We start from the raw sequence: 56,772 nt of genomic DNA, 5'->3' as shown, positions 1-56,772 counted from the left end.
CCCCGTGTTCTTAGGCACCGTGACCTTCACCGACTCCGGCACCGCTGCCGCGAACTACACCGTCTCCCTCTCCATCGTCGACTACATCTCCCCCCTGGGTGTGCTGAACGTCTACATCGGCGCCTCCGGCACCCAGAGCCGTTCGGGCCTCACCAGCACCGCTTCCACCCACACCGTTCAGTTCGCGATCGGCTCCTTCGACGTGATCATCCCGACCCCCGCCTCCATGGCCCTCCTCGGCCTCGGTGGTCTGGTCGCTGGCCGTCGTCGTCGCTGAGCATGACTGGCCTTCACTGGCTCGAAAGAGCCCACTGAGGCCACTCTTCTCCACAAATGTCCAAGTCCGCCCCGGCTTCCGCTGGGGCGGACTTTGTTATTGACCTCGCGGCCTTTCTGTGTTGTCTTCACGCACCGCGTGGCAACACAGACAGCCCACGCAGGGACATGGGCCTTCCAACCACGAGCGTGCACACGAACATCTGATGATCTATCGCCGCTCGATACCGTGACTCAATACTTGATCACCGAGTGCAACTCACCGTACGGCTTCAGCTTCTCACGCCCGCCCAGGAACGCCAACTCGATCAGCACCGTGCACCCGACAATCTCGGCCTTGAGATTGGTCGCCAACTGGCACGCCGCGAGCATCGTCCCGCCCGTCGCGAGCAGATCGTCCACAATCAGGATCCGCTGCCCCGGCGCGACCGCGTCGGCGTGCATCTCCAGCCGATCCGTGCCGTACTCAAGCGCATAGTCCACGCCCATCACCTTGCGAGGCAGCTTCCCCGGCTTCCTCAGAGGCACAAACCCCGCCGAGATCGCCTGGGCGATCGCGATCCCGAAGATAAACCCGCGCGACTCCGCCCCCACCACCAACTCGATCCGCTTCCCGCGATACGGGTTCGCCATCAACTCCACCGCGAGCGCAAGCCCCGCAGGATCAGCCAGCAACGGCGTGAAGTCCTTGAACGAGATCCCCGGACGCGGAAAGTCCGGAACTTCGCGGATAAGCGATGCGAGTCGATCCACGGGTCGCTCCTCTAGCCGCGCAGCGGCGGGTGAGGATATCGGCCCAATCGCGCCGGCGGACCAGCACCAACGCGGAATCGTGCCCCCGCCCCCCGGCCGATCCGCACGTCCCTAGAGTTCGATCTATGACGAGCAAGCCGCAGCCCTCGCGCAAGTCCTCACCGGGTCTGGAGATCGTCGAGCCCCTCGGGAAGCGCGTGCTCATCCGCAAGGATGAGGACAAGAAGCAGACCAAGACCGGCATCCACCTCCCCGACAAGGTGGAGATCCCCACGATCACCGGGCGCGTCGTCGCCATCAGCGCACACGTCGAGCGCGACGCGGATTATCCCATCAAGCAGTACGACCGCGTCCTCTTCCACCCGAAGAACAGCGTCCCCGTCGACTTCGAAGGGGACAACCGCCTCTTCGTCGTCCCCGTCGAGGATGTCGTCGCGGTCTTCAGGCGAGAAGTCGAGTAAAGCCACGCCGGCCGCCACCGAGCACGAAGCGCCGTCAACGGACGAGAGATGAACCAGGGCCCGCAAACCGAAGCACACCGTGCCCCGGCCCTCGCCGATCCGATGCCCGTGCGCCCTCACACGCGCCCGTTCAACGCCCTTCTCACCCCTCCCGGCTCCAAGTCGCTCACGAACCGAGCCCTGCTCCTCGCGGGGCTCGCGACAGGCCAGAGCATCATCCGGCGATCGCTCATCGAGGCAGACGACACCGCACGCATGATCGACGCCCTCAGGCGTCTCGGCGCGGGGATCGAGCGCGAATCAACCGACACACTCCGAGTCGATGGCGTCGCCGGAAAATGGAAGCCCGAAGGACGCGAACTCTCCCTCGACCTCGGCAACGCCGGCACCGCAACCCGGTTCCTCGCCGCCGCCTCCGTCCTCTCGCCGATCCCCATCGTCATCGACGGCAACGCCCGCATGCGCCAGCGCCCGATCGGTGAGCTGACGGGCGCGCTCGCCGCCCTCGGCGTCCGGATCCAGCACCTCGGCACGCCGGATTGCCCGCCCGTCCGCATCACACCCCCGGACTTCGATCTCTCCTCGCCCAAGATCGAGTTCGGCTCGCTGAAGTCGAGCCAGTTCGTCTCCGCCCTCCTGCTGATCGCGCCCTGGATCTCCGGCGGGCTCACCGTCCGCCACTCCGCCACCGTCACCAGCCCCTCCTACATCTGGATGAGTCTGCGCCTGCTCGAACGCCTCGGCGCGAGCGTCCAATCGTCAGAAGATCTGCGCGTCATCCGTGTCGGCCCCGGCGACGGCTCCCACTCCGGCATGCCCGGCTTCGATCTGTCGATCGAGCCCGACGCGTCGAGCGCGACCTACTGGTGGGCAGCCGCAGCAATCGTCCCCGGCTCGTCCGCGATGGTCCGAGGGCTGGGAGCCGACTCCCTGCAGGGAGACGCCTCATTCCCCTCCCTCCTTGAACGCATGGGCGCAAACGTCGAACGCCACGCCGATGGCATCGCGTGCACCGGCCCCGCCGAGCTTCGCTCCATCGCCGCCGACATGACCGACATGCCCGACGCCGCGATGTCACTCGCCGCCGTCGCGTGCTTCGCAAGGGGCGCGTCGATCATCAGGGGGCTCCAGACGCTCCGCGTCAAAGAATCCGACCGCATCGCGGCCATGGAAACCGAACTCGCCAAGATCGGCGTACGCGTCGAGACCAACTACCTCGGCGACCCCGGCGCAATCCGCATCACCCCTCCCGCATCGGGCGTCGACTGCACCGCATCCGTGCCGCGCGTCGAGTTCGACACATACGACGATCATCGCATGGCGATGTCGCTCGCGCTGATCGGCCTCCGCCGCCCGAACGTGCTCGTCCGCGATCCCGCGTGTGTGAACAAAACCTACCCGACCTACTGGCGCGATCTCTCGACACTCGGCTGAAACCCCCTACGAGCGATCCACACCCGTCGTCGCACTCGGCGGACTGAACAAGTCGAGAATCCGCGTCTCCTCCAGCGCAACGCACGAGTGAGGCACATCCGGCGGCAACACCAGCACCTGCCCCGCCTCCACGATCATCTCCCGATGCTCCGCCGTCCCCTCCGCCCCGACACCGAAACGACATCGCCCCGAAACAACCACCACGAACTGCTCATTCCCGTGCGCGTGCGATGCCAGTGCGAACCCCTTGTGCAGGAGAACCTCCGACACCATCAGGTGCTCACCGATGATCCGCCTCCGATCGATCAGCGGCATCGGACGATCGATCGCAAGGTCGGACCAGGAGATCAGGCGTGCAGTACCCATATGAAGAGCGTACCGACGATTCATCCCCGCGATAGCGTGAAGTTCTCCGGTTTTCTCGCCATATTGGCTTGACTCTTCCCGAAGCGCGGTTAACTTCTCACCAGCATCAAGAGCCCCGGACCCATCCAGGTGTCCGGGCGGCAACCGAGCAGCACACCTGCCGCGGTGCCGAGGAACTCCCCAACGTGGGGACCGATGCGGCCGGAACCGTCCAACGGGATCCGGCAAACAAGACGCGATCGTTCGCGTCACCCCACGTTGCGAGTTCCGCGATTGATGCCGTGAGGAGTTCACGGCATGTCTTCGTTCTCATCAACCATCGCGGTTCACGGCGGACGCTCCTGCGACCCCGGACACGGCTCGCTCGTCACCCCGATCGTCCAGTCCACAACCTACGTCCAGGACGAGGTGGGCATCAACAAGGGACACGCCTATTCGCGCGTCTCCAACCCCACCGTCACCGAACTCGAAAGACGCCTGGGCGCCCTCGAGAACGCCGCACCCGCCGTCTGCTTCGGCACCGGACTCGCCGCAGAAACCGCCCTCTTCCTCGCCACCCTCCGCGCCGGCGACCACGTCGTCTGCGGCGATGCGATCTACGGCGGCACCGTCCGCCTCGTCCGCCAGTTGCTCAGCGAACTCGGCATCAGCGGCACCTTCGTCGACACCTCCGATCCCGCGAATGTCGAACGCGCCATCACGCCCCACACCCGACTCGTCTTCATCGAAACCCCCGCCAACCCGACGCTCAAACTCACCGATATCGCCGCCATCGCTCGCATCACCAAGAACGCCGGCGTGCTGCTCGCGGTGGACAACACCTTCCTGACGCCGGTGCTCCAACGCCCGCTCGATCTCGGTGCCGACATCACGGTCTACTCCACCACCAAGCACATCGAGGGACACTCAACCGCGATCGGCGGCTCGGTCGTCTCACGCGACGAACAACTCGTCGAGCGCGTCCGCTTCATCCGCAAGTGCACCGGATCCATCCAGGCCGCGTTCCAGGCCTTCCTCACCGGACGCGGGCTCTCGACCCTGCCGCTCCGGATCGAACGCCACTCGAAGAACGCCCAACGCGTCGCCGAACGCCTCGCCGCGAACCCGCTCGTGAGCGCAGTCTACTACCCCGGACTCAAGAGCCACCCCCAGCACGATCTGGCCCTGCGCCAGCACGCGAAGATCGGCGGAGAAGTCCTGCACGGAGGCGTGCTCAGCTTCGAGGTCGTGGGCGGCGCGGAAGCAGGTGCCCGCGTGCTGAACTCCGTGCGCCTCTGCTCTCTCGTCGAACATCTCGGCAGCGTCGAGACCCTCATCACACACCCCGTCTCGATGACCCACGCCGACGTGCCGCGCGAACAGCGCATCGCCGTCGGCATCACCGATGGATTGATCCGCGTCTCCGTCGGCATCGAAGATGCCGACGACATCATCGAGGATCTCGAACAAGCGATCACGATCGCTCACGATACCGAGGGTATCGTGGACCTTGAGGCCGACGTGTGCGCCTCCGCAGCCGGGAGGGCATCATGCCTGGCGAATGTCTGAATCAACGCTCCGCAGAGAGCCGCGATCTGCCCGTCGTCGTGCTGAAGTTCGGCGGCTCCGTGCTGCGCAACGAGGCCGATATCGCGCGCGTCGTCCACGAGGTGTATCGCTGGGTGCGCCGAGGTAAGCGAGTGGTGGCTGTGGTGTCGGCCCTGGAGGGGACGACCGACGCGCTGATCGCGCAAGCTCGTGCCTACGCCGACTCGCCGGACTCGCTCCACGCCGGCGCGTACGCATCGCTCCTCGCCACGGGTGAGCAGACCAGCGCCGCCCTCCTCGGGCTCGCGCTCGACCGCGCAGGGCTGCCCGTCGAGATCCTCGACGCCGCCTCCGTTTCGCTCCTCACCAGCGGCACGGTCGTCGATGGCTTCCCCGAATCGATCGATGCACCCCGGATTCTCTCCACACTCAACCGCGTCCCCGTCGTCGTGCTGCCCGGCTTCATCGGACGCGACACCGAAGGGCGCACGACACTCCTCGGCAGAGGCGGCTCCGACCTGACCGCCCTCTTCGTGGCCGAACGCCTCATCGCCGCAGGGGCAAGCAAGACCACATGCCGCCTCGTCAAGGATGTCGATGGGCTCTACGAGTTCGATCCCGCAAACGGAACGGATGGAGAGAGGCCACGCCGTTTCACCCATCTCCATTGGGACGGAGCACTCGCCCTCGATGGCGGCATCGTCCAGCACAAAGCCGTGCGCTACGCCAAAGAGAAAGGGCTGAGCTTCGAGGTCGGGGCCGCCCTGGAGGACCGCGCCACCCTCGTCGCAGACACCAACGAGTCGCTCGATCCCGCTCCGACCCGCGATCGCACGCCTCGGACACGCGTCGTCCTCCTCGGGTGCGGCACCGTCGGGCTTGGTGTCTACAAGCGCCTCATCGCCCTCCCGGATCTGTTCGATGTTGTCGCCGTCGCCGTCCGCGACATCGCCAAGGCGATCGCTTCCGGCGTCGAGCCGCACCTCCTCACCACCGACCCCCTCGGCGCAGCCGAACTGGACTGCGACCTCATCATCGAGACCATCGGCGGCACAGAGATCGCACGCCACGCGATCGAGCGTGCCCTCCGCGCAGGCAAAGACGTTGTCACCGCGAACAAGGCGGTCATCGCGACCCACGGCGATGAACTGCGGGCAATCGCCGCTTCAACCGGCACCACGCTGAGATACAGCGCCGCCGTCGGCGGCGCAACGCCCGCGCTCGAAGCCCTCGCGCACGCAGCCGAACTCGGAGAGATCCTTGAGATCACCGGCGTGCTCAACGGCACCACGAACTTTGTGCTCGGCCGAGTCGGAGAAGGAGAGAGCTTCAGCGATGCCGTGCGGCGTGCGCAAGCCGCCGGCTTCGCTGAGCAGGACCCCTCACGCGATCTCGACGGACGCGACGCCGGCGACAAACTATGCGTGCTCGCTCAAGAGGCGTGGGACATCACCCTCGACCCATCAACGATCGAGAGAGAGCCGCTCAGCCAAGAGACCATCGACCAGTCGATCAAGAGACTCGACGCGGGCCACGTCATTCGCCACGTCGCCACTGTTGCGAAAGCACGCGATGGGACGATCCGCGCCACGGTGCGCATCCGACATGTGGACGCGACCGAGCCGCTGGGACGTGTCCAGCGCGAGTGGAACGCCGTCACGGTGCGGATTGCGACGGGCGAGGCGTACACCGTCTACGGACGCGGCGCAGGACGCTGGCCCACCGCCGAATCAGTGCTTGCCGACGTGCTGGAGCACGTTGCCTCCTCACGTTCCCCTGCCCTCGCGACTCCGTGACTCCGTGACTTCGTGACTCCGTGACTTCGACAAAGGTACTTCCCCATGCCCATTCAGACATGCACAGTGGCTGTAGTCGGTGCGACCGGAGCGGTCGGCCGCGAGGCGCTCACGGTCCTGCACCAGCGAGGCGTGCCCGCAGAGCGGGTGATCGCCCTCGCCTCGGAGAGATCCGCCGGAGCGAGCGTGGAGTACGGATCGGCCGGGCTGACCGTCGTCGCGCTCGACGAACGCAGCGCCGAGCGAACGTTCCACCTCGCGGATGTCGCGATCTTCTGCGCCGATGCCGATACGGCCCGCAGATTCGTGCCGATCGCCGTTGAACGCGGCTCGCTCGTCGTTGACAACTCCTCCGCCTTCCGCATGGATCCGACCGTGCCGCTCGTGGTACCCGAGGTCAACGGAGCACTGCTCGACGCGGGTGCAGAGATCGTCGCAAACCCGAACTGCTCGACGATCCTCCTCCTCGTCGCGATCGAGCCGCTCCGCCGACGCTTCGGCGTCCGGTCACTCGTCGTCTCCACATACCAGGCCGTCTCGGGCGCGGGCCTCGCCGCCATCGAAGAGCTCCGCACGCAAGCCCGGGAGTCCCTCGCCGGACGCGAGGCAACACCCGTAGCTTTCAGAGAGCCCTGCGCCTTCAACGTCTTCAGCCACGACTCAGCCATCGACCCCGAAACAGGGCTGAATACCGAAGAGAAAAAACTCATCGAAGAGACCCGCAAGATCTGGGGCGACTCAAGGGTCTCGATCACACCGACGTGCATCCGCGTCCCCGTCGAACGCGCCCACAGCGAATCCGTCGTGATCGAACTCCGCGAACCCGCTCACGAAGACGAGATCCGACTCGCCCTCGCCTCCGCGGCAGGCGTTTCGATCATCGACGATCGTGCCGCCAACGCCTTCCCTACACCCCTGAAGGCCTCCGGCATCGACGATGTCCTGGTCGGTCGGATCCGGCCTGATCCCGGCGCGGGCTTCGACGGGCGAGGCCGCTGCACGCGCTGGTGCCTCTGGCTCAGCGGCGATCAGATCCGCAAGGGCGCCGCACTCAACGCGATCCAGATCGCAGAGCGACTCGTACAACCGGCGCGCCGGCTGCCTCCCGCCGCGAACATCGCGCACAGACGCACGCCCGCACGATTCGGCTCGTTCATCGCTTCAAAGTGACAGCACCACAGTGAAAGAACAAGGCACACGCCTCACGCCGGCGAGGGCATCGCGCCGGGAGGAACATCCGGAGACTCGGGCGCAACCGGCGGTCGCGTCGAAGCGGGCGGCTCGCTCTTGGCCGCCTCCGCAGCAAGCAGGTCCGCCACCGTCGGCTTCGAGAGCGGCTCATTCCGCATTAGCTTCCCGACCTCGTCGGAGTTCAGCGTCTCGTGCTTGAGCAGCGCGAGCGCAACCCGATCGACCTTATCCCAGTTCTCGTTCAACAGCCGCTGCGCATCGGCATACGCCTCGTCAACGAAACGCCGCACCTCATCGTCGATCAGACGTGCCGTCTCATCCGAATACTCTTTGTCCGGCGCGAAGAAGTCGCGAGTGTCCTGCCCGGCGTAACGCACGAAGCCCAGACGCTCACTCATGCCCCACTCGAGCACCATGGTCCGCGCCAGACGCGTCGCCATCGAGATATCCATCGCCGCGCCCGAAGACGTGTCGCCCGTCGCCCGCTCCTCCGCGATCCGCCCGCCGCACAGCACACGCATGGTCGCCAGCAGCCACTTCTTGCCGTAGCCGAGCCGGTCCTTCTCCGGCAGCGACATCGTCGAACCAAGCGACTGGCCGCGAGGGATGATCGTGACCTTGTGCAACGGATCGGCGTTGGGCAGCAGCGCCTGCAGCACCGCATGCCCGGCCTCGTGATACGCCGTCGCCCGATTCTCGTCCTTGTCGACCGCGCGGCTCTTCCGCGCCCGGCCGAACTTGATCTTGTCACGTGCCTCCTCAAGATCCTCCTGCTCGATGAAGTCCTTGTTCTTCATCGTCGCCGAGATCGCGGCCTCGTTGATCACCGCCGCCAGCTCAGCGCCGGAGAACATCGGCGTCGCGCGAGCAGTACGCTCGAGATCGACATTCGGGCCGAGCTTCACCTTCTTCGCGTGGACCGACAGAATCTCGACACGCCCCTTCACATCAGGCAGTGGCACCGTGATCTGCCTGTCGAAACGACCGGGACGCACCAGCGCAGGATCCAGCACATCGTTCCTGTTCGTCGCCGCGATCACGATCACGCCGTCCGAACTCGTGATGCCGTCCATCTCAACCAGAATCGCGTTCAGCGTCTGCTCTCGCTCGTCGTGCCCGCCCTGGTTGAAGCCGGAGCCGCGCCGACGCCCCACCGCATCGATCTCGTCCAGAAAGATGATGCACGGCGCAGATTCCTTCGCCTGCTTGAAGAGATCGCGCACGCGCGACGCGCCCACGCCCACGAACATCTCCACAAAGTCCGACCCCGAGATCGAGTAGAACGGCACATCCGCCTCGCCCGCGATCGCCTTGGCCAGAAGCGTCTTGCCGCACCCCGGCTCGCCGATCAGCAGCACACCGCGCGGGATCCGCCCACCGAGCTTCGTGAACCGCTTGGGGTTCTTCAGGAACTCGATGATCTCCGTCACTTCATCCTTTGCCTCGTCGATCCCCGCAACATCCTTGAACGTGATCCCCGTCATCTCTTTCGACAGCGTCCGGTGGCGGCTCTTTCCGAAGTTCCCCAGCATCCCCCCCGCATTCGAAGCGTTCCTCAGCCCACGCGAGATGATGAACCAGAGCACCAGCAACACCAGAATGAACGGCCCGAACCACAGCAACAGAGGCAGGAACGGAGAGGGCGCACGCGTGTGGACCTTCCGACCCGTGATCTCAAGCACCGCGTTCGTGTAGGGCTCTTTCGTCGCCGAGTTCAGCGTCACGCGAACCGTCGTCGGCACCTTCGAATCCGCCCCCGGCAGCAGCCGCGCCACGATCGCATCGTCGCGGATGACCACGCTCTCCGGGTCGATCTGCTTCTCGCGATACCGCGTCTCAAACTCCGCAAGCGTGATCGACTTCCCCTCGCTCCCGGACGAGAGCACCATGTAAAGCATCAACACCACAAGCAACACCGCGACCAGACCGAAAAGACCCTTCGACGGTGGCACCGCCGCCGCCTGCGGCCGCCCGCCCGGGCGAGGCCCGCTCCCCTGTCCCTGGTCACCGCTTGGCTGGTTGCTCGGCTTGGATTCGGGCTTGCTCATCGCGCTCACTTCTGGTCTGTTCGTACCTGTCTCCGTCGAATCCTCGCCCCACGCGACCCGTCAGGCGAGATCGGCCCAGACTCGTCCGGATGCCGTTCGTGCTATCCATTCATTCGGATGCCGCAACCCACGGGTTCATCACACAGACCCTCAAACACACAGGCCAAACACACAGGGTAGGTTAACGCTAGGCATTCGGCACTACCAGTTCGAACGAAGTTCGGCGACGATGTCCCGGGCAAGCTCCTGGATCACCGCCTGCTGCCCGACATCCAGACGCTCCCGCGAGGGTCGCGAGGGAACAAACGGCTCGACCGATGTGAAGTTCCGCCTCGCCACCAGCGTCTCGCCAGTGCGATTGTCCACCCACTCAAAGCTCACCGTCAGACGAACACCCACTTCCTGCACCAGCCCGATCCCCGATTCTCTCGAAAACGCGATCATGTCCGACCGCGTGATCGCCCCCGAGAGCGTCGTCTCGGAATTCCCCGGAGATGTCACGATCCACGGCGTCATCAGCCGCAGTTCCTTGATGATCGCCTCGGTCAGCGACGCCTCAAGACCGACGTCGTACGTCTCGTTGTCGAACATCGGCACCGACACCGACCGCACGCTCTCGTCATACGTCGAACGCGTCGAATACCCCTGCGTCGGATCGGATGCACACCCGCTCACGCACGCCCCCAAGAGCAGCGCAACCGCCAAACCCGCACAGACTCGTAGGGTTCTCTCGTTCACAAGCCCGCGGCGTCCGCCGCCCCCCGATCCTCACCGCCGCCCTCAGCAGGAACCTCCGGCTTCGTCGCTCCCAGCCACCCGCGATCGACCATGATGTCCGTGCCGCGAGATGCCGCAAGCGTGCCGGGATGCTCCCGGAGAAGACGCTGCAGAATGACACGCGCCGATGCCTCATCCTTCTGACGCAGATACCACCGCGCCGTCTCCAGCATCTGCGCTGCCAGCGACTCGTCGAGTCTCGCCACCAGCGCATCATTCAGGCCCGCCGCCTGCGCATCAAGCGGATAGGTCTGCGAGAATCCCTCAACCAACACCTGGGCCTCGACCAGCGGAGCCGCGTTGTACCGAGGACCCTTGAACCTCGCGATATTCGAATAAATCCGGCGCTGCATCGCCTTCTTGCGATACTGACTCTCAGGAAAGTTCACGAGGAAGATGCCGTACATCTCCGCGGCCATCTCCATCTCGCGGGTGCGGTAGTAATAATCGGCAAGCTCGATCGCCGCGCTCTCCGCAAGTTGGCTCTTGGGCAGACGCTCCTGGATCCGCACCAGAAGCTCCTCGCCGATCGGACCGCCGTTCTCCATCCTGATGCCGAGAAACTTCCGGCGAAGACCGTTCAGGTACAACCGCGCGATGTCAAACTCCCGCTCCAAGGCGGTCACAAACTCCGGCGAAGACGGATACTGCAGAATGACCGCCTCGTAGTCGTACAACGCCTTGTACTCGTTCCCCCCCGCCATGATCGCATCCCCCCGGAGCAGGTACGCCTCGGGAAGCAGCGGATGGTCCTCTCTCGCGTTCTCGTCGATCCACTTCGAGAGAATCGACCTCGCCTCGGAAGGACGGTTGTTCGCGATCAGCTCACGGGCACGGCCGATCAGCGCCTCGTCCGTCCCCTCCGCCGGCCTCTCACCTTCTTGGAACTCACCCGATTCGTCCAGCTTCAACTCCCGCGCCTGTCCGAGCGCGGCATCCGCACACGCGAACGACGCGGCCAGAAGGACAACCGGAAACAGCTTTCGGGGGTCGCGCATGGGCACGACAGTGTAAAGGGGTCGCCAGTCCTTCTCAATCACCCCTTGTCGTGTGCCGAGCCACTCCACACGCCCAGAACACCATCGCCCCGCCCCCACCCGCTCCTCACCCGCCCCTCACCCGACGCCGCCCGCCCCGATCCGGCGTATGCTGGGAAAGACGACCGCCGAGGATGCAGGATGCGTGAAGGAAGGCACGGTTCAGAACACACCACCGAGAACGTGACGATCAATGTCACGCCCCGCTATCTCCCCGAGCAGTCCGACCCCTCAGAGCCGCGCTATGTCTTCGGATACCACATCGATGTCCGAAACAACGCGTCCGAGGGAATCCAGATCCTCGCACGCCGCTGGCGGATCATCGAGTCCGACGGCGAGGCCCACGAGGTCGAGGGCGAGGGCGTCATCGGCCTCACGCCCCACATCGCCCCCGGAGAGTCGTTCCATTACGCCTCGTACTGCCCGATCCGCACCGAATGGGGCACGATGGAAGGCGTATACATCGCACGCTGGGACAGCGGCCGCCAGACCGAACTCACCGTCGCTCGCTTCTACCTCGCGGTGCCGAGGTCAGACGCTTCCGAGTAGCTCCAGTGCCGCTCCGACCCCCATCCCGACTACCCTCCCACCCATGGCCGGCCAGCCCCTGAGCGGACAACTCGCCAGCACCTCCCTTTCCGCGGCACACCTGCGCGCCCTGCTCATGGGCCTCTACATACTCTTGGCCGCGATCGGGGCCCAGATCGCCTTCCCCCTCCCGCCCTTCGGCGTCCCACAGACCCTCCAGACCCTTGTTGTCATCCTCGCAGCACTCCACCTCGGGCCACGCTGGGGAACGTGCGGCATGCTCGCCTACATCGCCATCGGCGCGATCGGAGCCCCCGTCTTCTCAAAGGGAGAAGCGGGCCTCGGCGTCGTCCTCGGCCAGACCGGCGGCTACCTCGTCGGCTTCGTCGTCTGCCAGCCGATCATCGCCGCGTGCGTCAGAAGGCCCGATGGCTCGGCGCGCGGATGGGGCGGCATCGTCCTCGGCTCTCTCCTCGGACACGCAGCGATCTTCGCGATCGGCGTCCCCTGGCTCTATCTCGTCCGACGCTTCGACGCAAGCGAGGCCGTGAACTCGCTCTCCATCCGCGACGCGCTCTACGGCGGCTTCGTCGTCTTCATCCCCGGCACGATCCTCAAGACCCTGATCGCCTACCTCATCGCCAGGGCCTCGCTCCCGTGGGCCATGAAACGCATCTGGTGATCCGCGCCGCAGAGCCAGTCACTCTGGCACGATATCCAGCACCGCCCCGAGAATCCGATCGACCATCCGGGTGTGCTCAAGACCGGTCGCCGGGCCGCAGTACCCCGTGTGGATCGCCGACACATCCCCCGCCGCGTTGAGAAAGAGAATGCTCGGATACGAGTGGACTCGATCAAGGAACGCCAGCCGCTCCCTCGCCCTCGCCTTGTCAGAATCCCCCGCGAGCAGGATCGGGTACCTCACCCCGTGGCGCGCGCGGAACTGCGCAATTCGCACCGAATCAGCCGCGAACTCCCCATCCGTCTCGAAGGCAAGCGCAACCAGATCGATACCCCGTGCCTCGCAGATCGCGTGCAACTCCTCCATCAACGCCGCGGCATCGTTCGAGTTCGGGCACCACGTCCCGAAGATCTGAACAATCGCCGGCCCATCGATCAGCGACGAGAGCGCAACCGTGTTCCCGCGTTCGTCGATGAACCGCAGCGCATCAAGATCGGGCCTGGCAATCGCCCGAGTGATCGACATGTCGTCGGGCAACGCGACTTCAGGATCGGCAACGCCCTTGAAGCGCCTGTGCGATGTCGAGCCGGACCAGCGTTCACCGGTCAACGTCGCCGGAGAGCCGTCCGATGCCGGTGTGTACACAGCCCTGTAGAGCGAGGCGCCGGAGCCGCTGAACGAGGCGAGTTCCAGCGTCGTGCCGTCGAACGTGCCGTGCAGATACCGCGCGTCCCCGGTGGTCGACAGAATCGTGCCCGTCGCCCTCCCATCTAGGCGGACGCGCACCAGACCGATGTCCGGCGACTCGATCGGTGCAGGTCCGCTCGACGCCGGCTTCAGTGCCGGCGCGGGCTCAACCGGCGCAAACTCCAGCCGCCAGCGGTGCTCGATCGACACAGGGTCGGGCCTGCGCAGCGGCTCAGGCGCAACCGGCCCCGCCCCGAACGCCATCGCCACAATCTCCTGCTTCCCTCGCCGACGGATCCATCGCCCTTCCAGCGTGCCGGGCTCCCGACCGGGCGAAGCATGCAACTCCGCCTCGTAGGGATCGAATCGCAGCACCAGCATCTCGCCCAGCATCGCCGCGCTCGTCACCGACACACGCTCATCCCCGTTCTGAATCCCGACCACAAACGCCGCGAGTTCCGCGTCCGTCGGCGCCGCGCCGGTGGGATCCGACGAGTCCAACTCCAGTTTCCGCCTGACTTCGAGCTTGAACGGGATCTGCCCCCCCGGCGAATCGATCCAGGCGTCGTAGACACCAAGCGGGGCAGGCGGAGCCCCACTCCCCGCTCCCAACAGCAAAGACCCGACCAGGAACGCCGTACCGATCATGCTCATGCCGAAGTGTAACTCGGCAATCGCGTGAACAGCTCCGCCAGCCGCGCCCTTCGGTACTCAAATATCCGCTCCACATCGCGACGCACGAACGCCCGCTCGATGATCCCCTCCAGCCCCGGCCCACCCGGCACCGCATATGTCACGCGATCCACGCACCGCGTTCCGCCATCCTCAGGGATGAACAGGTGCTCGTGGTGCCAGAGCCGGTACGGCCCCCTCAGTTGCTCATCCACGAATCTCGTCGGCGGCTCCCACGCCGCGATCCGCGTCCGCCATCGGATCGGCACGCCCCGAAGGCGAAGCCGATAGTCGATCAGCGTCCCCGCCGCCATCTCGATCGGGGCAGGCGTGAGCACAGAAAACCTCAGGAACGGCGGCGTGATCATCTCCAGATTGTGCGCATCCGCAAAGAACGGGAAGACATCCTCCGGCGACCGGGGGAGCCACAGCTCGGTATTCAGTGTGAATGTACGCATACTCAGGATCGGGTCGGGTTCGTGAGGACTACCCGTTTCGGTGCTCACTCCCCGGCGGATTCGCGAAACCTTGACGCGTGTCGGGCCTCGCATGCACGCATCCGCTCCCACTCGCCGAAACTCGCCCAACACCGCCACCCCCGGATGCCGATCCTCCAACAAGGGAGATCGGCGGGCGGGAACATGCGCAACGGGCGTTCTCGGACCATCACGGCGACTCGCGGCTTCTCGATGATCGAGCTGGTCATCGTCATCGCCATCATCGGCATCATCGCCGGCATCGCCGTCCCGCGCATGTCCAGAGCAACCGACACCGCACGCCAGAACACACTGGTCGGATCGCTCGCACGCATCCAATCCGCCATCGACCGATACACCGCCGAGCACGGGGGGCTCAGCCCGGGCCACGATCCCGGCGGCTCCGTCGTCGGCTCCGACGCGACCTTCGTCGCGCGGCTCCTTGAACGGTCCGGCGACGATGGCACCGTCGCCCCCGGCGGGCTCTTCGGCCCGTACCTCCGCAGCATGCCGAAGAACCCGTACAACGGCATGCGCACCGTGCGTGTCGGCGGGGCCGCCGCAGGCGCGAACACCCACGGCTGGCATTACAACCCCGCTACGCAGACCATCCACTCCGACCATCTCGCAGGCATCATCGTCGATGGCGGCGTGCTCGACATCGATGGTGATCTCGGCGACATGAGCGTCGGCGGCGTCGGACTCGGAGGTGGTACCGGGGTCGGGGGATTGGGCGGCGTTGGCGGGATGGTCCCGATCGACTAACGACCGAGGCATCCGATCACCAAACTCCAACGAAGCCACCTGCATGACCGCACACCCACGAACCGAGAACGCATGCGCAGCCCTGACCCTGCTGATCGACGGCGGCTGTTCCCTCTGCGCCCGAGAGGTCCGGCTGTTGAAGCGTCTCGATCGCGGACGCGGCATCCTCGCCTTCGAGGACATCAGCGGCCCCCACTTCGTCGCGTCCGACTGGGGCGTGACCCACGAAGAGGCCATGGCCCAGATGCACGCGTACACATCCGACGGTGACAAGGTCATCGGCATGGAAGTCTTCCGCCGCGCGTACGCGCTCGTCGGCTGGGGTTGGCTCTGGGCTCCGACCGGCTGGCCGATCCTTCGCCCTGCCTTCGACGCCCTCTATCGCCTCTTCGCCCGCAATCGCGTGCGCTGGTTCTCGCGCTGCAGCAACGGCTCGTGCGCCATGCCGCGCCGACGTGATCACACGGAAGACACATCCGTCAGGGCCTGAGCGGCACCGTGACGCGGAGCGTCGCCGACGGGATCAGCCGCCGATCCGCTCGCCCTTCAAGACCGGCGGCCATCGCCCGGATCGTGCGGTACACGATGCCGTGGTAGAGCACGCGCTCGCCGTGCATCACCACGATCCTGCGATCGAGGTTCACAAGGTCGTCGTGCAGAAAGAGCGTGACCTCGATCGAATCGCGCTCGCCGAATCCCTCGGCCGCCTCGATCGTGATCACCTGCTCATCGTTGATCTCTTCAAAGCGTGCCGCGAGCATCGCGCCCGTGATGCGAGCGTCTTCGGGCAGCCCCAGCCAGTACAGGCGCGGATGCGTCACATCGTCCTGACGCCACACCACGCGCTTCGGCCACGGCTTCCGCACAAACCCGCTCATCCACGCCACCGCCTCCGCATCCTCGCGGTCCATCCAGTGGCCCTTGCCCTCGTGGAGTTTCGTGACGTGGACATACCCATCCGGGTCCGAGGCGTGCAACTCATCGAGCTTCGCGCCCCACGCCGCGGCGACCTTGTTGCGGTCGTACGCGCTGTCGTTGGCGCCCATGTGGATCGCGAAAGGAAGGTTGCGCAGGTTCAGGGGCTGGGCCTCGTTGGGATGACCGGCCATCATCGCCGCCGCGGCGAAGCGGTCCGCCATGCGCGGGGCCAGTTGGTACACGCCGTCGCCTCCGGCCGAGTATCCCATGAGATACACGCGATCGGGATCGACACCCTCGAAGGCGACTGCATCGGCGATGATGCGATCAAAGAAGGCATCGATGTGCGCTTCGTGCCAGAGGTTCCATGTGTCGGTGGGGGCGCGTGGCGCGAGATAGACGCCCTCGGCGGGTTGGTAGAGCCGGATCTGGTTCTGCCATTGACGCTCGTTCACCTCGGGCGGAGCGTTGCCCCCGCCGTGCATCGAGAGAAAGAGCGAGCGCCCGCGCACATCGCCGGCCAGAGGGTCGGCCCGCGGCTCGCCGAATGTGCGCCACTCGAACTTCATGGTCCGCGCGCCGATTGTGATCGCCTTCGCCTCCCACTCGGGTCGGTTCGCCTCGCGCGCCCGCTGCAAGGCATCGTTCCAGAGGGCGTCGATCGCGGGTCCCGCATCGCGCACGGAAATCGGAAGATCGGCGAAGAACTCCTCAGAGAGCGGGGCACGATCCGCGGGCGCGAGCATCAAGTGATCGCGCAGCATCTCCAGCGCGGGACGAGGCCCGCCCTGCGCAGCGCACATGCCCGCGCTGAGAGAGACCAGAAGGATCGCGATGAGCGTGGCGTGCCTGGGCATCACTTGTTCGGCTGGGGTGTGGTGCGCAGATAGGGCTTGAGCTTCTTGTAGCCCTTGGGGAAGAGCTTGTTGGCCTCTTCGTCGGTAACGGCGGGGACGATGATGCAGTCCTGTCCGTCCTTCCAGTTCACGGGTGTCGCCACCTTGTGCTTGGCGGTGAGTTGGAGTGAGTCAATCACGCGCAGCACCTCATCGAAGTTGCGGCCCGTGCTGGCGGGATAGGTGATGGTGAGCTTGACCTTCTTGTCCGGACCGATGATGAAGACCGAGCGCACGGTCATGGTGTCGCTGGCGTTCGGGTGGATCATGCCGTAGAGGTTCGAGACCTTCTTGTCGGCATCGGCGAGCAGAGGGAAGTTGAGCTTCGCGCCCTGCGTCTCCTCGATGTCCTTGGACCACGCCTCGTGGTTCTCCAGGGGATCGACCGAGAGTCCGAGGATCTTGACGTTCCGCTTGTCGAACTCGGGCTTGAGTTTCGCGGCCGCGCCGAGCTCGGTGGTGCACACCGGCGTGAAGTTCTTGGGGTGCGAGAAGAGCACGCCCCAACTATCGCCGAGCCAGTTGTGGAACGTGATCTCACCTTCAGTGGATTGCTGTGTGAAATCGGGTGCGGTGTCGCCGAGTTGGATGGACATGGGGTGCTCCCGTTCAGTGCTGGTGGTGACAGCGCGGCGCAGGCAAGCCGCGGCCGGGAGGGGCAATGTACCAGCATCTCGGGAGCGGTTCAATCGGCGGAACAGTCCGTAGTCGGGCCGTGATTGGTCACGGCGGGCCTGTGGCGGCACAGACGGACGACTCAACGCGAAGAACCACGGAGCAAGCAACCCGACCGTGAGGGAGGGCGTTCCTGATCGGACACGCAACGAAGGCACTCAACGCGGATCGAAGACTCGCCTGGGCGAGGGGCCGCAGAGCACGCGGAGGAAAAGGAGCAGGATTTGAACGCGAAGGGCACGAAGATCGCGAAGGAGAAGCAACGCGTGCCCCTCGCGATGCCGTGCGGATGTGGATACCGTCCGGAACCGATCAGGGAGACGCTCGCCGTGGCAATTGTTCACTACATAAGGCAACGGCGGTTTGCCACGGTGCTCCCCGGTGAACCGCGCCTCACACCCTTTGATTGGCCCCAAGACGACGAGGGGATATGGGAGCGCGTGAGCGGCGAACTCGTCGAACTGGACGGAGTACCCCACGCCCTGTTCCGTCACGCAGGGGTGCTGTACCTGCGCATCGGCACATCCGACTTTGAGTTGGACGAACTGGCACAATCGAGTCTCGTTGTCGAGGACGACTACCTCCGCCTTCGGATTGAGTGTGCGGCGGGCACGTTCGTCATCAAAGAGCCATTCCCGGCACACCTTCGCAACAACCCGCTTCTTGATCACTTGCAAAGTGAGTCCAACTTGTGGACATACAGCGTCCACTCGGTCCTCTCTGAACCGAACGGTCGACAGTCATTCTGGACGGCGGAGCGATGAACCCCTTCATTGCACGCCCCCATGGCTGTCCTTTCGCTGCGAAGTGGGCGTACGCGGAACACGGATCCTACCTTGAATCACCATGGCCCATATGGACTCCACGCACGCCGCCTTCTTGACACACATCACGCGGATTGCCCAGTGGTGTGCGACGCCAGATCACGGGCTGTTCTCGTCAACGCTTGTCGAGAACGAGGAAGCTGAAAGTCTCTCGCGATGCCTTGGGACGTGGCCCCCTCCCGAGTCCGATGCCAATGACATTTGGTCTCATCTCGAACAGCTGTCCCGTCGAATCGGTGCCAGGCGCGCGGACGCCTTGCCGGTGACCTCAGCAGGTGACAGACCTTCCCGCGGCAGGATACTCCTGTTTGATCCTCGCCTCGTGCTCTTTGACCAGATGGCTGCCCAGTCGGCAGTCATCAATGACGACGATGTGCCTGCATGGGAGTTGTGGGTGAACGTGTTACGTCCGCATTCCCCTCGCCTGCTCGACGCGGGTGCACCGCACGTCGAGCCCCCAATCGGCGGAGTCGTGTGCTGGGTTCCGGAGTCACTCGTCGACGAAGCGCAGCGTGGCGTGGAGGTCGTCGCGGCAGACTCCTTGCAGTGGATTTCTGACCTGTGCGCTCCCGCCGATACAGCCCATCGACTGCAGGCTCTCTTCGGGCGTTGACGGCCCTCCACAATCGCCCCTCTCCCGGTGCCGTTACTCACTCCTTCCGGCGCGCGTAACCAACTGCCAAACAACAACTTCCATCAATTTAGCCCGATACCAAACAAAACCCATTGACATGAGCTGGGCTATAGCGTACATTCACCGTACCAATGGTCGCACACACCGCGACAACCCCCGTCTCATGTGCCACTGGTTGCTTGCCAACCAGTGCCCCGCATGCTCCAACTTCTCCTTCACGCTCCGCCCCTTCATCGCTTCCTCCGTGGTCCTCAGTGGCCCTCAGTGGTGAACCTCTTTCCCCCTCTTCCCCATTGCACTCTCCCGACCCCCTCCCCGGCGGCCACTTCCCCTCCATCCCCGCCCACCTCCATAGCCGCATCCTCTCCGCCCTCTGCGACCCCGCCTCCTCGCTGATCACCGTCGCGCGCGACTTCCGCATCGCCGTCGACGTCCTCGCCATCTGGCTCACCGAGCCCGAGACCCGCGAGAAGATGCTCGCCATCGAAAAAGGCGGCTACGCCCACACCCGCATGGCCGCCTCCGTCTGTCTCGCCTCAACCGTCAACGTCCTCCACACCATCATCCAGGACTACACGGAGGCCCACGCCCACGCGCGCCAGCTCCGTGCCCGGCACGAGCATCTTGGGCCCCGCGCCTCCCGCTACGACCCGCTCCCGCCCTCCGAGTACCACCAGCACCCCCACAGCGCCTTCCTGCCCGGCGAAGCGATCCTCGGCGACACCTCGCTGAATGCCCAGCGTCTCGAACTCCGCCGCGCCGAAGGTGTCCGCCGCGCATCCCTCCACCTCTACCGCCTCTCCCGCATCGTCCCCGTCGACGACTCCAAGCTCGCCCTCGCACATGCCCACTCCGTTCGGGTGCCACAAGTTGCTCGGGTGCCACTGGATGTCGGGGTGCCACTGGTTCCCGCCGAGCCCAGCGAGGCGGAACCAGTGCTCCAGGCCGAGGCATCCGACTCAAACCGAGCCGCGAGCGTCAGCGAGCGGATCTCCTCTCCTGGTGGCACCGCCGTGGGGGGCCAGAGCGGTGATTCTGCCTCTTCTTCCTCTTCTCCTTCTTCCTCCGACTCCCCACTCTCAAGCCAGCCGGTTCACCCGGCTGGCGCTCTCCCCGACCTACCCCCCGCATCGGCCCTCAAGGCCGATGCGGCCTCCCCCCGGGTGGCATGCTTGCACGAAGTGCAGGCATACTCCGACGATCTCTCGACATCTGCCCCAACAGACTTCCCCCATGGCTGCTCCGTGGGGGGAGCAGCCATGCCACCCGATCAACTCAACTCTTCGCCTTCCCCCTCTTCCCCTTTGCCACTCTGTCCCTCTTTCCCCTGTTCCCCTTCCAACTCTGCGTCCTCCGCGGCCCTCCGCGTTGAGACGCCTCCTCCGAGAACATCCCGCGCCCCGCCGTGCGAATCCCGCCTCGGCCGGCACTGAACCTCGTCTCACATCCACATTCCCACACCCAACACCACCAACAGGTGGCGTGGCCACGTTCCATCACGCGCGCCCTACACACCCGTTGCCATGAACGCCTCGATCGCGCGCCGGAGGTCGGCGGGGATGGGGGCCTTGGCATTGGCCGTGTAGTCGTAGGTGACGATGGTGCTGGTGCCGAGGGCGGCAACTTGGTCAAGCGCCGCGCTGATGATCTCGTGGTCGAGCGTGAAGCGGTCGGCCTCGATAGAGGTGACGCGTGCGGTAATGGTGACGGTGTCGGGGAAGACGATGGGGCGGCGGAAGCGGCACTGGACGTGCTGGAGGATGACGCCGATGCCGCGGGGCTGGCGGATGTCGGTCATGCCGCAGCGACGCATGAACTCAACGCGTGCGCACTCGAGGTAGCGGAAGTAGACGACGTTGTTGACGTGGCCGAGTGCATCCATCTCGCCCCAGGCGACGGGGAGGGAGATGGAGATGGGGGAAGGTGGATTTGAACGCATGAAGGGAGACTCCGTTGAAGAACCTACGCCGCTCAGGCAATGCCGAGCCGGTCCCCCTGCTGCTCCATGATCTGCTGAGCAACCTGCGTCACGCCGTATCCGGCAGGTACTCGGACCAAGGGGATGTCGCGTTGTTTACATGCAAAGGTCACGTCGTCAACGTGCTGGTGACCCACAAGCCGAATCAGAACAAGCACGAGTGCGGTGCCTGGGCGCTCGACGGCGCTCACGAGGGGCTGGCTGGATCCGTGCTCGGATGTTGTCGCCCACTCGCACTCTGCGAGTTCAAAGGCAGCCTCGATCCGGCTCCTGCTGTACTCGCGTTCCTCACCACCGACGATCACGACACGCTTGCCGCGCAGGGCGTCGCGGACGCGCAGCGTCTCGGACGACATGGGCCGCGTGATATGTCCCGTGTCCTTTTGGTCGCGCGTTCGGTACTTCTGGGCAGAGTCCAGGGCGATGTCGAGGGTCTGAGAGATGTCGAGGTCTTCCGGCAGGAGGTCCATAATCGGGAGCAGGATCTCACGGAGCGGCACGCTCGTCGCGGGCTCGATCCTTCCGAGACGCTCGACAGTGTCCGAGATGGTTCGCCAGTCGGACTCCGTGCCGCCGCTCTGCCCCGCCTTGCGGACCTGCTTCGCGTGATAATCGACCTTCTTTCTCAGCTTCTCGGATTCTCGCTCGCGCTCAACGACACGGGTAAAGGGGCTGCACGCCGCGGCGATTCGTGCGGCAAGATCGGCGTGGTTCGACGGTTCGGCCCGATCGGACTCTCGCATGTATCGTCGAATGAAGACCCGCTCGTGCTCAGTGACGACGCGAAGCCAGCGAAAGGCAAGGTCTTGATCTGTGTCGTCGGCGGTGAGCAGGTCGGCATCCTCGACAGCCCGACGCAGCGCGGACTGTGCCTCGGCAAGAAGATGCATCAGCTCTTCAAAGCGCGGTCGATCGGCCGCCTTGTCGATCGCGACGTGGAGTCCCTCTGCAATGGCCGCAACGTTGTCGAACGAAGCGGCGAGAACCTTGAGTGTTGTTGGCTCACAGGTCGCATCGGCATCATCCATCCAGAGATCGCAGGAGAGAAGGGAGACCGCCTGTGTTTTGCAGCGACCCAGTTCCTGTTCACTGCCCTCGTTCCGCTCGTTGATTCCGACAATTGCCCGGCACGCCGCCGCTTTGATTCGACAACGCCTCGCGATGAGCGTCAGGTCCGGCAGGTCGCGGGCACCCCAGCCAGCGGTTTGCGGAATTGCCGGAACTGGCTCGGCCCGCTGAGTGCTGCGCCTCGCCGCTTGAATCTCGTCCACGCTACCCGAAACGAAGACGGGCAGTTGTGCGTCCCCGATCCTGAGCGGAACGGTTTCGGTCAATGTTCTGAGGGTTCGGGACGAATCGATCGGCCCGGGCGTTTGCTCTCCGACCGGATCGACACGCGGCTCACTCAGGGCGGTAGTGCCGTCGGTTGCCGGGACGTGGGCAACAGACGGACTGACGCTCGCTTGGGCATCCGCGCCATGGGAAGGGGCTGGCGCGTCGGTCGGCGGGTTCTCAGCCAAGCGTGTGAGCCAGTGCCCGATCGTGCGAACGATGGTGCGGGCTTCCGGAGAGACATCGCACGCACGCTTGATGACGCGAGTGAGCGATTCGACGAGTTCGTGTTCGTGATCTGGCATGTAACATCACTCCCGCAGTGCTCAGGTTATGCGGCTGCCGCGGATCGAGTCTCAATCAATGGCAAGGCCACGTGCGATCCGTCGCACCCCTGCGGGGTGCGGGTTGTGGGCGGGGGCGTTCCGGGGGTTGCGCTCGGTCGCCACAGGCGACCTCGCTTACCCCCGGCTGTCAACTCTTGGCCCTGCGGGCCATGTCTAACAGCACTCGATGACGTGCTGAACGTTGCTGAAGTCCTGCGAACGGAGGGCGGAACGCTCGATGAAGAGGTAGAGCATGCCTGCGTCGCCCCACATCCAACCCGCCTTGCGATCGCTGTCGAGTTGCAGCAGGAGGACCCAGTTGTCGGCGTTCAGTCGTGCCCGCTCGCGGGCCTTCGCTGCCCGCCTGGATCGGGACGACGGAGAGATGCCTCGCAGTCGCTCCTCACACATCGCCTGCCGCTGGAGATGGGTTGTTTGAAGCGGAGTGGAGTAACCGAGCATCTGGTGGTTCACGCGGGGCCGGATGTCCTGCAGCAGTGCCTCGTACCGCGCCTCCGTCTCATGGTCCAGAGGCAGAGTGCTCGGGACAGGAAAGGAGAGTGCCGGCGAGCATCGAAGGGTACAGCGCCGAAAGTGGCGCAAGCCCCGCGGGAATACGCCCGGCACCTCACGCGGGTTACGGCTCTCGCGCTCGATAAGCGGCGTGGACTCCCTCTTGTGGTATCGCACACAGAGGTACTCTTGGGAATGACCGAAGCTCGGCTCCTCCGCCTCTCTTGCGGCGTCGAGCCAGACTTGAAGAATGCCTTTCTCTGGCAAAGAACGAGGGGCGTCCGTGGTCGGAACCTCGGAGAGGTAGATCGTTGCAAGGAGGGAGAGAGGGCCGTCGCGACCGAGAGGGATGGAAGACGACCGGGGCGCAGCCGCGGGACCGCCGAGGAAGGATCGTGTGGCGTCAGAGGATCGGGGCGAGGCGTGAGAGAGCCGGACCGACTTGCTCGCGGTTGACTCGATCCGATCTCTCAGACTTTCCAATCCATGCGTTGCGTAGAAGTTCGTGGGCATCGGGATCCCGTACTGGCGGAGCGGCGACCGATCACACCATCGCCGGCTTGTTGCTCTCGTTCAACAGGCGGCGGAGGACGGTCTGGAGGACGCCGCCGTTGCGGTAGTACTCGGCCTCGACGGGGGTGTCGATGCGGCAGCGGGCGGTGAACTGGATCTTGCCCCCGTCGGCGCGGGTCGCGGTGATAGGCACCTCGCAGCGCGGCTCGACGAGTCCTTCGGCATTCACGGGCAGATTGATGTCGAAGGTCTCCGCGCCGGTGAGGCCGTGCGAGGAGGCGGACTCGCCCTCCATGAAGCAGAGGGGGAGGACGCCCATGCCGACGAGGTTGGAGCGGTGGATGCGCTCGAAGGATTCGGAGATCACGGCGCGGACGCCGAGGAGCAGCGTGCCCTTGGCCGCCCAGTCGCGCGAGGAGCCCATGCCGTAGTCCTTGCCGGCGAGGACGATGAGCGGCGTGCCCTCGGCCTTGTAGTTGAGGGAGGCGTTGTAGATCCAGTCGATCTTGCCATTCGCGACGCCGCCGCCCTTGGCGCTCATGTCGCGGGTCCAGCCGCCTTCTTTGGGCTTGCCGGAGCCATCGGCGGTGAGCTTGTTCTTGACGCGGACGTTGGCGAAGGTGCCGCGGGTCATGACGCGGTCGTTGCCGCGGCGTGCGCCGTAGGAGTTGAACTCGGGCTTGGGTATCCCCAGCGACTTCAGGTAGTCACCGGCGGGCGAGGCCTCGGCGATGTCGCCGGCGGGGGAGATGTGGTCGGTGGTGACGGAGTCGCCGACGTAGACGAGGACCTTCGCGCCCTTGATGGGCTTGGGGGGCGTGGGCTGGGCGGTGAGGGTCTCGAAGAAGGGCGGGTTCTGGATGTAGGAGCTGGAGGCCTTCCAGGTGTAGAGGTCGCTCTTGGAGACGGGGACCTGGTTCCACTGGGGATTGCCGGTGAAGACGTTGGCGTATTGCGAGCGGAACTGCTCGGGCGTGACGCACATGGCCTTCAGGTCCTGGACTTCCTTGTGGGTGGGCCAGATGTCCTTGAGGTAGACGGGCTTGCCGTCCTTGCTGGTGCCGAGGGGCTCGGTGGCGAGGTCGATGGCGACGGAGCCCGCGATGGCGTAGGCGACGACGAGGGGCGGGCTGGCGAGGTAGTTGGCCTTGACGTTGGAGTGGACGCGGCCCTCGAAGTTGCGGTTGCCGGAGAGGACCGAGGCGACGACGACGTCGCCCTGCTTGATCGCGGCTTCGATCTCGGTGGGAAGGGGGCCGGAGTTTCCGATGCACGTCGTGCAGCCATAGCCGACGGTGTGGAAGCCGAGGGCTTCGAGGTCCTCGGTGAGGTTGGCACGGTTGTAGTACTCCGTGACGACCTTGGAGCCGGGGGCGAGCGAGGTCTTGACCCAGGGCTTGCGCGTGAGACCGAGGGCGCGGGCCTTGCGCGCGACGAGGCCCGCTGCGATCATGACGTCGGGGTTGCTCGTGTTCGTGCAGGAGGTGATGGCGGCGATGACGACGTCGCCGTGGTGCAGGTTGAAGGACTTGCCATCCATGGTGACGGGGACGCCGGTGCAGCCCGCGTCGGCATCGGGCACGGCGGTGGTGTTGACGGGCTTGCCGGCGGTGTTGCCACCTTCGGCAGCCCAGCGGCCGATGTTCACGCTCTCCGCCGGGGCCTTCTTGCCGAAGGAGTCGGTGAGTTCCTTGTTCCAGGAGGTCTTGACGTCCTTCAGGAGGACGCGGTCCTGCGGGCGCTTGGGGCCTGCGAGGGAGGGCTGAACGGTGGAGAGGTCGAGCTCCATCACGTCGGTGAACTCGGGCTCGGGAGAGCCGGGCGTCCAGAACATGCCGTTGGCCTTGCAGTAGGCCTCGACGAGGGCGACGGTCTCTTCGCTGCGCCCGGTGAAGCGGAGGTAGTCGACGGTGACCTTGTCGATGGGGAAGAAGCCCATCGTCGCGCCGTACTCCGGCGCCATGTTGGCGATGGTGGCGCGATCGGGGACGGAGAGGGCGGCGATGCCATCGCCGAAGAACTCGACGAACTTGTCGACGACGCCCTTCTTTCTGAGGATCTGCGTGACGGTGAGGACGAGGTCGGTGGCGGTTGCGCCCTCGGGGAGCTTGCCCTTCAAGCGGAAGCCGATGACCTCGGGCGTCAGCATGTAGATGGGCTGGCCGAGCATGACGGCCTCGGCCTCGATGCCGCCGACGCCCCAGCCGACGACGCCGAGCCCGTTCTCCATGGTGGTGTGGCTGTCGGTGCCGACGCAGGAGTCGGGGAAGGCGACGGTGTCGGCACCATCCTTCTTGGTGAGCACGCCCTTGGCGAGATACTCAAGGTTGACCTGGTGGACGATGCCGGTCGCGGGCGGGACGACACTGAAGTTGCTGAGGGACTGCTGGCCCCACTTCAGGAACTCGTAGCGCTCGTTGTTGCGCTCGAACTCCTTCTGCGAGTTGATGGTGAGCGCGACCTTCGAGGCGAAGGCGTCGACCTGCACGGAGTGGTCGATGACGAGGTCGCACTGGACGAGGGGGTTGATGGCCTTCGGGTCGCCGCCGAGTTTCTTCACGGCGTCGCGCATCGCGGCGAGGTCAACCACGCACGGCACGCCGGTGAAGTCCTGGAGGACGACGCGGCCGGGCATGAAGGGGATTTCTTCTTTGGCGGGGCTCTTGGCGTTCCAGTTGGCCATGCCGCTGACGTCGTCGGCCGTGACCACGAACCCGTCGAGATTGCGGAGCATGGACTCCAGCAGGACCTTGATGGAGTAAGGAAGCTTGTCGACGTGGCCGATGCCGGCCTTCTTAAGGGCGTCGAGCGAGAAGTATGTGTAGGTGCCGTGGGCGGTCTTGAGGGTCTGGCGGGCCTTGAAGGGGTCGGGGCGGGTGGCCATGGGAGGTCTCCTGGGTCGGTTCGGTTCGTTCAGCACCCAATCATGGCGTGCGATTGGGTATGAATCCAATCGATGCGAGTGACAGGTTCGATAGATTCTTGTGATGAAACAAGGATTCAACGCGGATCGAAGACTCGCCTGGGCGAGGGGCCGCGGAGGACGCGGAGAGGAAGAGGATTCACCACGGAGGGCCACCGAGGGCCACGGAGGAAGACGTGGTGGAAGAGGCGGAGGAGCCGGAAGAAGAGGACTCAACGCGGAGGGCCGCGGAGATCGCGGAGAGAGGAGTGGGAAGGTCAGAATCGAGGCGAGTATGGGGTGCCGGGCGGGAACTTGGGGCGCACGCCCTCTGTGTACTCAGGCCCGAGCGTCTCTGATGAGCCGTTCATCTTCGCAAGGATCTTGAAGACCTCGAGCCACTCGACCTTGTTGTCCTCTTCGAGTGTGCGCCACGTGACCTCGAAGCACACGCGCCACTCCGGCCAATCGTGGCCTTCCGCTCTGATTACCGCAGCGAGTGCCTTTTGCTCGCGGTCCACTATCTCGAATCCATATTCCATGCGCTCAGCAGGCGTCATCGCTCGGAGACGCTCGAAGCGTTCTTCCTCGGTCTCGACGCGTTCGATGATCGGCTCGCTCATCAGTGCAGTCTACCACGTGACTCGCGAGGTGCGCCTTGTGGACGCGCGGACTTGCCCACGCGGGCGAGGAGTTCTTTTTCGAAGGCCTCTGCGGCGGGGCTGCGGGCGCGGTCGCGTCGGCGGATCAGGGCGAGGGAGCGTGAGAGGCGTCCGTCGCGGCAGCCGAATCCCGCATGGTTGTCGAGCGCGAAGCGGCTGACGAGGGCGATGCCGATGCCCGCATCGACCATCGACTTGATGGATTCGATCGATCGGAGTTCCATGATGACGTTGAGCGTGACGCCGGCGGCGGAGGCGGCGCGATCGACGACGGCCCGCACGGCGGTGCCGGCCTCGAAGGCGACGAAGGGCTCTCCGGCGAGGTCGTTCCAGCGGAACTCCCCGGCCGGGACGTTGCGCTTTCTCGGCGTGGTCGGCCTCGAGAGCTTCGGGGCGAGGCGGTGGCCGGGTGGGACGATGAGGCGGAGCTCGTCTTCGACGAGCGGCACGCGGACGAGCCCGTCGGCATCGGGGATGGCGACGGGGAGGGTGACGATGCCGAGATCGAGTTCGCCGGAGAGGACGGCCTTGGCGACGTCGGTTGAGCCGCCCTCGCGGACGAAGAAACGGAGTCCCGGGTGGGACTTTCGCAGGGCGGAGACGACGGGGGGGAGGAGGTAGGCGACGGCGGTTGCGCCGCCGCCGATGCGGATGCTGCCTCGTTCGAGGCCCATGACCTCGCGGACGGCACGGGTGGCGGTGTCGGATGCACGCAGGGCCTCTTCTGCGTGTGTGAGGAAGGCGCGTCCGGCATCGGTGAGTTCGACGCCTTTGCCGGTGCGATGGAGGAGGGGTGCGCCGACCTCGGATTCGAGGCGCTGGATGGATGCGGAGAGGGCGGGCTGGGTGACGCCGAGTGAGATCGCAGCGCGGGTGATGTGCCCTGCGCGGGCGATGGCGACGAAGTAGCGGAGGGGCGTGAGCTCCACAGGGAGAGGATACGGGCGGGAGAGACGGAAGGACTCGCCGGGGCGAGTGGCACGCAGAGCACTGGCTGACGAGCAGCCAGTGGCAAGGGAAGGACACCGCTCTGGAGAGCGGTGCCACCCAAGCAAGCATCGAAGTCGCCCCCCACTCGACTTCGATGGAACGGATGTCAGATCTTGACGGCTATCAGCACGCCGTTGCCGACGGGGACGAGGGTGGAGCGGAAGCGGGGATCGGCGGCGAGGGCGCGGTTGACGAGGTCCATCTGATCGGGCTGCTCGCCGTGTGGGATGGGGTCGGCGGTCCAACGCCCGGCGGCGAGGGCGTTGTCGATGGCGAGGATGCCGCCTCGCCGGAGGAGGGCGTGCGCGGTGTCGAGCATGGTGAGGTACTCGCTGCGCTGGGCATCGAAGAAGATGAGATCGGCGGCATCATGCCCGAGTTCGCGGAGCAGCACGGGGAGGACCTCCACGCCCTTGCCCTGGCGGATGGTGATAGAGGAGCCGAGGTTGGCGGCGTCGATCTCCTGCTGCGCGAATGCGGCGTGGTTGGCGGAGGCCTCGATGGTGATGATGCGCCCTTCGCGCGGGCTGCGAGCGGTCAGGCCGGGGGCGAGTCCTCTTGCGAGCCAGATCGCGGAGTATCCGGCGAGTGTGCCGACCTCGATGATGAGCTTGGCGTTGAGGGAGGTGGCGAGGACCTGGAGGAAGCGGCCGGTTTCGGGGCCGGCATCGATCGGGGGCATGCCCGCGGCGACCGCGCGTTCCATGATGCCGGCGTGGCGGGCGTCGGTCTTGGCGAAGACATCGCGGATGTAGGCGGCGGTGCGGTCCCAGCGCTGCTGGGTCATTTCGATCGAGTCGCTCATGGATAGTCCTGACGTGTGGGCCGGAGCATGATGTCGTTGATGTGGACCGCGGGGGGTTGTTGTGCGATGAAGGAGACGGTGCGGGCGACATCTTCGGGCTTCAGGACGGGGCCGATGCGGTCCCAGACGCCCTTGAGCCACGCGTCGTCGTAGCCGGCGACACCCTGGAACTCTGAGACGACGAAGCCGGGCTCGATGAGGGAGACGCGGATGCCCTTCGGGCCGATCTCGCGGCGGACACCCTCGACCATGCCGTGGACGTTGAACTTGGTGCCGCCGTACATGGAGGAGAAGGGCGAGACGTGGCGGCCGACGGTGGAGCCGAGGACGATGATGTCGCGGGCGCGGTCGAGAAGGGCTTCGCCTTGTTTGCCCTCTTGTTCTTTCAGGAGTCGCTGGCCCGAAGCGCGGATGAGTTTCGCGGCGGCGAGGATGTTCGTCCGGATCATCTCGTCCCACTGGGAGATGTCGGAGGTGATGACGGTGCCGCCGAGGCCGCGCCCTGCGTTGATGACGATGAGGTCAGCCTCGCGCGTGCCGCCCCCGAACGTGGTGCGGGCGGTGTCGAGCATGGCGGCGATGGTGGAATCTTCCGCGGCATCGCCGGGGGCGATGGCGACGCGTGAGCCGAGGGACTTGGCGAGTTGTTCAAGCTTCTCGGCGCGACGGGCGTTGATTACGATGGAGGCACCGTGGGCGTGCAGGTCGCGGGCGATGGCCTCGCCGATGCCGGCGGAGGCGCCTGTCACGATTGCGATGCGGCCGCTGAGACTTCCGCTGTGATTTCCGGCTGGGGTTCGGCTCATGCCGCAAGCGTAGAAGCAATCTGCGTGAGGCGCTCAGCTCTCACGCTTTGCGATTTCCAGCCCATCGCGGATAGCCCGGCACAGCTCAGCATCGGTTCGATCGAGTGGCCGGACGATCTCTCCGGTCGATGCCGGCACAAAGTCGCAATGGCCCTTCTCTCTTCGGTACGGCGTGATCGTGAGCGATTTCTGTCGGCAAATGCTCACGGCATACGCACTTCGCTGGAACGCACTCCAAGACTTCACGCCTGCCGCGTGCGGAAGAGCGTTGTTTGTCTGGCGGGTATCAACATTGAGATTGCCGCGGCTTCTGGCAAGGTGCTCTCGAACAACCGGCGCTAGCTCATCATCCGAGCACGTGGCGGTCAGCACCGAAACTGGTCCTTCATGCAACCAAACGCCGCTTTCGGCCTGGCTCTCTGTCACGATGTAGAGCTTGTCGGCCCTCAGGAACACCCCAACCGTGCGCTTCGGATCATGCAGCCATTCAAGTCGGTTCTGAACTCGCCAAGGCTCGCCCTCCAGGTGTTGCTTCAGCATGTAGAGCCGGACGTTTGGCGGAACCGGGAATGGATCGGGCGCTTTCTTCTTGCTCACGGCGGCAGCGTAGCGGAAGACGCTACTCGTTCGCAAGGCCTTGCACGCTCAGGCTGGTGCGGTCCGACGCCCGATCCGCTCCAGCACCACGAACAGCCCGATGGCGAAGACAGCGAGGACCGCGATCAGGAGCCACGGCGAGACGTGCAGGACGTCAGCAAACGTGACCTTGCCGAAGTTGGCGATGGGGTCCAGTCGCGCGGAGATCCACGGGAATGCCTCGGCGTACGCCGAGGCTCCGAAGAGCATGCCGATCACACCGGCGCCTGCATCGCGGCTGCCCGATCCGAGCGCAGCGAGCGCGGTCCCGGGGCAGTAGCCAAGAACGACCATGCCGACGCCGAAGATCGCGCCGCCGATGCCGTTCATCGCGAGGGCTGCGCCCTTGACCTGGAGCCCTTCGATCATCCCGGCCTGCTTCATGCCCCAGATGCCGATCGCGCCGACGACGATCGCGGTGAGCATGGTCTTGAGGACGGTGAAGTCCTTGAACCTGAACTGGTTCACGATGACGTTGTAACGCGTCACGCCTCCCTTGTGCAGCAGGAAGCCGAACACAAGCCCCGTGATGATGCCCATTAGCAGCGTCTTCGGATCCGCAATCGCATGGTCAAACATGGGAAGCCCCCTTCGTGGCGGTGCGCCCGCCGAGACCGAACATGAGTGCGGCGGCGACGACGCCGGAGATGAACATGCTGACGAAGAACGTCCATGAGGAGACGGCCAGTTGCAGGCCGCCGGAGATGCCGTGGCCGGAGGTGCAGCCGCCGGCCATGCGTGCGCCGAACATGAGGATGAAGCCGCCGATGAGGGCCGCGGCGTATCGCTTGGCTCGCGAGGGTCCGAAACGCTCGGCCCACACGCCGGGCACCGCGCGGCCCTGGAAGTCCCTCGCGAGCCACGCAGCGAGGAATGCGCCTGCGATGAGGGCGATGTCGAGCGCCATCTGCCAGTCGAGGATGGGCTTGAAGCCGCCTCCCTTGGCCCCGTACTCCTTGACGAAGTAGGCGTTGGCCTCGGCGTGCTCGGGCGCGACGCTGCCGATGAGGCATTGTGCGGCACCTACGAAGGAGGTGCTCGTTCCGAGGGCCTTGTTCATGAAGTAGAAGGTCGCCCACGACAGGACGCCGATTCCGGCACCGACCGCGTATGGGGACCACCGGGAGACTTGCAGGAGATTCGGCATGGGTACTCCAATCAGGGGCCGCGGAAGCAGCACCCGATGTTGAGAGACCCCGGCCGAGCGGTCGGTTCCCGGATTCAGCGGCTTCGTGCGGGCTTGCGTGACGGTGGGGCTTTCGCGGGGCTTGCGGCGATGGCTCTCAGACGATTCTGGAGCGATGTGGAGATCGCTCCGGTTGAAAGAGCCGCACAGACGTTCTGCGTGAGATCGAGTTCTGCGAAGACGGCGCGGCAGCGTTCGCAAACGACGGACTGTCCGATCGGGAAGCCGCGGCCCGCGTCCATGGCGTCGAGTTTGGCCCGGAGGAGATCGAAGCAGACCTGCTTCTCGTAGATCGGCGCGGGGGCTTTCCGTTGCGGCACCCGGGTCATGAGTTTGGCGCGGAGGAGGAGTCGTGCGCGGTGGACGCGTGTCTTGACGGTCTGGGGCTTGATGCCGAGCGCGGCGGCGACATCGGTGGTATCGAGTTCAAGGATGTCTTTGAGGACGATCGCGAGACGGAACTCATCGGGGAGTGAAGCGATGGCGTGCTCCATCGCGGTGATCGCCTCTCGCTTTGCGGGGATGTCATCGATGGTTGAGGGCTTTGCGAGCGTGAGATCGGCGACGGTCGCGTCCTTGAAGGGGGCCAAGTCGGTCAGGGATCGCGGTGCGCGCCCTGATCGGCGGGACTTCTTTCTCCACAGTCGCACGGCGATGGTGTAGAGCCATGTGCCGGGGTCACTCTCTCCTCGGAAGGTCCCCCACTTTCGGAATGCTTGTGCGAAGGTCTCTTGCACGAGGTCTTCGGCCTCGTGTCGAGATCGCGTGAGACGCAGGGCGAGCCCCATGATGCGATCACCGTGCGACTTGACGAGTTGCGGGATTGCCTCGGATGCGTCCTGCGGCAGTCGCGTCTGCGTGCCGGACGATTCGGGACTGTTCTGCTTCTGATGTTGGGCGGTATCGGTGTGCTCCACGTTCCCAGCATACGTCGAGACTGTTACTCCGCCCAGGCGCCAAACGCCCACGCCGCGCCGGGTGTGAAGCCGGGAGAGACGAGGGCGGATGGTGGTTTGAGTGTGAGGACCGCGGAGCGGCGGTGTGGGATCAGTTGCCGTCGGCGGAATTCTTGCCCGCGCCTGCGGGCACGAAGGTTGCCGCGGCTCCGCCATCGACGGGTTGCACATGGATGACGCGTCCATCCTGCGTGCGCCACTCGCCGCCGGTGATGGCTGCACCAGCGGGCAGATTCTCGACGTTGATCGTGGCCTGCTTGTGCGCGCCCTCGGTCTCGATCGTCATGACGCCCTGGACCGGTACGCGGCTTCCGTCTTCGAGTTCGACGTAGCCGGTGAACCGCTGGGTGATGATGTTCGTGGCGACGGCGCCGATCGCCGAGCCCGCGAGCAGGAGCAGGATTCCGCCCGCCCAGATGTGACGCTTCGACAATCCTCTGCCAGTGCTTCCAGCCATGATGGCCTCCTCGATTCGATGGTTCCGATCCGACGGGTTCGGGCCGGGCCATTCCCGATCCATGAGAACCCTCATCGCACGCGCGATGTGATCTTCAGAGTCACGGGCGGGGACGTGCGCCGCTGCCCCACCGACCTTGCTGCTCGCGTCTCTCTCGGGCGATTGCGTGGCGGGGCGTGTGTTGTGGTTGGTCTTGTTCATCGCGCACCCTCCGTTTCGTGTGTGCCCGCTTCGAGCATCCGGGCCATCGCGGCCCGTGCTCGTGACATGCGACTCTTGACGGTTCCCGGCTTTGTCCCCAGCACACGGGCGATCTGTTCGACGTCGAGCCCTTCGAAGTAATGAAGGGCGAGCACGGCCTGATGCTCGACGCTGAGCGACTTGAGCGCGAGGCCGATGTCTTCTGCGGTCTCCTGGTCGGCGTGCTCCGAGGGCAGGCGTTTGTTCCACGCGACGCTTCGTTCGCGGTGGCGGCGGCGCCGATCTCGGAGCAGATTCCGGTTGGTCTCGTTGGTCGCGATCCGGAGGAGCCAGTGGCGGAACGAGAGGCCCTGGTCTCGGTACTTTGAGATGTTGTTCATGGCGCGGATGAACGTCTCTGCGGCGATGTCCTGCGAGGCGTGCGGGTCGCCGATGCGCCGGAAGATGTGGGCGAGGATCGGCGCGTAGTGCGCGAGGTAGAGGGGTGCGAAGGCCCGGCGATCGGTCCTTGCACGCTCGATCAGGAGCGATTCTTCGAGCGGCGTGGGCGAGGCGAGGGCGTTCTCGGCTGGGGCGATCTGTGCGGGGCTTTCGGCGGTCGGCGTCTTGGAGTCCACATCGCTCGCTCCGATCCGCATCGAGATGGCCATGCCGTCGCTCACGCCCATATGAACCCTGCCGAACGCCCTTGGGTTCCCATCATCCACGCCTTTCGCTGCGATTGCTTGCGCAGCGCGTCTGGCGCATCCTGGCTACCCCCATACACTCGTCTCATGTTCGGATCCCACCTGTCTATCGCCGGCTCGATGGTCAACGCCTTGCACGAGGCGGAGAAGCTTGGGCTGGAGACCGTGCAGGTGTTCACCAAGAACCAGCAGCAATGGAAGGCCAAGCCGCTGGATCCGGCGATGGTGGCGGAGTGGAAGGGGGAGGTGAAGCGGCTGGGGTGGGGCGACCGGATCGTGTCGCACGCGAGCTATCTCATCAATCTCGCGAGCGCGAACGAGGAACTCTGGGAGAAGTCCGTCAACCTGATGCTGGATGAGATCGAGCGGTGCGAGACGCTTGGGATCCGATACCTCGTCCATCACCCCGGCGCGGCAGTCGGCCAGACGCGTGAGGAGGGGCTGGCACGCATCGCGAAGGCGTACAAGGTGCTGTTCAAGCAGACAAAGGGATACACGACGGTTTCGTGCCTTGAGAACACGGCGGGTGCGGGGACCACGCTGGGGCGCACGTTCGAGGAGCTTGGGGGGCTGCGGCGGATGATTCTGGATGGCACGGGGTGCACGCCGGAGCGGATCGGGTTCTGCATTGATACGTGCCATGCGCACGCCGCGGGGTATGACATTTCAGAGCGATCCGGCGGCGCGGCGATGCTGGACGCGTTGAACGGTGCGTGCGGGCTGGAGCATGTGCGTGTGATGCATATGAACGACTCGCAGGCGCCGGCGGGGTCCAACAAGGACAGGCACGCGCACATCGGCGAGGGGACGATCGGCGGCGGGACGACGCCGAAGCGGCTGGCATCGAGCGGGTTCGCGTCCGTGCTGGAGTGTGAGCGGTTCGCGACGATCCCGAAGATCATGGAGACGCCGAAAGAGGATGCGGAGGATGGGACGCCGATGGACGCGGTGAACCTCGGCCGGCTCAGGAAACTGGCCGCGGGGTGAGGATCGGGGCTGCCTGTGGGCTGATCCCGGCGAACGATCGGCGTCCTCCCGGCGTATCTGGCTTCACTGGGTGGGGTTGAGGTGCCGATAACATCAGTGTCTGGTCTTTGTATCTGGCCATGTGGAGGGTGAGGAAGTCGTTTGGCAGCGGCCCGAGGTGTGGGTTCGCGTGTTCTTGTGGTGCTTTGCGTGAAGGTTGGCACATGTCGAATACCCATCGTGGCGTCTCTGTGGTTGCTCTTGTCGGACTGGTGTCGCTCGCGGCGGTCGTTGGCGGGTGCTCGTCTTCTGGCGGGGGTTCGGGAAGCGAGCGGCAGCGGCCGCGGGTGTCGCGCGATCAGGAGGTGATCGACGTCGCGGCGATCGAGTCTGTGACGCGGGCGGAGATGCTGAAGGCCGAGGGCGATCTGAACGCCGCGCTCGCCGAGTTTGAGCGTGCGATCGAGGTGAACCCTCGGTTGACGGTGGCGTATCTCGGGGCGGGGGATATCTACAGGGAGCGTGGCGACTATCCGGAGGCGGAGCGCCGGTACGCTCAGGCGGCGCGGACGGAGCCCCAGAACTTTGATGCGCAGTACAAGCACGGGCTGACGCTGCAGCTTCTGAATCGCGTGACCGAGGCGGTTCGGGCGTACCTGAGGGCTCTTGCGATCCGGCCCGAGGACTTTGAGGCCAATCTGAATCTCGCGACGGCGTACTTGCAGTTGCAGGAGCCGGGGCAGGCGTTGCCTTATGCGCAGCGGGCGGTGCGGTTGAATCCGTCGTCGGGGCCGGCGCGTGTGAATCTGGGGTCGGTGTATGCCGCGATGAACCGCCATTCAGAGGCGGTGACGGAGTACCTGCAGGCGGCTGAGCACATGACGCTGTCGGCGGAGTTGCTGCTGAATCTCGCGGATTCGTACGGGAAGACCGAGCGGTACGCGGAGATGCTGGCGACGCTGGAGCAACTGGTCGCGAGGAATCCGTCGGCGATCGCGTATGAGCGTCTGGGCTTTGCGCGATTCCGGATCAAGGAGTACGACGCGGCTCTGGCGTCTTTCCAGAGTTCGCTGGCGATCGACCCGAATCACTATCCGGCGTTGAACGGGGTGGGCGTGTGCATGCTGAACCGGTATGTCTGGAGCGATCGTCGCGACCGGGCGGCTCTGGACGAGGCGATGCGGGCGTTGAAGCGGTCTCTGCAGATTCAGCCCAATCAGCCCCGGATCGTGGAGCTTGTGACGCGCTACGGTTAACGCCGTATGACGCAGAATGAGCAGTTCGCACTTCTTGAGGCCTTTCCGACGCCCTCCGAGCGGCCCTTCGTGGTCGAGCACGTGGCGGAGGAGTTCACGTCTTTGTGCCCGGTCACGGGCCATCCGGACTTCGGGTCGGTGACGGTGAGGTTCGTGCCTCGTGAGCCCGGTTCGGGCGGCACGTGCGTGGAACTGAAGTCGCTGAAGATGTACCTTCAGGCGTTCCGGAACCAGGGGATCTACTACGAGCAGGTGACGAACCGGATTCGTGACGACCTGGCCCGACTGATGAACCCCGCGTGGCTTGTCGTGAGGACGGACTGGCGCGGGCGCGGGGGCATTCGGTCGACGGTTCGCGCGATCCACGGGGATGTCCCCTCGCACTGGCTTCAGTGATTCAGCACGTCCTTTCACCCTTCACGGAGACTTTCCATGCCCGGTACTGCTCACTCGCAGCGCACGCTGATCAAGGACATGGAGCCCTCGTCGCGGATCAAGGGGGCGTTCTCGATCGCGAACGCGCAGATGGGCCGGACGCGGACGGATAAGCCGTACCTTCGCTGCCTGCTTGGGGACAAGACCGGGCAGGTGCCGGGGCGGATGTGGACGATCGAGGAATCGACGTTCAAGCGGATCCCCACGGACGGGTTCGTGTGGGTCGAGGGGGAGACGCAGAAGTACGACGGCGAGCTTCAGATCATCATCCATGTGATCGACACGTACGACCCGACGGCGGAGGAGATGCGCGAGCTGCTTCCGGCGACGAAGAACGACGTGGACGCGATGTTCGCGGAGGTCGTTGCGCTGCTGGAGACGCTGGAGCACCCGGCGATGAAGGCGCTGGCGCGGGTGTATCTTGACGATGCGTTCCTGATGGAGCAGTTCCGGGCTGCGCCGGCGGCGAAGAGCATGCACCACGCGTATCTGGGCGGGCTGCTCGAGCACACGCTGATGCTGATGCGTCTTGCGGATCGCGTCTGCCCGCTGTATCCGAGGATCAGCCGCGACATCGTGCTGATGGGCCTGTTCCTGCATGATCTGGGCAAGACGCGCGAGCTGGTGTACGACCGCGCGTTCTCGTACTCGGATCGGGGGGAGCTGGTCGGGCACATCGTTGAGGGGGCGATCATGCTCCACGACAAGGTGCACCAGGTGATCCGGGATCATGGGATACGGGTTCCCGCGAACGCGGCCCTGGTGCTCCAGCACATCATCCTGAGCCACCACGGCGTGCCCGAGTTCGGCGCGGCGAAGGTGCCCGCGACGCCGGAGGCGATCCTCGTCTCGATCCTTGACAATCTTGACGCCAAGACGACGATGGCGCTCGTCGCGGCCCGACCGGACCACGCCGACCAGGATCTGGGGGGGAACTTCACGGAGCGGCAGTGGGCCCTTGACACGAAGCTCTTCAGGCCCGATCCGCTGGCGTGATTCGCGGCGAGGATGGTGCTTCTGCGGGGGGCGGTTCTCGGTACACTTTCGCGGGTGTATCGGAGTGCTGCGATGTCAGACGGGGAAGACATCACGATCCGTGTGAACTTCGGGAAGCCGATTCCGCTCTTCCCGCTGGACTCGGTCTCGCTGCTTCCTCAGCAGGTGCTGCCGCTGCACATCTTCGAGCCCAGGTACAGGCAGATGGTGGAGCACGCGCTGGACGGCTCGGGGCAGTTCGCGATGGCGGTGTTCAAGGGGAGCGCGTGGAAGCAGGAGTATCACGGGAGGCCGCCTCTGATGCCGGCGGTGTGCGTCGGGCAGATCGCGCAGCACGAGAAGTTGACGGACGGGCGGTTCAATCTGCTGCTGCAGGGCGTGTGCCGCGCACGCATCGCGGAAGAGTCGGGACCGGATGAGTCGCGTCTGTATCGTGCGGCGACGCTGCGTCCGATCGATAGCGCGGCACCGGATGACGAGTCGCTTTCTGAGGCGAGGGAGTATCTGGAGGAGGCGCTGGCGGAGGGGCCGCTCTCTCAGTTGGCGGCATCGCGGGCGGTGCTTGAGTATGTGCAGAACGTCGAGGTGCCGACATCGGCCCTCTTGGAACTTGTGTCGTTCACGATGCTGAGCGGGAAGTCGCTCCGATACCGCCTGCTGGCCGAGGGGGACATCCTGAAGCGTGCGGCGGTGATCCGGCAGGAACTGGCATCGCTCGAGGGGCTGATCCGACGGGCATCGGAGCAGCATCCGGAATCGTGGCCGAAGGGGATGAGCTGGAACTGACACGAATCGGACTTTGTTCGTATACTTGTGTGCAAGCGGTGCTGTCCGGATCGGAACCAACTGGGGTCGGGTGGGTATTTCCTTGAGAGATGGGGCATCGAAGATGGATGCCTCGGTGTGCGGATGAGGCATTGAGGAGTGCGGCGGATGAACACAATCACGAAGACAACCGGCAGGGTCTCTCGGCGCGTGGGGTGGGTGGCGTGCGCTGCGCTCTTCGGGGCGACGGCGGTTGGGTGCAACAACGCGGGACAGGGCGCGGCTTCGGGCGCGGCGATCGGCGCACTGGCCGGGATGGGGCTCGGCTCGCTCTCGGGCAACATGGGCAAGGGCGCGGCAGCGGGCGCGATCATCGGCGGCGTGGGCGGCCTGATCATCGGCGATCAGAACGCGCGGAAGTCGGGGAACAACAAGTATCCGGATTGAGCCGCACAATCGGAGTCGTCCGGCGAGAGCACACTCGCCCGGACGCTCCACACGAGCAATGCCCGTCGAGATAGCGGGCGAAGAGATGACGCGGCCCTCGGCACCTGCCGGGGGCCGCTCGCGTGATATGCTCGTCGTATGCGTGTGCTCGGCATCGATCCCGGTCTGCGAGTCACCGGCTACGGGTGCATTGTGCACGCGATCGGGCGGCCGGAAATCGTGGAGGCGGGTGTGATCCGGCTGGTGGCGACGGGGGCTGAGAAGCGGACGGTCTCCGAGCGGCTGATGGAACTGGATGCGGACTTCCGCGGGCTGCTCGATCGGGTTGAGCCGGAGATCGTGGCGGTCGAGGGGTTGTTCGCGCACTACAAGCACCCGGCGACGGCGATCGCGATGGGGCATGCCCGGGGCGTCCTGCTGCTGGCGATCCGGCAGCGGGGTGTGCGGCTGATGGAACTCAAGCCGCTGGAGGTCAAGCGGTCGGTCACGGGCCACGGGCACGCGAAGAAGGAGCAGATGCAGCGGGCGGTGCAGACGCTCTTCGGACTGGCGGAGCCGCCGACGCCCCATGATGTGGCGGACGCACTGGCGATCGCTCTGGCGGCGGGGCGGCGGGCTTCGTCGGCGATGCTTGCGTGATGGTGCGTGGGAGCGGTCTCAAGTGTGGCGCGAGGTTTCGACCGTCCCCACAGCTGATGAGTGCGGTGCTACCAAGACATAGAGACACCGCTCTGGAGAGCGGTGCCACCAGGAGCATGTTCGCTTACACTCTTGGTCGCATGACGGACCAGACCGAGAAACTCGCGGCCCAGGTGCTGATCGTCGAGGATGAGCCGGAGCACGCCGAACTGATGGCCGATGCCCTGCGCAAGCCGGGGCACGTCTGCACGATCGTGAACTCCGTGGCACAGGCGATGGAGGAACTGAAGGGCGGCGGGTTCGATGTCATCATCACCGACCTGCGGATGCCGAACTCCGCGGGGGTGAACGGGATTGCTCCGGATGGCGCGGACGCGGGGCTGACTGTTTTGCAGGAGGCGAGGAAGTTGCAGCCCTCGGCCGAGACGATCATGGTGACGGCGCACGGGGATGTGCCGACGGCGCGGGCGGCGTTCAAGCACGGGGCGTTCGACTTCATCGAGAAGCCGCTGGACCTTGAGGTCTTTCGCTCGCTTGTGAATCGGGCGGCGGAGACCGCGCTCTTGCGTCACGAGTCGGGCACGCTGAGCAATCTCGTGCAGCACGACGGGTTCGAGGGGATCGTGGCGGGATCGGAGCCGATGCGCCGCATCCTGCGAACGGTGAAGGCGGTGGCTCCCTCGCCGCTGGCGGTGCTGATCACGGGCGAGAGCGGGACGGGGAAGGAACTGATCGCGCAGGCGATTCACAAGTTGTCGAATCGCTCCAGGGCGAGATTCGTGGCGATCAACTGTGCATCCGAGGCCGAGTCGCTGCTCGAGGACCAGTTGTTCGGGCACGTGCGCGGGGCGTTCACGGGGGCGGAGAAGGACCGCGAGGGCGTGTTTGAGTATGCGTCCGGGGGCACGCTGTTTCTGGATGAGATCGGCGACATGCCGCTGAAGATGCAGGCCAAGCTGCTGCGTGTCTTGGAGACGGGTGAGGTGGTGCGGCTGGGGTCCAATGAGACGCGGAAGTCGGACGTGAGGGTGGTTTCGGCGACGAACAAGGACCTGCAGCAGATGGTGCGCGAGGGGACGTTCCGCGAGGATCTGTACTTCCGGATCAACGGCGCACAGGTCGCGCTGCCGCCGCTGCGGGAGCGGCGCGAGGACATCCCGCGGATCGTGCATCACGCGCTGGCGCGGTTTGCGGAGAAGATGCTGCCCGGGAAGCCGGTGCCGGCGGTGACGGATGCGGCGATGATGCGTCTGACGAGTTACAACTGGCCGGGGAACGTGCGCCAGTTGATGAACGTGGTGCAGAACGCGTTGGTGAACGCGATGGCGGATGCGGAGGGGGCGGTGACGATCGACGTGAGGCATGTTCCGCCGGAGATCCGGGCGGCGGACGAGGGTGAGGAGGTCTCGGGGACGCCTGGGTCGCTGGCGGGGACTTCGCTGGAGCAGATCGAGAAGCGTGCGATCCGCGAGACGCTGCGCCTCACGGGCGGGAACCGCGAGCACGCGGCCCAGTTGCTGGGGATCGGGGAGCGGACGCTGTATCGGAAACTGAAGGAATATGGGTTGAGGTAACGGGGAGCGGAACGTGTCTTCGTCAGGCCTCGATGGCATCTCGGCGCGGATGGCGTATCTGGTCTCCCGCTGGGAGTTGCCGGGACGGCGTTATTGGTTTGAGCGCGCCGGGGTGCTGGACAATGCGCGATGGACGACGCGAGGCCACGCCGAGTGCCGCGGAAGATGGCATGGGTATCGATTGCGGCTGAATCTGGCGGACTATCACCAGCGCGGGGCGTACTTCCTCGGGCGATTGTTCGATCTGCCGGTGCAGGTCGCCCTGCTGCGGGCGATGCGGCCGGGGGATGAGTACCTGGACATCGGCGCCAACATCGGGATGACGGTGCTGATCGGGGCGTACGCGGTCGGGGCACGGGGGATGGTCACGGCGATCGAGCCGAACCCGTCGGTGTGCGCGGAGCTGCGGGCGCATGTGGAGTCCAACGGGCTGTCGTGGGTGCGGATCATCGAGGCGGGGTTCAGCGATCGCGAGCAGACGCTGACGCTGAGCGTGCCGCCCACGGGGAACACGGGCGCGGGGACGTTCGGGGTGCTGCCGCCGAGGCATAAGGGGAAGGTGTCGGCGACGTATGACGTGCCGGTGGTCGTGGGCGACAACCACATCAATCCCGAGGGTGCGCCGCTCACGATCAAGATTGATGTGGAGGGGTTTGAGACCGCGGCGTTCCGGGGGTTGGCTCGGGCGATCACCACTCGTAAACCGGCGATTGTGGCGGAAGTGAATCCGCAGATGCTGAGCGCGAGCGGCTCGAGCGCGGCGGAGTTTATCGGCATGCTGCGGGGCTGGGGGTATGAGATCTTCATTCCAGGTGCCGCGGCGCGGGCGATGCGCCGGCGTGAGCGGTTTTGGCTCGAACAGGTTGGGCGGGAATGGGTGCCTGAGAAGCGACTGGTCAACATTGTCGCGGCTGTGCCGGGCACTGTGCATTGGAAGCGGCTGGAATCTTCGGTCGTCGAGAATGCGTCGAACTGCGGCCGGATGTCGGACCAACCAGTGGACTGCTGACGGGAAAGGAGCGTGTCGTGACGCAGACGTATGTGCCGCGATTTGAGGATCGTGAGAACCACTCTGCTCCTCCGGGCCCGACGGGCTCGATGGGGCGATCGCCGTTCTCTCTAACCGGTCAGGGTCCGGTGGGCATGTGCAAGATCGAGTCCGATCCGCCCGCGCTGACGTCGGTGCCGACGTATGCGAGCGTAACACCGACCGGCGAGCCATGGATGGAGATGGCGATCTTCACAGAGGCCGAGTTCGTTGCGATGGCCAAAGCAACGGCGAATTACGCCGCTCCCACGCTCGACACGATCGACCTCGGCAAACTCGTGCGGGAGATGGGAATCTCGGGTCGGGCGACGATCAAGACGATGCCCAACGGGAAGAAGTACGTCGTGCTCAGCGGGTATCCTGGGCTCAGGCAGACGTTGACGGGCACGAGGTACGGGATCAAGCACGCCAAGGTTGTGCAGATGGGGATCGGCCCAGCGGGGATCGCAAAGTCGGCGATGAAGGGCGGGGGGATCACGATCGTTCTGACGGTGGGTGCGGACATCCTGCAGGCCGTCGTCAACGATGAGTACCTGATGACGAGCAAGCTGGGATTCACGATTGTGACGGATGTCGGAAAGGCGGGTATCGGGGCCGCGATCGGTTATGCGGCGTCGATGCTCGCAGCGGGCGCGGCTTCGGTCGCGGCGGCACCGGTCGCCGTGGGCATCATTGTCGGTGTCGGCGTCTCGCTCCTGCTGGACTCGGTCTACCCGACGGAGGAGATCGTGGCGAAGATGGAGGAGCAGCGAAAGAAGGCGTCCAGAGCGATCGAGGATGCCGGCCGGACGTGGAACTGGATCAACACAACGCCCGAGGGTGCGATGTGGTTCATGCGGCGATTCTCGGGGTATTGATCGCGACTGTCATTCTGTCGGGCGGGTGTTTGCGATTCCTATGATCGGCGCATGAACGACGGCCGCGACGGTTCCACACTCTCTCCACGAGTCCTCCGATTCGAGGTCGCGACCGCGCCCGGTCGGGTTGATCCCAGGGGCGATGCCGTGCTGGCACAGGCCCGCGCGCTGGGCGTTGGTGTGGAGAGCGTGCGGACGGCACGCGTGTACCTGATCGAGCCAAGCTCTGACGGAACGCATGAATCGCTCGCGGGGATCTCGTCCCGATTGCTGGCGGATCCGGTCGTCGAGACAGCGCGCGAGGGGATCTCCCCCACTCCTTCCGGCGCGGTGACGATCGAGGTTCATCCCCAGCCGGGGGTGATGGACCCGGCGGCGCAGTCTGTCGCGGAGGCGATCGCCGATCTCACGGGGAGCGCGGCGCACGTTTCGACGGGGTGGCGGTATGACTTCAGGGGGATCAACGCCTCGGACGCCGCGTCGTTCGCTCGGCGGGCGCTGGCGAATCCCGTGATCCACGAGATCCGGGAGCGTCCGTTCCATCCGGATGCGCTCCCGACCGGGCACGCATACGCGTTGAAGATCACGCACGTGCCGATTCGCGACCTTGATGATGGTGCGCTCGCTTCGCTCTCGCGAACGGCCCATCTGTTCCTGTCGCTGGACGAGATGCGTGCGATCCAGAGCGAATATCGGCGCGTGGGACGAGACCCGAGCGACATCGAGCTCGAGACGCTGGCGCAGACGTGGTCCGAGCACTGCGTGCACAAGACGCTCAAGAGCCGCATCAGGTACGAATCGCCGGGCACGGCCACGGACGCGATCCGCTGGAGCGGCCGCCCGGGGCACACGGTGAACGCGGACGGAACGGTGACGATCGAGAATCTGCTCAAGTCCACGGTCGCGGCGGCGACGTTCGAGCTGATCGAAGAGGGGATCGACTGGACGCTCTCGGTTTTCAAGGACAACTCGGGCGTGATCGCGCTGGACGACACGTGGGCCGTGTGCATCAAGGTCGAGACGCACAACCACCCCTCGGCGATCGAGCCGTACGGCGGTTCGGCGACGGGCGTGGGCGGGTGCATCCGCGACGTGATCGGCACGGGCCTGGGTGCGAAGCCGATCGCGAACAGCGATGTGTTCTGCGTGGCGTACCCGGATCGCTGGACGGAAGGTGCGGCCCGTGATGGTGTGCGGGCCCTGCCCAAGGGGACGCTGCACCCGCGCCGGATTCTGGGCGATGTTGTGGCGGGCGTGCGGGACTACGGGAATCGCATGGGCATCCCGACGGTCTCGGGCGCGGTCGCATTCGATGATCGCTATATCGGCAATCCGCTGGTCTTCTGCGGGTGCGTCGGGCTGCTGCCCCGGAACCGCGTCAAGGGCGCGGCGCGTGCAGGGGACCTGATCGTGGCATTGGGCGGGCGGACGGGTCGCGACGGGATCCACGGCGCGACGTTCTCCTCCGCGGAGTTGACGGACTCGCACGCGGATGAGTTCGGGCACGCGGTGCAGATCGGCAACGCGATCGAGGAGAAGCGGACGCTGGACGCGATCCTGCGGGCCCGCGACGAGCACGGCGAGCCGCTCTATCACGGGCTGACGGACTGCGGCGCGGGAGGGTTTTCCTCCGCCGTCGGCGAGATGGGGGCGACACTTGGCGCGGCGGTGGACCTTGATCGTGCGCCGCTGAAGTATGACGGGCTTTCCTATACCGAGATCTGGATCTCCGAGGCGCAGGAGCGCATGGTGCTCGCGGTGCCGGCGGCGAACCTCGATGCGCTCCGTCGGATCTGCGACGAAGAGGGTGTGGAACTCTCCGTGCTCGGCACGTTCGGCACGCCCGGTGAGGAGCTTGTGCTTCGATACCGGGGGACCGAGGTCGGACGGCTTTCGATGCACTTCCTTCACGAGGGGATCCCGACACCCGTGCGGGACGCCTCGTGGTCACCCTCTCCGGCGAGGGGACCTGTCGCGACGCCCCGCCCTTCGACGCGGGACGCGCTCCTCGCGCTCCTCGCGCATCCGGACATCGCTTCGAAGCACTGGATCATCCGGCAGTACGACCACGAGGTGCAGGGCAACACGATTCTGAAGCCGCTCGTGGGCCCGGGTGGGATCGGGCCGGGTGATGGTTCGGTGATCGAGCCGATCCCGGGGAGCGGGCGGGGGATCGCGATCGCGTGCGGGTTGCAGACGCCCGTGGGCGATCCTGAGATCGGGGGCGATCCGTATCAGATGGCTCTCGCGGCGATCGACGAGTGTGTGCGGAATCTTGTGTGCGTCGGCGTGGACCCGGGGCGCGTCGCGATCCTTGACAACTTCTGCTGGCCGAGCTGCCAGAAGCCGGAGAATCTCGGCTCGCTGGTGCGGGCCGCGGAGGGGTGCTACGACGGTGCGAAGGCGTATGGGACACCGTTTGTGTCGGGGAAGGACTCGCTCAACAACCAGTTCACGACGGAGGACGGGCGGACGGTGCAGATTCCGCCGACGCTCCTGATCACGGGCATGGGGATCGTGCCGGATATGTCGTGCGTCTGCACGAGCGACGCGAAGCGGGCGGGGTCAGAGGTTGTGCTGATCGAGCCGCGGGCTTCAACGCACGGGCTCGGGGCTTCGCGCTATGCGTCGATGTTCGGCGTCGGTGCGTCCGATGGGGAAGCGGAGATTCCTTCGGTGGATCTTGTGTCCGGGCCTGAGACGGCGCGCCTGGTCGCGGCCATGGTTCGTGAACGGCTGGTTCGCTCGGCGCATGATGTGTCGGACGGTGGGCTGCTGGTGGCGCTCTCGGAGATGCTGATCGGGACGCAGGGTGGCGATGCGCCGCTCGGGCTGAGGATCGAGGCGGCGCACGACGCGTTGCACGGATTCGCGTTCTCTGAGGCGCCCTCGCGGTACGTGATCGAGGTCGAGCCGCGGCACCTGGCACGCATCGATGAGATGGCGGCGAAGGCGGGGGCACGCGTCGTTCGGATCGGTACGCTCGATGATTCCGGTTCGATCATGTGGTCGCGTGTGGGCCTGGATGTCAGGGTTGAGGATCTTGCCCGCGCGTGGCGCGGCACGCTGGACTGGTGATCGCTCGGCACGAGTGTTGTGCGCCCTTTGGGCTCATTGAATGCAAAGCGGCCCCGATCGGTTGATCGGGGCCGCGTCGTATCGCGTGGTGAGAATGGCGAGAGATCAGCGCGTGCCGGAGAGGGAGACGCCGGTCGCGTTGCCCGGCTTGGTGGGCGTTCCGATCACACCGACCTCGGGCGTTGCGAGAGGGGCGGGCGGCGTGTAGAACATGCCGGCGGTCTCGGGCAGGCCGTAGAGCTCGGGGTGGAGGTACTTGCCACGTGCGGCGACGGGCTTCTCACGCTCGACGACCGGCGGGTTCTGCTGGACCCAGAGGTCGTTGCGTGTTGCGGTGACGGTCCAGGAGACCTTCATGCCGGGGACGCCGCCCGAGATCACGAACTCGTTGTCCGAGACTTCGCTGGCGATGTGGAGCATGGGTGCGGGAGCGCCGATGGGCGTGAGCTGGTACTGGGGATTGGTGTTGATGTCATCGAAGTAGTGCGGGAGTTCGACGACGGCGGAGCCGGTGCCGTCGAGCACGACGGTGCCGCGGTAGATGAGATAGGGCTCGGGGCTCTCGATGGCGTAGTGAACGAGGAACTTGTTTGCGGGATCGTTGGGGTGATCGATGACGAAGCTCTTCGCACCGGACGCACCGGTGGCGCCGTTGCTGAAGACGCCGAAGCCGTTGATGGTGGAGGTGATACCGAGGACGCCGTAGACGACGCCCGCTGAGTCACCGTTGCCGCGGCCCGCGACGCCGACCGCGTTGAAGGAGTTGGCGATGCCGGAGACGCCGATGGTGTTGGCGCCGTTGGTGGAGGAGTTGGTCACTCCCGCGACGCCGGTGCCGATCGACGAGTTCGCCTGGCCGAAGACTCCGTAGGTCTGGCCAGTCGCCGCGGGAGCAAGCCCGTAGACACCGCGTCCTGTGGTGGAGTTTGTCTGACCGAGTACGCCGTTGCCGGGGCCGGTGGTGGCGTTGTGCAGGCCTACCACGCCTCGACCATCGGTGGAGTTCGACTGGCCGTAGAAGCCGGAGCCGGTTCCGGTCGTTGCGTTGGAGAAGCCGATCGCACCACGACCCGCGGGCGAGAGGACCTGGGCCCAGAGGCCGTAGACGGTGCCCGAGGAGGTGTTGTTGACGGCGTTGATGGCGCGAGAGGGCCCGTTGGCCTGGATGCTGAAGGGGAAGAGGGGCGTGCCGACGCCGATGCCGACGTTTCCGCCCGTGAAGAAGATGTCGGTGTTGTTGCCGGCGAACTGCCAGTCGTTCTGTGCCTGCGCCGTTCCGGCGCAGAGCGCAATCGACGATGCGGCGGCGAGTGTGTATGCGGCGAGCGTGCGAACGTTCATAAAGACCTCCTTTGGATGGCCTCTCTGTGGGAGGCCCTTGGATCGACCGGCAAACCAATCCTTGCCCGGCGCACAGGTGCGGCGGGTGTGTCTCCCCGGACCCGCGTTGGCGTTCATCGCGTGTCTCCGGGGTTCCGATGCTCGAATCATACCGTAAGTACAGCCATGGCAAAGAACTCGGTGTCCTGCCCCGGATGTGGAGCAAGCCGCGGCGCGGACGCTTGCGCGCGGGATGGTGCCCGGGTTCTCGGCTCACTTGGTCGGCGGTTCGGGTGGGTTGACGCCACAAGATAACCACCGCGGACCGCTCATGGCTGCGATCTTTGCGCGTGGTGGGCACGTTGCAGGCCAGGTCAGGACCGACAGCGCGGCAGCGTCGCCCGGCGGCCTGACCGGCTCGGGCTTGGAGCCAGAGCGGTCTGAGAAAGGTGTGATACAGTGGCGACCGATGGCGAAGCGACGCGAACGAATCACTCGGAGCCCGGACCCGGATGCGCCCTCGCCGCTGCATGGCGTGGCGGACGGCGTGTTGTTCGAGGTTTCGTCGGAGGTGTGCAACCAGGTGGGGGGGATCTACCAGGTCCTTCGCTCGAAGGCGGCGCTGATCACGGCGCGCTGGCCGAATCGCTACTGGCTGGTTGGTCCGTATGTGGAGCAGAAGGCGTCGGTCGAGTTCGAGCCGTCCCGCCCTCCTCGGTGGCTCGGGCGGGTGCTGGAGTCGCTGGAGTCCGAGGGCATCAGGATCCACCACGGGCGGTGGCTGATCGCGGGGAACCCGCGGGTGCTGCTGATCGAGCGCGCGGTGCAGTGGCAGGAGATCGACAAACTCAAGTTTGAGTTGTGGTCTGATCATTCGATCGAGTCGCCCGGCGGAGACCGGCTGGTGGACGAGGCGATCGTGTTCGGCGACAGCGTCAGACGGTTTCTCACGCGTGTCTGCGAGATGCGAGCGGCACCCGCAGGCGAGCACGCGGGCGACGACCCATCGGAGGAGCCCTCGCACGGATCTCACAGGAGGATCATCGCGCACTTTCACGAGTGGCTGGGAGGGCTTGCGATACCGATGATCCGGAAGGCAGAGCTCCCCGTCGCGACGGTGTTCACCACGCATGCGACGCTTCTCGGGCGCTACATGGCATCGAGCGAGGATGGGTTCTACGACCGGCTGTGGTCGATCGATCACGCGGCGGAGGCGGCCAAGTACAACATCAAGGGGATCCACGGCTACGAGCGGGCGTGTGCGCACGGGTCGCACGTGTTCACGACGGTCTCGCCGATCACGGGTGAGGAGTGCGGCGCGCTGCTGGGTCGCGTCCCCGACCTGTTCACGCCGAACGGGCTGAATGTCTCGCTCAACAACGTGGGGCACGAGTTCCAGACGCTGCACGCGACGCACAAGGAAGCGATCCATCGGTTCGTGATGGGGTACTTCTTCCCGTCATACGCGTTCGATCTGGACCGCACGATCTACATGTTCACGAGCGGGCGATTCGAGCCGAAGAACAAGGGATTCGATCTGTGCCTGGAGGCCCTCGCGCGTCTGAACGCGCAGATCAAGGAGTTCGATCTCGGGCTCAACGTCGTCTTCTTCATCGTCACGCAGAGACAGACGCGGACCATCGACCCCGAGTCGCTGCGGCTGCGGGGCGTGCTCAACGAGCTCGACAACGTCTGCAACAGCATCCTGGAGGGCGTCGGCAAGCGGATGTTCCCGCTCGCGGCGGCCGGCCAGCGGGCGAACCTCGACGCGCTCGTCGATCCGTACTGGTCGCTGCGGTATCGGCGGATGCAGCAGGCCTTCCGGAGGAACGGCCTCCCGCCCGTCGTGTCGCATCACGTCGAGGGAGACTGGTCCGATCCGGTCCTGAGTCACATACGGCATCTCGGGCTGTGCAACCGGCCGGATGACCCGGTGAAGATCGTCTATCACCCGGAGTTCATCTCGCCGACAAGCCCGCTGTGGGGGATGGACTACGACCAGTTCGTGCGCGGCACGCACCTGGGTGTTTTCCCGAGCGCGTACGAGCCGTGGGGATACACGCCCCTGGAGTGCATGGCGGCCGGCACGCCGGCGATCACCTCTGACCTTGCGGGCTTCGGCGGGTATGTCGCAGATCGCCACCCGGACCACGACGCATGGGGGATGACCGTGCTGAAGCGGCGTGGGCGCGGGTTTCATGAGGCGGCAGCGGATCTGGCCCGCTGGATGCTGGCGTATTGCCGCCTTGATCGGCGCGGGCGGATCGCGATGCGGAACGCGGTTGAGAGCAAGAGCTGGGACTTTGACTGGAGCCGCCTCGGTTCGGCGTATCACCGGGCGCACGATCTCGCGCTCGAGCGGCTTGCGCGCGAGTCCGGGGAGTTGCGATGAGCGCAGAAAAGCAGCATGGCGGAGCCAGGGGAGAATCGGTCCCGGCTTCGAAGCCCCATGTCGAGTTGCACACAGACGGGGCGTGCTCTGGAAACCCCGGCCCGGGTGGCTGGGCGTATGTGCTCAAGCACGGGGTCTCCGGGAAGGAGCGTGCCGCGAGCGGGGCCGAGCACGACACGACGAACAATCGGATGGAACTCCGTGCGGTGATCGAGGGGCTGTCGGTGCTGAAACGTCCGAGTGTGGTGGATCTCTATTCCGATTCCAAGTACGTGCTGGATGGGCTGAAGAGCTGGATCCACGGGTGGAAGAAGAAGGGGTGGAAGACGGCCGACAAGAAGCCGGTGAAGAACCAGGAACTCTGGATGGAACTCGACGCGCTCTCGTCGCGTCACGAGGTCCGCTTCCATTGGATCAAGGGTCACAGCGAGCACCCCGAGAACGAACGCTGCGATCGCATGGCGGTCGAGGCGAGAGAGTCGCTCGTGAAGGGCGCGGGGCGTCGCGGCCCGATCTGAAAGACGCGTTGTAAAGACAACGAGGCCCCGGCCAGGTGACCGGGGCCTCGTCAGATTGTGATCACCGTGAACGGCTCAGTTGCGCCGGCGAGAGGCGAAGAGCCCCGCGACGCCGATCAGCGCGAGTGCGCCGGGGGCGGGAACGTAGCCGTCGTAGGTCGGGAGGTGGATCTCGCCGTTCTGCGTGAAGTTCTCGACGGCGACTGAGCCGGCGATGAAGTTGCCGTTGGTCAGGTGGGCATTCGGCGCCAGGACCGCGCCGTACAGGGCTCGCTCGATGTTGAGCGTCTCGGCCTCGTAGAAGTTCCAGAGGATCTTGGAGGCGTTGGCGCTGTTGAAGCCGCCGAGGAAGTTGCCCTGGTTGTGCGTGATGCTCGTGCCCGAGACGTTGATGATCACGCTGGCCGCGCTGTTCATCGCGATGTCGAACTGCTGCACGAAGCCGTTGCCGAAGAGCTGGTTGCCGTCGACGTTGAAGACTGCCACGCCGTCGATGTTCGCAACAGCGGAGAAGTTCACGGGAGCGGGGGAGCCCATCGGGATGGAGACCGTGTTGGTCGCGCCGAGGCCGGCGAGGTGGTTCGAGATCCACTGCACCTCGGAGCGTGCGGCGGAGACGATCGAGGCCGCGCCGGGATCGTTGATCTGCATGCCGCCACCGTTGAAGTTGACGTTGCCGGTGCGGGTGCCGCCGAGGCGGAGGTTGCCGGCCTCCATCTGGACGTTGCCTCCGTTGAGGTTTCGGCCGACGATGAGGACATCGACGCCGAGGTGGCTGGGGCGGTGGAGCATGGTGCCGTAGTTTGACGCGCCGGTGTTCAGGTCACGCCCGACCATGGTGCGGCCTTCGACCTCCTGGGTCGAGGTGAGATCGTTGAAGACGATCAGGTTCCAGTTGGACAGGACATCGGCGCAGGCGGAAACAGCCATCGCGCCCGCGCTCAGCGCGGCGACAACAAACTTTGAACGCATCGGGTCTCTCCTCATCAATCAAGTGGGATTGTCATGGCACCGGGCTATGACCCCCGGCGCGTCTCTCGTGCAGATCTTACGAGCGTTCTGCTTGCGTGGATTGACCCATCCGCAATTCAGATAGATTCACGGGGCTCTTTTGCGCATCGCTCACGTTTGAACTCTCGCTCGACACCCCAGATTGCCCTGTTTCACGTGTGCTGTCCGGGGCGATCCACCTTGTGCTTGTCGCAGCGCGACACGGCAGTAACAGAAAGGCCCCGGCATGCGCTGCCGGGGCCTTGCGAAGGTCGTGCTGATTGTCCGGCGTCTCGGACCTGAGCTTTACGGGAAGATGCCGCGGGCCTCGTAGGCCTTCTGGAGGCGCTCCAACGCGGCGGCGTATGCGGCGGTGCGGAGGTCGCAGTTGTACTTACGGCGTGCGTCGCGCGTGCGTCCGGCGGCCTTGACCATGTGCTTGTTGAGTTCACGGTCGACGCGCTCGAGCTCCCAGGTCTGGAAGGTCTTGTTCTGGACCCACTCGAAATAGGAGACGGTGACGCCGCCGGCGTTGCACAGGATGGCGGGGAGGACCTCGATGCCGCGCTTCTGGAGGATGCGCTCGCCTGCGGGCGTCGTCGGGGCGTTTGCACCCTCGGCAACGACCTTGCAGTTGAGCATGTTGGCCTCGGGCTCCTGGATCATCTGCTCGAGCGCGGCGGGGATGAAGACATCGACCTGGGTCTTGTAGAACTCTTCCTTGGTGATGGCGGTGGCCTTGGTGTAGCCGGCGACGCCGCCCTTCTGCTGGACATAGGCCGCGAGGTCGTTGGCGTCGATGCCCTTGTCGTTGCGGATGAAGCCGGTGTGGTCGGCCACAGCGGTCATCTTCGCGCCCTTGTCCTGGAAGATCTTGCCGGACCAGGAACCGACGTTTCCGAAACCGAGAACGCTGAAGGTGCTGGTCTCGGGCTTGAGCTTGAGTTCGGGGAGCATCTCGACGAGTGTGTCAACGACGCCCTGTCCGGTCGCCTTCTCACGCCCGAGAGAGCCGCCGTACTCGATGGGCTTGCCGGTGATGACGGCGCCGGGGTTGTGGCCGCCGATCTCGGAGAGGAAGGTGTAGGTGTCGGCGATCCAGGCCATGTGCTGGCTGTTGGAGCCGACGTCGGGAGCGGGGATGTCATAGTCGGGGCCGATCTGGTGGGCGATGGCGGCGGTGAAGCGTCGGACGATGCGCTCCATCTCGGTCGCGGAGTGCTTGCGGGGATCGACCTTGATGCCGCCCTTGCCGCCGCCGTAGGGGACGCCGACGAGGGAGCACTTCATGGTCATGAGAAAGGCGAGCGACTTGACGTCGTCGAGGTGGACGTCGTGGTGGAAGCGGAGGCCGCCCTTGTAGGGGCCGAGGGCGTTGTTGTGCTGGACGCGGTAGCCCTTGAAGAGCTCGTACTTGCCGGAGTCCATCTTCACGGGGAAGTGGACCATGATCTCGTTCTTGGGCTGCGCGAGGATCAACTGCAGATAGCGCGGAAGATTCATCTTCTCCGCGGCGTGGAGCATGGAGCCCACGGTCTGCGTGTAGAGATTGTTGGGATCGTCGGGGAGACCGACGTCGTGGAGAATGCCGTTGCTGGACTGTTCAGCCGCGTGCGCCTTGGGCGCCGTCATGGTGGTCATGGCACTTTTCCGGAACGGGTGATCGGATGAACCTGCTGCATCGGGCCTTCGAGGACGACTCGCGCCCGGATTCCAAACAGGGGCCGCTCTGACCATTCAGGAGCGGTCTACATTCTTGGCCGTCGCAGTGTGCGAATCGACAAGAATCCGTCCCATCCTTTGGGCCAAAGCCGCATGATCCTGTACTTCGCATCCGATCTGGTATGGGCGACCCGCATCAAGGCGACGGCGGAGGATCTGGGGCTGCCTTGCCGCCCCGTCCGGAACCCCGACATGCTCGCCCAGCGTCTCGCGGACTCGGCCCCGGTCGCCCTGATCCTGGACCTTGAGACGGAGGTGGCGGGGCTGGACCTGCTCCGCACACTCCGGGCCGACCCCGTCGGGGGGAGACTGCGGGTTCTTGCTTTCGCGCCACACGTCAAGAAGGACCTGATGCAGCAGGCACGGGACGCGGGGGCGGATGAGGTGATCACGCGGGGTGCGTTCGACCACAACCTCGTTGATATTCTGGTTCGGCTTGCGGCGAGCGCGTGAGACTCGGGTCGCGCACGGCTGGTGAGCCCGAAACGCATGATGGCATGAGGGCATCTCAGGCGTGCTCGAACTCTGAATCACAGGGAGACTCACCATGACGAGGGCGGCAGAGATCGGAACAGTGCGGCTATCACGCCGCTCGGCGTTGGGGCTTGCGGGGCTTGGCGCAGCGACCGCCGCTCTGGGCGGGTTCGGGCGTGCCTCGCACGCTTCGTCCGAGCCGGGATCGGATCCGTCGCTCCAGGGCGCCGGCTTCTATCGCATGAGACTCGGCGAGTTCGATCTCTTCCTCATCAGCGATGGTGCATTCAGGTTCGAGGACCCGCAGGCGAGTCTGGCTTTTGATACTGGTGCGGCCGAGTTTGACGACGCGCTCCGTGAGGCGTTCCTGAGATCCAATCAGGTCATGGGTCAGGTCAACACGCTTCTCGTGCGGACGCCGGACGCGACCATCCTTGTCGATACGGGGTGCGGCGAGTTGTTCGGCCCGGCGACGGGGAAGTTGCTCGCGAACATGGCTCGGGCCGGCTTCAAGCCGGGCGAGATCGATGCGGTTGTCCTGACGCACGCGCATCCCGATCACTTCGGGGGGCTTGTCGGGGGTGGAGCCGCGGACGCGTTCGCGAAGGCCCGTTTCTTCGTCTCTCGCGTGGAGCACGATTTCTGGCGGGGGCCGGCTCCGGACCTCTCGCGGTCACCGTTGCCCAAGCCGACGCTCGATCAGTTCATCCAAGGGGCGAATGCCGCGTTCGACGCGATGAAGCCCCGGCTCGACCTGATCGGCGACAAGGACCAGATCGCGCCGGGCGTGCATGCGATGCTGCTCGGAGGTCACACGCCGGGGCACATCGGCCTGCGGATCGCATCCGGGAGCGAGGAACTGGTGTACGTTGCCGATCTGGTTCACCACGTCTCGTTCGGGATGCCTCATCCGGAATGGCGTGTGGCGTTCGACTACGACCCTGAGGAGGGTTCGCGCGTGCGCCGCCGGATGCTCGACCGCATCGCCTCGGACCGCGCGTTCATCTCCGGCGCACACCTGCCATTCCCGGCGTTCGGCCACGTGCGCCAGCGGGGCACAGGGTTCGAGTTTGCGCCGTCGCAGTGGATGTGGTGATCCGGGATCGAGCACGACCGTCGCAAAGCCGGCGATCACTTCTGATCGGGGGGCGGCGCAGCATCGCCCGCCGGCCCGGCGTCCGGCGGCGGAGTCTCTTCGGCCTCCTCCTGCTTCCCGGGATCGGCGAACTTCAGGAAGGGGATCGTCGAATCGATGTTCTCGAGCGTCTTGCGAAGCGACGCGAGGTGGCGATCGAGCGATGCGAGCGACTTGTCAACGGACTGGAGCGTCTCGTTCATGGAGATCAGCGACTCATCGATCGACTGGATGGTTTCAAGCCGCGCACGGGTGCTGTCGATCTGGGCCTGAAGGTCGGCGAGTTTGGGGTTGACGGTCTCGAGCTGTGTAAGGAGTTGCTCGGTCCGGTCGAGTTGGTCGTTGGTGACGCGCAGATCATCCCGGATGTCGCGGATGTTCTCGAAGACGCATCCGCCCTGCAACAATCCGAAGAGAGCGACAAGGAGCGGCAGGCATGCACGGCGTGTGTGGATCTTCATGGTGCCTCAGGATAGCGTCAGCCCCCTACCGCCGCCGCGAGCGAGCCACGCTGCGAATGAGTGATTTCTGATGTCCGATCGCCACACGAATGAGCCGTCCCGGGACGCAGGAACGCCTGTCATCACGCTTCGCGATGTTGCGTGGGAGGATGTGCCCGCGCTCTACCTCATGCAACTCGACGCGGATGCGAATCGGATGGCCGGCACCAAGGCGCGTGATCGCGCCGAGTTCGAGCGTGTGTGGCTGCGGAATCGGGCGGATCCGACGATCACGGCCCGCGTGATCGTGCGCGAAGGAAGGGTCATCGGCGGGATCTCGAGGTTCTGCGCTGATGGTCTCGACCATGTAGGGTACTGGATCGAGAGATCGGAATGGGGAAGGGGCGTGGCGACACGCGCACTGCGCGCGTTCCTCGCTGAGATCGAGACCCGACCGATCTACGCCACAGTCTCGGCGACGAACTTCGGCTCGATCCGCGTTCTGGAGCGGTGCGGCTTTGTCCGCACGGGAACCCGGGCCGAGCCGGAGACCGAGCGGTACATCGCGGGCGAGGTCGCGTTCTACAGATTGGACTGAGCACGCGTCCGGACGCGGACACCGGCGCGGACCACAGCCCAGGAGAGCATCAGCCCTCGCGGGCTTCGTCCTCGAGCTGGATGCCCGCGAGCGCGGTCATGGGATCCGGCGCGAAGCGGAAGACCTTGTCCAGCCCTGTGACCATCATCACGGACCAGACCTCGTCCGTCACGGCGCAGAGCTTCAGGATGCGTCCCGCGGCAGCGAGGAGCTTGCGGATGCGGAGGAGCTGCGCCAGATTCGAGGAGTTGAGATAGGACACGCGACCGAGGTTCAGCACCACGTGGGGCGTTGTGTCCGGCTCCAATGAGGCCAGGCGATCGGCGATCGCGTTCAGCTCTTCCGAGAGCATGGGCTCGTCGGAGAGCTCGGAGAGCACGATGTCATCTGACCATTCGATCGCCATACTGAAGCCATTCTACCCCTGGACCGAGCATCACGCGGTAGGAGTCTGATCGGAGTCTTCCTCGACGCGGGCGACCGCGATCGCCTGATCGCCATCGTGGAGGGAGACGACGCGGACGCCTTGTGTGCCGCGCCCGATGACGGAAATCGAGGTCGCGGGCAGCCGGACGAGTTGGCCGCCCTTGGTGACGACCACGATCTCGTCGGAGTCTCTGACACCCAGTGCTGCGACGGAGAGCCCGTTTCTTTCCGAAGTCTTGATGTCGGCGCGTCCCTTGCCTCCCCGGGTCTGGGAGTACATCTTGCCGCTCTCCGGGGCGACGCGGTACTCGTCGAGCGCGGTGC

58 protein-coding genes (2 of these 58 only partly in view) are annotated in these 56,772 nt (G+C 65.4%); 29 read left to right on the top strand and 29 right to left on the bottom strand.

Features of this window, described 5'->3' with window-relative positions:
• On the top strand, positions 1–277 hold the 3' end of the coding sequence (locus KF838_00915; GenBank protein QYK48429.1) for a hypothetical protein. It extends 341 nt beyond the left edge of the window; 277 of the gene's 618 nt are visible here — the last part of the coding sequence; the start codon falls outside the window, past its left edge; its stop codon occupies positions 275–277.
• A gap of 233 nt (positions 278–510) precedes the next feature.
• On the opposite strand, the gene KF838_00910 is transcribed toward KF838_00915, so the two are convergent.
• Positions 511–1,029 (bottom strand): adenine phosphoribosyltransferase, encoded by a 519-nt coding sequence (locus KF838_00910; GenBank protein QYK48428.1) that lies wholly within the window; start codon positions 1,027–1,029, stop codon positions 511–513.
• A 125-nt stretch (positions 1,030–1,154) separates the two neighbouring features.
• Here KF838_00910 and KF838_00905 point away from each other — a divergent pair, with 125 nt between their 5' ends.
• Positions 1,155–1,490, top strand: coding sequence for a co-chaperone GroES (locus KF838_00905; GenBank protein ID QYK48427.1), 336 nt, complete (start codon positions 1,155–1,157; stop codon positions 1,488–1,490).
• Positions 1,491–1,538: 48 nt separating this feature from the next.
• Positions 1,539–2,924, top strand: a complete 1,386-nt coding sequence (aroA, locus tag KF838_00900; protein ID QYK48426.1) for a 3-phosphoshikimate 1-carboxyvinyltransferase — start codon at positions 1,539–1,541, stop codon at positions 2,922–2,924.
• A gap of 6 nt (positions 2,925–2,930) precedes the next feature.
• Here aroA and KF838_00895 read toward each other — a convergent pair whose 3' ends face one another.
• Positions 2,931–3,290, bottom strand: a complete 360-nt coding sequence (locus KF838_00895) for a cupin domain-containing protein (protein QYK48425.1) — start codon at positions 3,288–3,290, stop codon at positions 2,931–2,933.
• Between the two features lie 297 nt (positions 3,291–3,587).
• On the opposite strand from KF838_00895, the gene KF838_00890 reads away from it, so the two are divergent.
• From KF838_00890 to KF838_00880, 3 genes are read left to right on the top strand one after another with little or no spacing between them, the layout of a single operon-like run.
• The gene (locus tag KF838_00890) at positions 3,588–4,838 is read left to right on the top strand and encodes a PLP-dependent transferase (GenBank protein ID QYK48424.1); all 1,251 of its coding nucleotides are present in this window, start codon (positions 3,588–3,590) and stop codon (positions 4,836–4,838) included.
• Entirely contained in the window at positions 4,820–6,613 is a 1,794-nt protein-coding gene (locus tag KF838_00885) for a homoserine dehydrogenase (GenBank protein QYK48423.1), read from the top strand. The genes KF838_00890 and KF838_00885 overlap by 19 nt, the downstream gene beginning before the upstream one ends.
• A gap of 45 nt (positions 6,614–6,658) precedes the next feature.
• Positions 6,659–7,783, top strand: a complete 1,125-nt coding sequence (locus KF838_00880) for an aspartate-semialdehyde dehydrogenase (GenBank protein QYK48422.1) — start codon at positions 6,659–6,661, stop codon at positions 7,781–7,783.
• A gap of 32 nt (positions 7,784–7,815) precedes the next feature.
• Here KF838_00880 and ftsH read toward each other — a convergent pair whose 3' ends face one another.
• From ftsH to bamD, 3 genes are all read right to left on the bottom strand, one after another.
• The gene (gene ftsH / locus KF838_00875; protein QYK48421.1) at positions 7,816–9,852 is read right to left on the bottom strand and encodes an ATP-dependent zinc metalloprotease FtsH; all 2,037 of its coding nucleotides are present in this window, start codon (positions 9,850–9,852) and stop codon (positions 7,816–7,818) included.
• Between the two features lie 201 nt (positions 9,853–10,053).
• Complete coding sequence (locus tag KF838_00870) at positions 10,054–10,590, bottom strand: hypothetical protein (GenBank protein QYK48420.1); 537 nt, start codon at positions 10,588–10,590, stop codon at positions 10,054–10,056.
• Positions 10,587–11,627 (bottom strand): outer membrane protein assembly factor BamD, encoded by a 1,041-nt coding sequence (gene bamD, locus KF838_00865; protein QYK48419.1) that lies wholly within the window; start codon positions 11,625–11,627, stop codon positions 10,587–10,589. The genes KF838_00870 and bamD overlap by 4 nt, the downstream gene beginning before the upstream one ends.
• A 180-nt stretch (positions 11,628–11,807) precedes the next feature.
• Here bamD and apaG point away from each other — a divergent pair, with 180 nt between their 5' ends.
• Positions 11,808–12,215, top strand: a complete 408-nt coding sequence (gene apaG, locus KF838_00860) for a Co2+/Mg2+ efflux protein ApaG (GenBank protein QYK48418.1) — start codon at positions 11,808–11,810, stop codon at positions 12,213–12,215.
• A 43-nt stretch (positions 12,216–12,258) separates the two neighbouring features.
• Positions 12,259–12,876, top strand: coding sequence for a biotin transporter BioY (locus tag KF838_00855; GenBank protein ID QYK48417.1), 618 nt, complete (start codon positions 12,259–12,261; stop codon positions 12,874–12,876).
• Positions 12,877–12,894: 18 nt separating this feature from the next.
• On the opposite strand, the gene KF838_00850 is transcribed toward KF838_00855, so the two are convergent.
• Both KF838_00850 and KF838_00845 read right to left on the bottom strand, forming a co-directional pair.
• A complete protein-coding gene (locus tag KF838_00850) occupies positions 12,895–14,217 on the bottom strand; it encodes a TlpA family protein disulfide reductase (GenBank protein ID QYK48416.1) in 1,323 nt (440 codons plus the stop codon).
• A complete protein-coding gene (locus KF838_00845) occupies positions 14,214–14,693 on the bottom strand; it encodes an SRPBCC family protein (GenBank protein QYK48415.1) in 480 nt (159 codons plus the stop codon). The genes KF838_00850 and KF838_00845 overlap by 4 nt, the downstream gene beginning before the upstream one ends.
• A gap of 183 nt (positions 14,694–14,876) precedes the next feature.
• Here KF838_00845 and KF838_00840 point away from each other — a divergent pair, with 183 nt between their 5' ends.
• Together KF838_00840 and KF838_00835 are read left to right on the top strand one after the other, a co-directional pair.
• Positions 14,877–15,476 (top strand): prepilin-type N-terminal cleavage/methylation domain-containing protein, encoded by a 600-nt coding sequence (locus KF838_00840; GenBank protein QYK48414.1) that lies wholly within the window; start codon positions 14,877–14,879, stop codon positions 15,474–15,476.
• A gap of 43 nt (positions 15,477–15,519) precedes the next feature.
• Positions 15,520–15,966: a DUF393 domain-containing protein gene (locus KF838_00835; GenBank protein ID QYK48413.1), complete on the top strand. Its 447-nt coding sequence runs from the start codon at positions 15,520–15,522 to the stop codon at positions 15,964–15,966.
• On the opposite strand, the gene KF838_00830 is transcribed toward KF838_00835, so the two are convergent.
• Positions 15,956–17,251, bottom strand: coding sequence for an alpha/beta hydrolase fold domain-containing protein (locus KF838_00830; protein ID QYK48412.1), 1,296 nt, complete (start codon positions 17,249–17,251; stop codon positions 15,956–15,958). The genes KF838_00835 and KF838_00830 overlap by 11 nt on opposite strands.
• A complete protein-coding gene (locus KF838_00825; protein ID QYK48411.1) occupies positions 17,251–17,886 on the bottom strand; it encodes a peroxiredoxin in 636 nt (211 codons plus the stop codon). Before KF838_00825 ends, KF838_00830 begins: the two co-directional genes overlap by 1 nt.
• Positions 17,887–18,189: 303 nt before the next feature.
• Between KF838_00825 and KF838_00820 the strand changes: the two genes are divergently transcribed.
• The 3 genes from KF838_00820 (at position 18,190) to KF838_00810 (ending at position 20,856) form a co-directional block, all read left to right on the top strand.
• Positions 18,190–18,729: a hypothetical protein gene (locus KF838_00820; GenBank protein QYK48410.1), complete on the top strand. Its 540-nt coding sequence runs from the start codon at positions 18,190–18,192 to the stop codon at positions 18,727–18,729.
• A gap of 382 nt (positions 18,730–19,111) precedes the next feature.
• Positions 19,112–19,402: a hypothetical protein gene (locus KF838_00815; GenBank protein QYK48409.1), complete on the top strand. Its 291-nt coding sequence runs from the start codon at positions 19,112–19,114 to the stop codon at positions 19,400–19,402.
• A 314-nt stretch (positions 19,403–19,716) separates the two neighbouring features.
• Positions 19,717–20,856 (top strand): hypothetical protein, encoded by a 1,140-nt coding sequence (locus tag KF838_00810; GenBank protein ID QYK48408.1) that lies wholly within the window; start codon positions 19,717–19,719, stop codon positions 20,854–20,856.
• A gap of 74 nt (positions 20,857–20,930) precedes the next feature.
• On the opposite strand, the gene KF838_00805 is transcribed toward KF838_00810, so the two are convergent.
• The 14 genes from KF838_00805 to KF838_00740 form a co-directional block, all read right to left on the bottom strand.
• A complete protein-coding gene (locus tag KF838_00805) occupies positions 20,931–21,362 on the bottom strand; it encodes an acyl-CoA thioesterase (GenBank protein ID QYK48407.1) in 432 nt (143 codons plus the stop codon).
• A 32-nt stretch (positions 21,363–21,394) separates the two neighbouring features.
• Complete coding sequence (locus KF838_00800; protein QYK48406.1) at positions 21,395–23,038, bottom strand: hypothetical protein; 1,644 nt, start codon at positions 23,036–23,038, stop codon at positions 21,395–21,397.
• A gap of 195 nt (positions 23,039–23,233) precedes the next feature.
• On the bottom strand, positions 23,234–24,055 hold the full coding sequence (locus KF838_00795) for a DUF1963 domain-containing protein (protein ID QYK48405.1): 822 nt from the start codon (positions 24,053–24,055) through the stop codon (positions 23,234–23,236).
• A gap of 61 nt (positions 24,056–24,116) precedes the next feature.
• Positions 24,117–26,969, bottom strand: a complete 2,853-nt coding sequence (gene acnA, locus KF838_00790; protein QYK48404.1) for an aconitate hydratase AcnA — start codon at positions 26,967–26,969, stop codon at positions 24,117–24,119.
• Between the two features lie 296 nt (positions 26,970–27,265).
• The gene (locus KF838_00785) at positions 27,266–27,610 is read right to left on the bottom strand and encodes a hypothetical protein (protein QYK48403.1); all 345 of its coding nucleotides are present in this window, start codon (positions 27,608–27,610) and stop codon (positions 27,266–27,268) included.
• Positions 27,610–28,578 (bottom strand): LysR family transcriptional regulator, encoded by a 969-nt coding sequence (locus tag KF838_00780; GenBank protein QYK48402.1) that lies wholly within the window; start codon positions 28,576–28,578, stop codon positions 27,610–27,612. Before KF838_00780 ends, KF838_00785 begins: the two co-directional genes overlap by 1 nt.
• Before the next feature lie 167 nt (positions 28,579–28,745).
• The gene (locus KF838_00775; protein QYK48401.1) at positions 28,746–29,444 is read right to left on the bottom strand and encodes an O-methyltransferase; all 699 of its coding nucleotides are present in this window, start codon (positions 29,442–29,444) and stop codon (positions 28,746–28,748) included.
• Positions 29,441–30,250, bottom strand: a complete 810-nt coding sequence (locus KF838_00770) for an SDR family oxidoreductase (GenBank protein ID QYK48400.1) — start codon at positions 30,248–30,250, stop codon at positions 29,441–29,443. Before KF838_00770 ends, KF838_00775 begins: the two co-directional genes overlap by 4 nt.
• A gap of 33 nt (positions 30,251–30,283) precedes the next feature.
• Positions 30,284–30,847, bottom strand: a complete 564-nt coding sequence (locus KF838_00765) for a hypothetical protein (GenBank protein ID QYK48399.1) — start codon at positions 30,845–30,847, stop codon at positions 30,284–30,286.
• A gap of 48 nt (positions 30,848–30,895) precedes the next feature.
• Entirely contained in the window at positions 30,896–31,465 is a 570-nt protein-coding gene (locus tag KF838_00760) for a YeeE/YedE family protein (protein ID QYK48398.1), read from the bottom strand.
• On the bottom strand, positions 31,458–32,033 hold the full coding sequence (locus tag KF838_00755) for a YeeE/YedE family protein (GenBank protein ID QYK48397.1): 576 nt from the start codon (positions 32,031–32,033) through the stop codon (positions 31,458–31,460). Before KF838_00755 ends, KF838_00760 begins: the two co-directional genes overlap by 8 nt.
• A 74-nt stretch (positions 32,034–32,107) precedes the next feature.
• Positions 32,108–32,989, bottom strand: coding sequence for an RNA polymerase sigma factor (locus tag KF838_00750; GenBank protein QYK48396.1), 882 nt, complete (start codon positions 32,987–32,989; stop codon positions 32,108–32,110).
• 130 nt (positions 32,990–33,119) lie between these two features.
• Entirely contained in the window at positions 33,120–33,686 is a 567-nt protein-coding gene (locus tag KF838_00745; GenBank protein ID QYK48395.1) for a hypothetical protein, read from the bottom strand.
• Positions 33,683–34,336, bottom strand: coding sequence for an RNA polymerase sigma factor (locus KF838_00740; protein QYK48394.1), 654 nt, complete (start codon positions 34,334–34,336; stop codon positions 33,683–33,685). Before KF838_00740 ends, KF838_00745 begins: the two co-directional genes overlap by 4 nt.
• 123 nt (positions 34,337–34,459) lie before the next feature.
• On the opposite strand from KF838_00740, the gene KF838_00735 reads away from it, so the two are divergent.
• From KF838_00735 to KF838_00685, 11 genes are all read left to right on the top strand, one after another.
• A complete protein-coding gene (locus KF838_00735) occupies positions 34,460–35,359 on the top strand; it encodes a deoxyribonuclease IV (protein ID QYK48393.1) in 900 nt (299 codons plus the stop codon).
• A 203-nt stretch (positions 35,360–35,562) separates the two neighbouring features.
• Positions 35,563–36,594 carry a tetratricopeptide repeat protein gene (locus KF838_00730; GenBank protein QYK48392.1) on the top strand — a complete coding sequence of 344 codons (1,032 nt, stop codon included), beginning with the start codon at positions 35,563–35,565 and terminating at the stop codon, positions 36,592–36,594.
• A gap of 6 nt (positions 36,595–36,600) precedes the next feature.
• The gene (queF, locus tag KF838_00725; protein ID QYK48391.1) at positions 36,601–36,990 is read left to right on the top strand and encodes a preQ(1) synthase; all 390 of its coding nucleotides are present in this window, start codon (positions 36,601–36,603) and stop codon (positions 36,988–36,990) included.
• Positions 36,991–37,026: 36 nt separating this feature from the next.
• Entirely contained in the window at positions 37,027–38,025 is a 999-nt protein-coding gene (locus KF838_00720; protein ID QYK48390.1) for an HD domain-containing protein, read from the top strand.
• Between the two features lie 72 nt (positions 38,026–38,097).
• Positions 38,098–38,811, top strand: coding sequence for an LON peptidase substrate-binding domain-containing protein (locus tag KF838_00715; protein QYK48389.1), 714 nt, complete (start codon positions 38,098–38,100; stop codon positions 38,809–38,811).
• A gap of 147 nt (positions 38,812–38,958) precedes the next feature.
• Positions 38,959–39,237, top strand: coding sequence for a hypothetical protein (locus tag KF838_00710; GenBank protein ID QYK48388.1), 279 nt, complete (start codon positions 38,959–38,961; stop codon positions 39,235–39,237).
• A 138-nt stretch (positions 39,238–39,375) separates the two neighbouring features.
• Positions 39,376–39,876, top strand: coding sequence for a crossover junction endodeoxyribonuclease RuvC (gene ruvC, locus KF838_00705; protein ID QYK48387.1), 501 nt, complete (start codon positions 39,376–39,378; stop codon positions 39,874–39,876).
• A 140-nt stretch (positions 39,877–40,016) separates the two neighbouring features.
• Positions 40,017–41,450: a sigma-54-dependent Fis family transcriptional regulator gene (locus KF838_00700; GenBank protein QYK48386.1), complete on the top strand. Its 1,434-nt coding sequence runs from the start codon at positions 40,017–40,019 to the stop codon at positions 41,448–41,450.
• 13 nt (positions 41,451–41,463) lie between these two features.
• Complete coding sequence (locus KF838_00695; GenBank protein QYK48385.1) at positions 41,464–42,459, top strand: FkbM family methyltransferase; 996 nt, start codon at positions 41,464–41,466, stop codon at positions 42,457–42,459.
• A gap of 17 nt (positions 42,460–42,476) precedes the next feature.
• Positions 42,477–43,355 carry a hypothetical protein gene (locus KF838_00690; protein ID QYK48384.1) on the top strand — a complete coding sequence of 293 codons (879 nt, stop codon included), beginning with the start codon at positions 42,477–42,479 and terminating at the stop codon, positions 43,353–43,355.
• A 51-nt stretch (positions 43,356–43,406) separates the two neighbouring features.
• The gene (locus KF838_00685) at positions 43,407–46,433 is read left to right on the top strand and encodes a phosphoribosylformylglycinamidine synthase subunit PurS (protein QYK48383.1); all 3,027 of its coding nucleotides are present in this window, start codon (positions 43,407–43,409) and stop codon (positions 46,431–46,433) included.
• Positions 46,434–46,538: 105 nt separating this feature from the next.
• On the opposite strand, the gene KF838_00680 is transcribed toward KF838_00685, so the two are convergent.
• Complete coding sequence (locus KF838_00680; GenBank protein ID QYK48382.1) at positions 46,539–47,774, bottom strand: hypothetical protein; 1,236 nt, start codon at positions 47,772–47,774, stop codon at positions 46,539–46,541.
• Positions 47,775–48,222: 448 nt separating this feature from the next.
• Here KF838_00680 and KF838_00675 point away from each other — a divergent pair, with 448 nt between their 5' ends.
• Entirely contained in the window at positions 48,223–50,145 is a 1,923-nt protein-coding gene (locus KF838_00675) for a glycosyltransferase (protein QYK48381.1), read from the top strand.
• Positions 50,142–50,663 (top strand): ribonuclease HI, encoded by a 522-nt coding sequence (rnhA, locus tag KF838_00670; GenBank protein QYK48380.1) that lies wholly within the window; start codon positions 50,142–50,144, stop codon positions 50,661–50,663. The genes KF838_00675 and rnhA overlap by 4 nt, the downstream gene beginning before the upstream one ends.
• 75 nt (positions 50,664–50,738) lie before the next feature.
• On the opposite strand, the gene KF838_00665 is transcribed toward rnhA, so the two are convergent.
• Positions 50,739–51,635 (bottom strand): choice-of-anchor A family protein, encoded by an 897-nt coding sequence (locus tag KF838_00665; GenBank protein ID QYK48379.1) that lies wholly within the window; start codon positions 51,633–51,635, stop codon positions 50,739–50,741.
• Positions 51,636–51,959: 324 nt separating this feature from the next.
• Positions 51,960–53,294, bottom strand: a complete 1,335-nt coding sequence (locus tag KF838_00660; protein ID QYK48378.1) for a Glu/Leu/Phe/Val dehydrogenase — start codon at positions 53,292–53,294, stop codon at positions 51,960–51,962.
• 174 nt (positions 53,295–53,468) lie between these two features.
• On the opposite strand from KF838_00660, the gene KF838_00655 reads away from it, so the two are divergent.
• Positions 53,469–53,828: a hypothetical protein gene (locus tag KF838_00655; protein QYK48377.1), complete on the top strand. Its 360-nt coding sequence runs from the start codon at positions 53,469–53,471 to the stop codon at positions 53,826–53,828.
• A gap of 94 nt (positions 53,829–53,922) precedes the next feature.
• On the top strand, positions 53,923–54,945 hold the full coding sequence (locus tag KF838_00650; protein QYK48376.1) for an MBL fold metallo-hydrolase: 1,023 nt from the start codon (positions 53,923–53,925) through the stop codon (positions 54,943–54,945).
• 35 nt (positions 54,946–54,980) lie between these two features.
• On the opposite strand, the gene KF838_00645 is transcribed toward KF838_00650, so the two are convergent.
• Positions 54,981–55,445, bottom strand: a complete 465-nt coding sequence (locus KF838_00645; GenBank protein QYK48375.1) for a hypothetical protein — start codon at positions 55,443–55,445, stop codon at positions 54,981–54,983.
• A 70-nt stretch (positions 55,446–55,515) separates the two neighbouring features.
• Here KF838_00645 and KF838_00640 point away from each other — a divergent pair, with 70 nt between their 5' ends.
• Positions 55,516–56,022: a GNAT family N-acetyltransferase gene (locus tag KF838_00640; GenBank protein ID QYK48374.1), complete on the top strand. Its 507-nt coding sequence runs from the start codon at positions 55,516–55,518 to the stop codon at positions 56,020–56,022.
• A 49-nt stretch (positions 56,023–56,071) separates the two neighbouring features.
• Here KF838_00640 and KF838_00635 read toward each other — a convergent pair whose 3' ends face one another.
• A complete protein-coding gene (locus KF838_00635; GenBank protein QYK48373.1) occupies positions 56,072–56,428 on the bottom strand; it encodes an STAS domain-containing protein in 357 nt (118 codons plus the stop codon).
• A 30-nt stretch (positions 56,429–56,458) separates the two neighbouring features.
• On the bottom strand, positions 56,459–56,772 hold the 3' end of the coding sequence (gene gyrA / locus KF838_00630) for a DNA gyrase subunit A (GenBank protein ID QYK48372.1). It continues 2,374 nt past the right edge of the window; 314 of the gene's 2,688 nt are visible here — the last part of the coding sequence; the start codon falls outside the window, past its right edge; its stop codon occupies positions 56,459–56,461.

The sequence above is a fragment of the Phycisphaeraceae bacterium genome (genome assembly GCA_019454185.1).
Lineage (GTDB): Bacteria > Planctomycetota > Phycisphaerae > Phycisphaerales > UBA1924 > JAHBWV01.
Note: the sequence above shows the minus strand (reverse complement) of the source record. Positions and strands in the feature narration are given on the sequence as shown.

Bases quoted from the DNA above. Each gene is read 5' to 3' on its own strand.
- KF838_00890 (QYK48424.1), top strand. From the start codon at position 3,588: ATGTCTTCGTTCTCATCAACCATCGCGGTTCACGGCGGACGCTCCTGC.
- KF838_00800 (QYK48406.1), bottom strand. From the start codon at position 23,038: ATGCCAGATCACGAACACGAACTCGTCGAATCGCTCACTCGCGTCATC.
- KF838_00775 (QYK48401.1), bottom strand. From the start codon at position 29,444: ATGAGCGACTCGATCGAAATGACCCAGCAGCGCTGGGACCGCACCGCC.
- KF838_00760 (QYK48398.1), bottom strand. From the start codon at position 31,465: ATGTTTGACCATGCGATTGCGGATCCGAAGACGCTGCTAATGGGCATC.
- KF838_00680 (QYK48382.1), bottom strand. From the start codon at position 47,774: ATGAACGTTCGCACGCTCGCCGCATACACACTCGCCGCCGCATCGTCG.
- KF838_00745 (QYK48395.1), bottom strand. From the start codon at position 33,686: ATGAACAAGACCAACCACAACACACGCCCCGCCACGCAATCGCCCGAG.
- KF838_00720 (QYK48390.1), top strand. From the start codon at position 37,027: ATGCCCGGTACTGCTCACTCGCAGCGCACGCTGATCAAGGACATGGAG.
- ftsH (QYK48421.1), bottom strand. From the start codon at position 9,852: ATGAGCAAGCCCGAATCCAAGCCGAGCAACCAGCCAAGCGGTGACCAG.
- KF838_00840 (QYK48414.1), top strand. From the start codon at position 14,877: ATGCGCAACGGGCGTTCTCGGACCATCACGGCGACTCGCGGCTTCTCG.
- ruvC (QYK48387.1), top strand. From the start codon at position 39,376: ATGCGTGTGCTCGGCATCGATCCCGGTCTGCGAGTCACCGGCTACGGG.
- rnhA (QYK48380.1), top strand. From the start codon at position 50,142: ATGAGCGCAGAAAAGCAGCATGGCGGAGCCAGGGGAGAATCGGTCCCG.
- KF838_00850 (QYK48416.1), bottom strand. From the start codon at position 14,217: ATGAGCATGATCGGTACGGCGTTCCTGGTCGGGTCTTTGCTGTTGGGA.
- KF838_00805 (QYK48407.1), bottom strand. From the start codon at position 21,362: ATGCGTTCAAATCCACCTTCCCCCATCTCCATCTCCCTCCCCGTCGCC.
- queF (QYK48391.1), top strand. From the start codon at position 36,601: ATGACGCAGAATGAGCAGTTCGCACTTCTTGAGGCCTTTCCGACGCCC.
- KF838_00895 (QYK48425.1), bottom strand. From the start codon at position 3,290: ATGGGTACTGCACGCCTGATCTCCTGGTCCGACCTTGCGATCGATCGT.
- KF838_00685 (QYK48383.1), top strand. From the start codon at position 43,407: ATGAACGACGGCCGCGACGGTTCCACACTCTCTCCACGAGTCCTCCGA.
- KF838_00905 (QYK48427.1), top strand. From the start codon at position 1,155: ATGACGAGCAAGCCGCAGCCCTCGCGCAAGTCCTCACCGGGTCTGGAG.
- KF838_00640 (QYK48374.1), top strand. From the start codon at position 55,516: ATGTCCGATCGCCACACGAATGAGCCGTCCCGGGACGCAGGAACGCCT.
- KF838_00735 (QYK48393.1), top strand. From the start codon at position 34,460: ATGTTCGGATCCCACCTGTCTATCGCCGGCTCGATGGTCAACGCCTTG.
- KF838_00730 (QYK48392.1), top strand. From the start codon at position 35,563: ATGTCGAATACCCATCGTGGCGTCTCTGTGGTTGCTCTTGTCGGACTG.
- bamD (QYK48419.1), bottom strand. From the start codon at position 11,627: ATGCGCGACCCCCGAAAGCTGTTTCCGGTTGTCCTTCTGGCCGCGTCG.
- KF838_00770 (QYK48400.1), bottom strand. From the start codon at position 30,250: ATGAGCCGAACCCCAGCCGGAAATCACAGCGGAAGTCTCAGCGGCCGC.
- KF838_00845 (QYK48415.1), bottom strand. From the start codon at position 14,693: ATGCGTACATTCACACTGAATACCGAGCTGTGGCTCCCCCGGTCGCCG.
- KF838_00825 (QYK48411.1), bottom strand. From the start codon at position 17,886: ATGTCCATCCAACTCGGCGACACCGCACCCGATTTCACACAGCAATCC.
- KF838_00835 (QYK48413.1), top strand. From the start codon at position 15,520: ATGACCGCACACCCACGAACCGAGAACGCATGCGCAGCCCTGACCCTG.
- KF838_00740 (QYK48394.1), bottom strand. From the start codon at position 34,336: ATGGCCATCTCGATGCGGATCGGAGCGAGCGATGTGGACTCCAAGACG.
- KF838_00880 (QYK48422.1), top strand. From the start codon at position 6,659: ATGCCCATTCAGACATGCACAGTGGCTGTAGTCGGTGCGACCGGAGCG.
- KF838_00715 (QYK48389.1), top strand. From the start codon at position 38,098: ATGTCAGACGGGGAAGACATCACGATCCGTGTGAACTTCGGGAAGCCG.
- KF838_00830 (QYK48412.1), bottom strand. From the start codon at position 17,251: ATGCCCAGGCACGCCACGCTCATCGCGATCCTTCTGGTCTCTCTCAGC.
- KF838_00785 (QYK48403.1), bottom strand. From the start codon at position 27,610: ATGAGCGAGCCGATCATCGAACGCGTCGAGACCGAGGAAGAACGCTTC.
- KF838_00650 (QYK48376.1), top strand. From the start codon at position 53,923: ATGACGAGGGCGGCAGAGATCGGAACAGTGCGGCTATCACGCCGCTCG.
- KF838_00655 (QYK48377.1), top strand. From the start codon at position 53,469: ATGATCCTGTACTTCGCATCCGATCTGGTATGGGCGACCCGCATCAAG.
- KF838_00665 (QYK48379.1), bottom strand. From the start codon at position 51,635: ATGCGTTCAAAGTTTGTTGTCGCCGCGCTGAGCGCGGGCGCGATGGCT.
- KF838_00635 (QYK48373.1), bottom strand. From the start codon at position 56,428: ATGGCGATCGAATGGTCAGATGACATCGTGCTCTCCGAGCTCTCCGAC.
- acnA (QYK48404.1), bottom strand. From the start codon at position 26,969: ATGGCCACCCGCCCCGACCCCTTCAAGGCCCGCCAGACCCTCAAGACC.
- KF838_00885 (QYK48423.1), top strand. From the start codon at position 4,820: ATGCCTGGCGAATGTCTGAATCAACGCTCCGCAGAGAGCCGCGATCTG.
- KF838_00675 (QYK48381.1), top strand. From the start codon at position 48,223: ATGGCGAAGCGACGCGAACGAATCACTCGGAGCCCGGACCCGGATGCG.
- KF838_00855 (QYK48417.1), top strand. From the start codon at position 12,259: ATGGCCGGCCAGCCCCTGAGCGGACAACTCGCCAGCACCTCCCTTTCC.
- KF838_00710 (QYK48388.1), top strand. From the start codon at position 38,959: ATGAACACAATCACGAAGACAACCGGCAGGGTCTCTCGGCGCGTGGGG.
- KF838_00645 (QYK48375.1), bottom strand. From the start codon at position 55,445: ATGAAGATCCACACACGCCGTGCATGCCTGCCGCTCCTTGTCGCTCTC.
- KF838_00700 (QYK48386.1), top strand. From the start codon at position 40,017: ATGACGGACCAGACCGAGAAACTCGCGGCCCAGGTGCTGATCGTCGAG.
- apaG (QYK48418.1), top strand. From the start codon at position 11,808: ATGCGTGAAGGAAGGCACGGTTCAGAACACACCACCGAGAACGTGACG.
- KF838_00755 (QYK48397.1), bottom strand. From the start codon at position 32,033: ATGCCGAATCTCCTGCAAGTCTCCCGGTGGTCCCCATACGCGGTCGGT.
- KF838_00660 (QYK48378.1), bottom strand. From the start codon at position 53,294: ATGACCACCATGACGGCGCCCAAGGCGCACGCGGCTGAACAGTCCAGC.
- aroA (QYK48426.1), top strand. From the start codon at position 1,539: ATGAACCAGGGCCCGCAAACCGAAGCACACCGTGCCCCGGCCCTCGCC.